Genomic DNA, 57,671 nt, shown 5'->3' with positions numbered 1-57,671 from the left:
GCAGGCATTTACAACAAAGAATTCCTTTCCTTTACAAAGAGGCCGCTTACGCAGCAGTTCCTATGTGGCAATAACAAAAAAACACCCCTCTCCCTAATCAGGAGCAAAGGGTGTTCCTAAGCTGCTTCTAAGCAGTCATCTCTGCAATCCGACGACGCTTCAACACGCGTGCCAGCATTCCATGAGCCGGGGACAACAAAAAGGCAAGTATGAACAATGCGCCCGCTACCGTGACCATCATTCCCGCTATTGACGCATCCAGTAAGGAGGACAAGTAGTAGCCAGCTATTGCACATCCAATTCCAATGGCCACACTGTACACAATCATGAGACTCAAGCGCTCCGTTAGCAAGTAGGCGGTAGAAGCTGGAACGATAAGCATGCCGACGACAAGGATAGCTCCTACACTTTCAAATGAAGCCACTGTCGTCATGGACACGAGCCCCATCAGCAAATAATGAAATAACGCAACAGGTATGCCGCAGGCGATAGCCATCGCCGGATCAAATGCACATATTTTGAACTGTTTATAGAAAAAACCGATAACGAGCAATATCACTAGCAGTGTAAAGCTGAGTATCCATACGGCCTTCGGCACCATGTCGATGCCGAACAAGGTCATTGTATTCCAATGGACATAGGCGATTTCACCAAACAGAACACAATCCAAATCCAGATCCACATTGCGTGCATTCAAGCTTACGAGCACAACGCCAACCGCGAATAACGCGGTAAATACCACTCCAATTGATGCATCCGATTGCACGCCGCTATTTTGAAACAGCTGAATGAGAAATACCGTTACTAAGCCTACCGCGGACGCACCCAGCAGCATGACGAACGAATCACGCGAGCCGCTTAGCATGAAGGCTATAACGATGCCGGGAAGCACGGAATGGCTGATGGCATCCCCGATCATGGACATTTTGCGAAGCACGAGGAAGCAGCCCAATATCCCGCAAGTTGCAGCTACTAGCGCACCGGTCAGTATAATCCATAGGTCTGTCACAACGAAGCCTCCTTTCGCAATCGAGGTTCCGTCTCCTCTAGACGAATCCGCTCCTCCACCCGAATCGATTGATGATTACGGATCCGACGAATCCATTTCGCAAGCACACCGCGACGCGGGGCAAAAACAACCGAGCAGCAGAAGACGAAGGTTGCAGCCAATACACTGAGCGGTCCAGTAGGCAAATTGCTTGTCGTCGTACTGACAAGTGTGCCAATAATGCCGCTTACTGCTCCAAACAGCCCGCTGAGCTGCACCATCAATCCGAGTCGATCGGTCCAATAGCGTGCAGATACGGCAGGAGTAATCAACAGTGCCGCAACAAGCACAACGCCGACTGCCTGAATGCCAACAACGACGGCAATTACAGTAAACAGCATAAGCAGCTGCTCCAGCACACCAACCGGAAACCCAAGTCCGCGCGCAAAGCCAGGATCGAAGCTGAGCAGCTTGAATTCCTTAAACAGCAGGCTGCATGCCACAATAATAAGCAGCGACACGCCAGCCATCGTATAGACATCACTCTGCATCATGGAAGCTGCTTGGCCGAACAGAAACTTGTCGAGTCCGCTTTGGTTACCGTAGCTGGAATGTTGAATTTGCGTCAGCAGCACAATGCCTACACCGAAGAACACCGATAGCATGATCCCCATTGCCGCATCTGCTTTGATGCGCGTATAGCGTGTCACGACTGAAATTCCCGCTGTTGCCAGCATACCTGACAAGAAGGCCCCTAGGAAAAATAAGGGCAGCGATTTAACCCCAGTGAGCATAAAAGCAATGCATATGCCTGGCAGCGCAGCATGCGCGAGCGTATCCCCCACCAGGCTCTGCTTCCGCAAATAAGCGAAGCTGCCTACAATGCCACTCATGAGACCGAGCAGCAAACAACCGACGAGAATCCATTGCGTATTCGGATCACGCAGCACGTCCCAAGATATTCCGAACATTGCACTCACCTCGTTCCTACCATGACGGCGCCCGCATTTTGATCCAACACGGTCAGTCTGCCGCCATAGGTTTGCTGCAACATGCTTGTGTTAAATATTTTTTCGGTTTCTCCACAGGCAACCAATTCTACATTCAGAAGCATTACCCAATCGAAGTATTCCTTCACTGTTGCCAAGTCGTGATGGACGACAAGCACGGTCTTCCCCTGACGCTTCAATTCATTTAATAATGTAATGATCGCCTTCTCCGTCATCGCATCTACACCAACGAACGGCTCATCCATAAAATAGATGTCCGCATTTTGGGCAAGCGCCCTTGCCAGGAATACACGCTGCTGTTGTCCGCCGGACAGCTGACTTATTTGCCGGTCTGCAAAATCCGCCATCCCCACCTTGGCCAAACAATCGAGCGCAACCTCCTTCTCCTTCGCGCCCGGTCGCTTGAACCATCCTAAGTGTCCGTAACGGCCCATCATTACAACATCAAGTGCGTTCGTGGGGAAATCCCAGTCGACAGATTCGCGCTGTGGGACGTAGCCTACCCGTTTGCGGCTTTCCGCGTAAGGCTTGCCGAATATATTCACCTCTCCGCTTACCCGAGGAATTAATCCAAGCACAGACTTAATAAGTGTAGATTTCCCTGCACCATTCGGGCCGATAATGCCGATTAAATTCCCCTCCGGTATCGTAAAGCTAACATTGCGAAGCACGGGCTTCTTCTGGTATGCAACAGTTAAGCCGCTCACACGAAGCGGCGTATTCCCCTTATCCATCATGCTCATTTCGCTCCTCTCCTACCGTGTTATATCACTCGAAGTTATGTACATTACTTCAGTGCATCGACGATCGTATTGACGTTAAAGCGAACCATGCCAATATAAGTCCCCTCTTCTGTCCCCGGCTCGCCCATTGCATCCGAGAATAATTCACCGCCAATGACGACCTCATGGCCTTTTTTCTTCGCTCCTTCGATGACCGCCTCAATTGCCTTCTTCGGTACACTCGATTCAATAAAAACTGCCTTAATCTGATTGTCCACCAGATAATCGCGAAGATCGGATACATCCTTGCTTCCGTATTCAGAAGCTGTGCTGATTCCTTGAAGCCCCATGACCTTCATGCCGTACGCCTTGCCAAAATATCCGAACGCGTCATGCGCCGTAACGAGCACGCGGCTCCCTTCCGGAATTTCTTCTATCCGCTTGTGTACAAACGCATCAAGCTCTTGCAGCTTGCTTACATATGCCTCAGCACGCTGCTTATAGGCTTCTGCATGTGCCGTATCATATTCCACCAGCGTGTCGCGAATGACCTCCGTTGCCTTGATCCAATTCTGCACATTGAACCAAATATGCGGATCATGCGATTGTGCTAATGTCGGATCTGCGAGCAGCTCTGATTCCGAAATTGTTCTGGAGACGGGAACCGTCGTCTTGCTGCCGCTCATTTTCTCCAAAATATCGACCATCTTCCCTTCCAAATGCAAGCCGTTGTAGAATACGATGTCCGCATCATCCAGCTTCTTAATGTCTCCTTGGGACGCCTTGTATAAGTGAGGGTCAACCCCTGGCCCCATCAACCCAATCACATCAACACGTTCTCCTCCTACCTCTTTCACCACGTCAGCAATCATACCAATCGTAGTTGTCACCTTGATTGGATGAGCATCGGCAGACGTTGCAGTTCCCTCTGTCTTGCCCTCGTTTGTGCTGCTTCCACATGCTGCTAATCCTACAGCTACGCTTAAGAACAATATCGTCATAACCAACCGCTTCAACGCCGAATTCATTTTAAACTTCCCATTCGGTCTTTCAGCTGCCTTCGTCATCTTTCGTTCCCTCCCACATGAATGCCCAATGTTTTTTTGTAATGATTACGTTTATCACTGATCATTGTTTAATATACACAAATATGTTTCCCTAATGCAACTATTTTTGTATAAAAAAAATTCTTTCCCTAGACATATACTTTTGCAAAAAGAAAAGACTTTTCCATATCGTATGCGATGTGCTCCCTGATCGGTGACACCATGTACGATATGAAAAAGTCTATATTTTGAGGCTTGCAACGCTCAGAAATTCATCATTGCCACTGAACGCAGCGATTCCTCCTGCTTATTGATTGTTGTTAGCTGCATCCGTAGATTCGCCGCCTGTACCTTGCTTCTTCTTCGGCGTACCCGTTAGTCCGTATACCTCATCGTACGCATCAAACATAGCACGCGCGACCGGAGCTGCCCCGTAAGAACCATATCCGCCTTCCGGAACGACAACCGCAACCGCAAGCTTCGGCTTATCCGCCGGCGCATACGCGATAAACACCGCGTTTTCCAGCGTTTTCCCCGCTATACTTTGCTGCGAAGTACCTGTCTTTCTGTAGAACGAGTAAGGGAAACCATCAAAGCCATGAACGTTAACCTTCGACATCCCTTCTTCAACAACACGCCAGTGCGTGTCGTCGAATTTCGTTTCGTTCAACACTTCTCGTCCGAAGGTTTTTACTACTTTGCCATCTCCGTCCGTAATCTTGCTCACGAACTGAGGCTTAATGCGCTGACCATGGTTCGCTAAGGTAGCTGCGTATTGAGCAAGCTGCAAGGTTGTATATTTCCCTTGCTGACCGAAGGAGGCATATACAAGTGCGGATTGTGCATTGTTACGCTCCGCCTCCACCAGGTAGTCCTTCAATCCAGCGGATTCACCAGGCATACCGCTTTCTGTCTTCACGCCGAGACCAAAGGCATCCATATATTTATCCCATAACTCCAGCCCATTCCGGTCGGAAAGGGAAAATAGCTTTTTCCCGATCATGTCTACCATGAAGGCGTTGGAGGATACTTTAAGGGCTTTCGCAGCATCCATATAACCATAAGAGCTTCGACTCGAGTTCCATACCTTCGTCTCATATCCTTTGCGGCCGAACTCCCCATAGCCCTTATCATAGTATTCTGCCCATGGGCCGAACAGATTTTCTTTCAGACCGATGAGGACGGACAATGGCTTCATTGTAGAACCGAGGTATACAAGTGATGTCGGATGTCGTCCGCGCTCCTTGTCATCATTGTATGGTCCATAAACCTCGCGAATAGCTCCGTTCCCCATGAAATACTGAATCTTTTCATAGTCGTCGCTACTGATTTGACCATTCCGCCATACGTTCGGGTCATAATCTGGCATACTGGCTATCGATACGATATTGCCCGTGTCCACTTCCATCGCAACTGCATAGCCTGTGCGTGCATTTGGTGCATACTCGGTGCGGTTCGAGGAATTACGAATCTTCTCCAGCGTTTTTACGATGGACTCCTCTGTTGCCTTTTGAATATCGCGATGGATCGTCAAATGTATGTTGTTGCCGCGCTCCGGCTTCGTCAGCTGCATCGGCCCGATAATACGACCCGCCACGTTGACCGGGAACTTCTTCACCCCGTTCAAACCGCGCAGCTCGTTCTGATACATCAATTCGATGCCGTCAACGCCAACATCCTCGTATTCCAAGTATTCCTTCTCCGTAGGAAGCTGTTCCTGCTTCTCATACTGTTCCTTGTAGAACGGCATCCGCTCGCGAACACCCTTGAACTTTTTCAAATAACCGACCGTCTGTACTGCGATCGTATCCTTATCATAGTTACGGACACTATCCTCGACGATATCGATGCCTTTGAACTGCGATTTATGCTCCAGGAAGTAAGCAACCTCTTCCTTCGTCAATCCTGATTTAATGAGCCTAGGAACGAAAACAAAGTTCATCTTTCCACCCAAGTCCATTCGCTTCAAAATTTCTTCAGCTGTTAATGGCTTGTCTTGAGGACTGCCTATCTTCTTGAATATTTCCTCGAGCTGCTTCGCAAGCTGCTCTACCTCAGCTCGATTCTTCTTCTGGTCATCCGTCATCTTCTTGCTCGGATCCCCGTAATTCTTCACCACATTGAAGTAAAGAGATTGCGACGCTGTAGAATAGGCTAGCCGCGTATTCGAAGCATCATAAATAGTTCCCCGAAGCGGTGGTACCGCAGTTTCCCGGAATCCAAGCTGGGACTCCTTCTCCTTCAGGGCGGGACCTTCAACGAATTGCAAAATGGCCAGTCTCACGATAAGCACGGTGAAAATCAAAAATGTAATAAAAAAGAATAAGTTCAACCGAAACGAAAACGTACGCCGGTTCTGTACTTCCCGCTTCTGCGGATCATCCGCATTTGGATGACTCAATGCCAATCATCCTTTCTTGCTAACTTTTGCTGTACAATCTTATTTATTTTACCATACTGATTTGCCTATATTCAAAGGTTGTGCAGCTTCTAATCGCCATCGCCGCAAATTATCTTATCGTCAATGGCTTATCTGGAATATGAGTGGTGTCGAACTTAGGAGGATTGAACCAATCTCCCGATGATGCCCATGTGCTATCTAGCGGCACCCATTTCTTCTGTTCGCTTAGCCAGACCTCATTCCAGGCATGCGGACCATAGCCGCCATTGCCATTGTATCCAAGACCAGTCACAACCTTGACTTGAAGTCCTGAGGAACGAGCCATAACTGCATACAGACGAGCATAATCGATACATACCCCCTGCTTCGTAGCGAAGGTATCTTCCGGGGTCTGCTCCTTCCAAATCCGCTTCGTCTCGTATTGCTTGGCCTTATCCCAATCATACTGAACCCGAGAACCAACCCAATCATACAAGCGTCGCGCCTTCTCTTCATCGTTCGATGCTCCTGCCGTCACATCACGCGCAGCTTGCTTCACATCGGAAGAAATCTGATTATCAATGACTTCATATCGTCGCTGCAGAAGTTCTCCGAATTCTTGCCCCATTTGGGAGGTGAAGACAGGCAGACTCTCTGTAATTAATGATCCCGCAAGAGGCTCGATCACTTGGTTAGCCACCGTACGATAAGCAGAAGAGGATTGAATGATATCGCTTGCCTTCGTAGCAGGCTGAAGGGCAACATATACGAATAACACCATAATAATGATGAAGGCGCGCACACCACCAATTAGCGCACCAATTGCACCACCCGTTAGCCAATTGGCCATACGGCCAATCACTTGCATGAACCCTGAGCGAGAAGATGAGCTTCCTTCTTCTTGACTCGCCACAGAAGCCCCGCTCCAGATCAAAGAAACGAGCCAACCCATTATTCCTCGGACGAGCATATAGATGATGCCGAATAAGATTGCAACGCGCAGCAGTGCGAAGTCCCGTACCCCTGTCACGAAGGTATAATAGATCTGCTCCCACCAAACCAGTGCATGGGAGGGTATAACAATATTCCAATCAACGAACTGACGCTGTACCATGGGCGAGAGCCACATCGCAGCAGCGAAGGACAGGATAAGCGATGCAATGGTGCAGGCCGACTGAGCAACAAATAGAAAGAGGTGGCGCATGGACCCCGAAGCGCCTCTCGCCACCCCTTGAACTGCGGAAAGAAGCACGACCGCAAGCAGTACTAGCGTTATCGCGTTCCATTCCCACTGCAATCCGGTACTCATTTGTTCTGCTTCGCTTCCTTCACGAAATCGCGAATCGTATCGTTCATGCTCCATTCACCAAGGGAGACTCCATTGAACGATAATTTCACTTTGTCGCTGTTAGGAGTGCCTGTAAGCTCCAAATTCGGCGACTTGATCGTATAAGTCCCGTCCTCATTGCTCTTGAACGTCGCCTTCTTCGCTTCCTCCATCATGGAATTCATCGCTTGATCCTTAAGCTTCAGCACAGTCTCATCCTTCACTGTCGTCACTACGTTGTTCACGTCGTCCCACGTAATTCCGCTATAGACGGCTACAGCAGCGACAATTACGACGACCAGCGCCCATTTTATCATCGTTTTCACGAAACTAACAATTACGAGCAGTACGATGAGTGCGATTAGGAAGACAAGCCAATTTTGCTTAATAAATTCAAACCACATTTCGAGTTGACTCACTTCTTCAATCACCCTTTCCAAAGCGTATTATACATCATTCCCATATGATGCAACAGTCAGACCATCTAACACCTTCAGCCAAATTCGGGTACTAAGTTCGTCCGCTAATACGTACAAGTATACCATAGCGATCTGGAGGTGACTTGGCTTGCGTTCTGTCTTTTGGCTCTACCTGTTTTTATTCGTTGCGTTTTTCGATTTGCATGCGCAGTACCCCATACTGACCCCATTTGCAATTTCTCTTGGTGCTGCTCCATCCTTCATCGGATTAATGATGGGTATGTACTCGTTCACCCATCTGCCTGGCAACGTCATGGCCGGTTACGGAGTAGACCGCTTCGGCAGCCGCATCTTCATCGTGTTCAGCCTCATTGGAGCCGGCATTATTCTCATGCTTCAGGCCCATGTCGTCAACCCATGGCAGCTGCTTATTCTACGCTCTATAAGCGGATTCGTACTCGCGTTCCTCTCCCCTGCTTGCCTGTCTCTGCTTGCACGAATGGCACGCGATCATGTTCATCAAGGCAAGTTGATGGCGGGCAATGGGCTCGTCCATACATTGGCTTCTGTTGTCTCTCCTGCCGCTGGCGCTTATCTCGTTTCCCAAATCGGATTCGTCATGGCGTTCCAAGCGCTGGGCATTGGCCTTATCCTTGTTGGTATGTTGGCATGGCTGTTTATTCAAGATGTTCAAGAAAGTGAAAGTCCCTCCTCTAAGACGACAGCACCAAGCATCCCTACTTCAACACCAGCTGCATCTTCTGAGCATGCACCTGCTATCCCATGGCGCTTCTACTTTATGCCGCTTGCCATTGCCTGCTCGCAGGGCATCTTATTTTTTGAGTTGCCATTTATGGCTGACGCATTAACCTCAATAATGAAAACAGGCGTATTGTTCTCGGCCATCAGCCTCGGGGCGCTCCTTACCTTAAGCATGTTGTTCTTGAATCAATATTCTGCTTATATGCGCACATGGCTCGGCTCCTTTTCGCTAGCGATTCTGTTCTTTCTATTGGCAATTCACTGGCCTGTTCCTTTACTTCTCTCCTTATTTCTTATCGGCATGACGAAGGGAATCATTTTACCGGCTTTATCAGCACATCTCTTGTTGCTGAGCGGCGGGGCCAGATACGGACGAATCTTCTCTATTTTATCGATTGCTTCTTCTATCGGCTCCTTCATTGGACCGATGATTGCCGGGCAGCTCCGTGGGCAATTATCGCCGTACTTCATCGCATTTCTCGTCCTTATGACAGCCGTTACGCTGCTCCCGCCAGGCAAGCCTACATCGTTAGTGAAGAAGACTGTCCACAGCACGCGTCCACCTACGACGAACCCAACTACATAAGAACAAGAGCTGAATGTCCTATCCCGGCATATTGATGCCTTCGCATGGCTTGCGCCCATATTTCCAAATATGGGTGAACACACAGAACAGGAGAATTCCGCGAACATACTATAATGATGAGAAATGAACTACCGACGAAAGCAGGTGAACCTAGTTGGGGTATTATACTGAGCCTGGCGGTGGGCCAGAGCTGGCGTTCGGCGCACGCTTCTGGACAATAACCACCGTAATTCTCGCCCTGTTCATCCTGCTCGTCATCATTCTGCGTGCTCCTCTGCTGTAACCCCCCCATCTCGCTCTCTCCTTATACGGCTTGCCTCCGGGCAAGCCAATTTTGTCATGTGTTGCATCGCCGCAATGGATTTCATCATTCGTGGTACACTATTGATAATGGGAGAATTACTGGCCGGATCATTTCCATCAGATTCGGAATGCTGCCCGTACCGCATAGAGGAAGAAGGTGAACACGATGGAAATCGCTCTCATCGTAGAAGGCAAAAACGATCGCAGCCGCTTGCGAAAGCTGTTGGCTGACAAAGTTGACATCATGTGCACATATGGGACATTGAATACCGATCGCACAGAAAAACTGCGTAAGCAGGTTGGAGATAAGCCCGTATACTTATTTATGGATAATGACTCTTCTGGGAAACGTATTCGAGCTGTACTGCGAGACACGTTCCCGGATGCAGATCATCTCTATACGCGCCGAGGGTATGCTGGAGTAGAAGGCACGCCAGATGAGTATTTAATCCAACAATTAGAAAAAGCGGGGTTAGACGAATACATCGTGTATCCGGTTCTTCCCCCGCTTAACTAATCTCTTATTTAATTAATTTCATGACATCTTCCGCAATCACTTCGGGCGTTGTTCGCTCCCGATCATTCGCATTATACGCTTTGCGAATATTGCCCTTCTGATCGACCAGGGTAATGACATTGAGATGTGTAAAGTTGCCATCCTGATCCTTCATCACAGCAGAGTCCAGCGCTGGCATCATGTTGGCCACGTCCTCTTCTTTTCCGCGAAGGAAATACCAACCTGAGTAGTCAGCGTTGAATTTCTGTGACCACGTCTTAATTGCATCCATCGTATCCCGCTCCGGATCGAAGGAGATGGATACGATACCTGCCTCTTTACCAAATACGCCTTTCTCCTGCAGTAAAGTCTGTACTTCAGACAGCATAAATGTCGTCGGCGGACAGACGTCCGGACAATTCGTGAAATAGAAATAGAAGAGCCTTACCTTCCCGTTTGTACTATCAAGACTTACTGTGCTTCCATCCACATTTTGCATTGAAAAATCCGGTGCCTTCTTGAAATCTTCACGCGGCCAATATAACCAAGCCGCAACAATTGCAAATACCACAACCAGTGACATTAAGAAGATTTGCAAAGAATACTTCTTCGCCCATAGAGACATCGTCTGTTCCTCCCGTTACACTCCCTTTAGTGGTCAGGCTGAATTCCAATTAATTCGATTTGATGCGATATTACATTTTACCCATCGTATCCAAGACAAGAATGAACAAGTGCAGCAATAACCAGTTAATTGAAAACAAGAAGTTGCGCTTCGCCCAAGCTTCATTGTCCTTCGCCTTGAAGCCCGAGATGCAAATATACAGCCAAAGCACATTAAGAATGGTTCCTAATACCCCGTAAATCCAGCTTACATAGCCATACGAATAGAACAGCCAAGTAACCGGCAGAAGCAGCAGTACATATGGAATCATTTGCTTTTTCGTCCGCTCGATTCCTTTGACTACGGGAAGCAGCGGGTATCCAGCGGCACGATATTCTTCAACACGTCGAATGCCTAGCGCCCAGAAGTGAGGCGGCTGCCACAGGAATAGAATGAGGAACAACAGGATAGCTCCTTCATCCACTTGACCTGTCACAGATGTATACCCCATAACGGGTGGCATTGCTCCCGAAATGGCTCCAACAGAGGTACTCCATGTCGATGTTCGCTTCAACCACAATGTATAAATGACTACATAAACAAACATGCCCAGAACGCCAAACCATCCTGTCAATGGATTGGTCATCAGGAACAAGACCGACAGACCTGCAATACCAAGAATAATGGCATACCAGAGCACAACATTCGGCTGTAACCGTCCCGTAGGAAGCGAACGATTGCGCGTACGTTCCATTTTCATATCGAAATCTCGATCAAAATAGTTGTTGAACACGCATGAGGACGACATCGTAAGTGCTGTACCAATTATCATCCACAGCATGGTCATCCACGGAATATCCCATTTGGCTGCCACCCAAAACCCTGTAAATGCAGCCATTAAGTTGGAGCGAATAATGCCCGGCTTTGTTAACTGAACAAACTCTTTCCATAATTCGACCCGCACCGGTTCCGGCGATAGCGGGATAGAGTCGGAAGGAGCCTGGTACGTATATTGTTTATCCAAAATGACCTGTTCCTCCTTGTGTTGTACAAACAAGAGCAGAAACTTTATGTTTCCGCTGTAATTTTCATCATATCAAAAACGTCCAATTGCTGACAATGTCTCGCAGCATCGTTCATCATTTTGACAATCTATTGGATCTTCCTCACAAAAGCGTGTGCGGCTATACTTATTTGGAAATTGATGCGAACTCCCAGATATGCAATTTGGATCTGCCGCCAGGAATACAATCGGTAATGACGTCCCATTCGCTCGTTTCCTCGAGACGAATCCGTCTTAGCTGCAAATACTCTTCGTGTGTGGTATCCATCCACTGCTCCACGAATACGTTAGGCTGGTCAGTTCCTTCATATAATACGACTTGAGGAAATGGCTGCAGGCGCTCTGTAATCTGTTCCAAATATGCTTCTCGCTTGTCCGGATCAATTCGATACTCGACAAATATAATGTTCATGGTTGATTCCCCCTCTTTCTTATGTTCCCCCACTGAATTCTTCTTGTGATTTGTACTCATGAGTCATATTCTGGTACATAATTGCTCACAATACAAGAGGGTGATTACGAATATGGATACAAGCACACATGCTGTTATCGGATTGGGGCTTGCCGGACTCTCACACATTGATCCTGCCGTCATGACCCATCCTGCGACGGCTTCGGCCGTCTTCTTCGGTGTTCTGCTCGGATCACAGGCTCCGGACGCGGATGTTGCGCTCAAGCTGAAGGACAACACCACCTATATTCGTCAGCATCGAGGCATCTCACATTCCATCCCGATGCTGCCAATATGGGCACTGCTTATCGCAGGTCTAATGACTTTGCTGAACAAGGGTGCCTTGTTCTGGCACGTTCTGCTCTGGACCGCTCTCGCCGTAGTTATACACGTCATTACTGATCTGTGTAATGCCTATGGGACCCAAGCGGCGTGGCCTGTTACAGACAAATGGCTGTCCTTTGACTTCATCTCGCTGTTCGATCCGATTATTTTCTCTTCCCACCTCGTAGCTGTAGCATTGTGGGGATTGGGTGTCTTGTCACCAAGAATAGTATTTCCCGTGCTGTATGCGCTGCTCCTTGTGTACTTCTTATGGAGGGCATCTGTACACAAGAAGCTTAAGGATCAGATGCTGCTCTTCGATGAAGAGTACGTCCATTCGGACACGTATACACTTATTCCGACCGTATCGCTATCCAGATGGAATGTAGTCAAGCCTCTTCCAGAAGGGGCATACCGAATCGGGAACTGGAATCACAATCGTCTCCATTGGACAGAGACGGCCTACTGCGATAAGCATCCAGCAGTAGAAGCTTCCAAGGAGCACCCTGCTGTAGAAGCGCTCCTGTACATTTCACGCTACGCTTGTGCAACGGTAGAGCCAACCGGTTATGGATATGCCGTTCGCTGGGCCGATGTCAGGTATAGGCATCGCAAGCAATTCCCCCTCGTTGCTGTCGTCATGATGAACGCCAAGTATGAGACGCTTGATTATTTCGTAGGCTGGCTGAACAAAACTCACTCCGGCAAGCATTTTGGATTGGAATACGAATAGAAACGGCGTGTAAGGGCACTTAGAAGAAGAAGGTACAGGGAATCTGTGAAGACAGGATCCACTGTACCTTCTTTTTTGGCCAAATGCTGTTGATGCTCACTTTTCATAATAAAAGGCTACCCCACGCGCAGGGTAGCCAAATCATTAGTGCATTTCGATTAGCGGGAACCGCCGGAAAGCGATTGTTGTGCCATTTGCACCAAACGCTTCGTCATGTATCCCCCGATAGAACCGGTATCACGGGAAGTGTAGTTCCCGTAGTAGCCGTCTTGTGGAATTGGAACGCCCAATTCCTGAGCAATTTCGTATTTCATTTGCTGCAATGCAGCAGTAGCTTGAGGAACAACCAAGTTGTTGGAACCAGAACGATTAGACATAGGTGAATCTCCTTTCGCAATTAGGCGCTTCTAGTTGTGCAAGCTTGCAAACTTATTTTATCCGGCCTGCAAAATGTTATACTTATCTGTAACATTATTTTGCGAAAAGGAGTCTTCCCCATGAACAAATGGTTATCACTATGGTTCGCATGCTCTTCCATCGCCCTGCTGATCGCAACAGCGATCTCCATCAGCCAAAGTGTCTGGCTTGCTCTTCTCTTTACCATACTTGCTATCGTGAATATGGGATGCGGCTTCATTGTGAAGGCCAAGCTTCGTCGGCGAAGCTTAGCCCAACAAGATCATACATCAGGCCAGTAGGCAAGCAGGCTTAACAAATCGTCCTAGATTTATTGCGGGAGCACGAAGCCCATCCGGCGTTTCACTTCCGTCAATGTCTGCTCTGCCGCTTCACGTGCTCGCTCAGCACCACGACGCAGCGCCTCGTGATGTTCACCTGTGCGTCTTACTTCATGATAGCGGGCCTGAAGCGGCTCGATGAGCGTAGCGACATGCTCAGCCAAATCTTTCTTGAACGGCCCGTACATTTGGCCCTCGTACTTTGCTTCAATGTCAGCAATGGACATACCAGCAGCGTGAGCATAGATGCTCATCAGGTTGCTGATTTCCGGCTTATTCGCAGGATCGTACTTCACAAGCGCTTCAGAGTCCGTCTTCGCACGGCTGATTTTCTTTCGAATAACAGCAGGATCATCTAGCAAGGCAATAAAGCTTCCAGGGTTAGGGTTACTTTTGCTCATTTTCTTGGAGGCGTCATCCAATGACATAATCCGTGCGCCGACTTCCGGGATATACGGTTCTGGAACAGTCAGGAAGTCGCCGAAACGCCCGTTGAAGCGTGCAGCCAAGTCCCGAGTAAGCTCCAAATGCTGCTTCTGATCATCGCCAACGGGAACAAGATCGGCTTGATATAATAAAATATCCGCAGCCATAAGAGATGGATATACGAACAAGCCCGATCCAACTGACTGCTTCCCTTCCGACTTATCCTTAAATTGCGTCATCCGCTCCAACTCACCCATATAGGTGAGTGTCGTCATCAACCATCCAAGCTCTGCATGCTGATGAACATGAGATTGGAGGAAAATGTTCGACTTGCTTGGGTCGAGGCCTGCCGCAATATACAAGGCAGCTACAGATTCTGTCTGCTCACGCAATTTTTCCGGATCCTGCGGTACAGTAATGGCATGCAGGTCTACCACCATGAAGAAGCACTCATGTTCTTCCTGCAGCTTCACGAAGTTTTGGATTGCTCCGATGTAGTTGCCAAGTGTCAATTGACCGCTTGGCTGAATACCAGATAATACGCGTTTCATCACGCAACACTTCCTTTTCAACAAATATCATTATTCTTGTATCGTCATACTCGAGAACGCAAAAAAGGCCCTTCATCCGCAAGGGACGAAGAACCGTGGTGCCACCCTAATTCGCCTGCATAATCGTATGGCTGTGACTTCTAACAAGCACAGTCCTACGAATGTTAGGAAGCATCAGCAAACGATGCTGACTCCCTCTTTGCAAGCCTTGACCTCTGTAACGCAGAGCTGCGGCTATGTCTACTTCATGCACATCACTGGTTCAACACAGCACTCCGAGGCCCATTCCAACTATGCATTCGCGTCGGTTCACAGCGACCACCGACTCTCTGGAGCTACCGCATAGCGTACTTGTCCTCATCATCATTTTACACGAATTCAATTATATCCTATCACTTATGCGAGCTCTACATAACTAGGAATTAGCCATAAGGATAGCGAAGATCATTGTATTTGTCAATCTATCCTTTGTCCGTTTATCGCCCGCTTGAATTAGACCTTGTGTGCTTCAATGACTTTAATGCATGAATTTGCTATCATGAAAATAACAAACCATTACATAACTTCACGAGCAAAGGGGCAATTCGCATGTATCAGATTACGAGAGGCAAATGGAACGATCATGAGACAGTTATTCTTCACAGTGACACGCTTGAGGCAACATTGCTGCCTTCCCTAGGCGCTAATCTCATTCGTCTGTGGGACAAAGTGCTTGAACGCGATATTTTGCGTACGCCAGCTGAGAGCGATCTGGATTATTATATGACCAAACCTTACCACTTCGGCATCCCTATGCTTATGCCGCCTGGACGGATACGCCGCGGACAATTCCAATATGCAGGAGTGTCCTATCAGTTTGATCAGAACACAGCCAACAACAATCACATTCACGGCTTGCATCGTTTGCAATCGTGGCAAGTTACATGTGCCGAAGCAACCGAAGATCACGCTATCGTCACGGTTCGGTTCCATTCTTCTGAAGATAAGCACTGGATGGAGCAATATCCAACACCTCTCCAGTTCGAGCTTACTTACGAACTGAAGGGAAGCCAACTGACACAACAATTGCAAGTAACCAACGTTGGTGGGCAGACTGCACCATTTGGCTTCGGAACACATACGTGGTTACAACTTGATGGCGAACCGAACCGCTGGACCCTGCAGGTTCCTGTTACAGGTGTGTATGAGCTGGACGAAGAGCTTATTATGACAGGAAATACGTTGCCGCTGGGTGATAACGAGAAGCTGCTCTCCGGAATGAACTTAGAAGGAACCGACTTCGATACGGTATTCAGCATAGGCGAGCATAAGCCTGAAGCTTGGCTGACCCGCGAAGACGGTTATCGTATCCGCTATACAGGCAATGAGCCTTGGTTCAAGCATTGGGTTCTCTACACTCGAGGCACTGCGAATGAAATTATCTGCATAGAGCCTTATACTTGGCTTCCTGATGCGCCAAATCTTCCATTCGGCAATGAGGTTACAGGCTTGATTGAACTTGAGCCGAACAAGCCAGTTAGCCTCAACTTAGAGCTTGAAATCCAACATCCATAACAGGGGAGGCGACAAGCCTCCTTTTTGCGTTCCTCCCACATTGCCAGATCAGGACAACTTGGCATTATTTACATTTCACAACGAGCACTTCCTCTCGCATATTTCATCTCTATCTCTCCATAATAACTATCACAAGGAGGTGAACAACATGCCAAATCAACAACAAGGAAGCGGAAGCCGTTCCAACAATCTCGTTGTTCCTCAAGCAACAGCAGCACTTCAACAAATGAAATTTGAGATTGCTCAAGAATTGGGTATTCCAATTTCTCAAGATGGTTACTACGGTAACTATACTTCTCGCGATATGGGCTCCATCGGAGGCTACATCACGAAGCGTCTTGTACAAATTGCTGAACAGCAATTGGCTGGCCGCGCTCGATAAGCTTAGCTGTTGAACCTTTTTAAGCTAGTTACGCAACACCCCATACTTACGAAAAAAAGCAGGACGTCCTACTACAACCAACTGGTGTTAGAAGGGACTCCTGCTTTCTTATTTACAAATAACATTCGACAATTGCGAATGAACACATTAAGATACATTTCTGTAAGTATGTAGATTCTCTTCCTTCTTATCCAAAATATGAACCATATTATGATTCGATTCAAACCATGTGCTGACATACAGCTCCCCATGCCTAACTGTAAAATCGTACACAATCTCCCCATGCGTCCAATGCTTTTTATGTTTCAGCGCATCAATCGCCGTTTGCAGAAATTGGGCAATTTGCTGCCTCGACAATCCTTGTCGAATCGGCTTTAGTTCACCAGCACAGCTTTCCAACGCATCGTGCTTCACACCGAATTTCCCAATGATATCATTGCGAAGACAAACTACAATTGTTCCACCTGTCAAACCAATCAGCTCTGATTCTAATTTCTCAAAAACTAGGCTTATTTGCCTAGCTAATGGAATCGAGACAGACTTCATCTTATTCATTCCTCCCTATTTTGACAGAAGCTTAGCTTCAATTTTATGGTTCTTTAGTCACAGTATAAGGGATTATTTTCCTTTAATCAACACATTTTTACATCATGAAAAATCGTCTTGACGAATTTCGTCTAATCGTGTTGAATTTACTAACATTTTCATAGACCATCCTCACAGCCGATGCTATAATGATTTCAAATTCTAAATTTTGGCATGACAGGGGAAAGGAGCGGTCCTATGAACTGGTTCTACAAGTTAAACTTCAAACAAAAGCTGCTGTTCGGCTGTTACAGTATCGTCGGCCTATTCGCATTAGCGACAATAGTCCTACTCCTAGCTGATGTATCGCTTACAACCGGGATAATCATTATCGCCATTCTAATCGGTGTTAGCTATCCCATTATTAACTTTCTGGAAAGTTCATTGAGTGCCCCGATCAAAGACATTGCCCAGTCAGCCCTGCAAGTATCGAAGGGTGACTTCTCCCAAACGTTGAACGTGACAACGAATGATTCACTTGGCGAGTTAGGGCATGCTTTTAATTCCATGATCATTAAGCTTCGTGAAATTTTACGCCAAACGACCGATATTACGCGGCACGTATCCGAATCAAGCAGAGAAATGTATCATATGAACCACAATTTAAAGCTCGTTATGGAACAGGTGACAGCTTCATCAAATGAACTTGCGATTGGAGCAGCGGAAATCTCCGAAGATGTCGCATCGATGTCGGATTCCGTCAAGCAAATTGAGCAGAAGGTTGAGTCCTATACATACTCTACGAAGGAAATGAATGAGCGTTCTGCCCTTACAGTCGGTCTCGTTGCTAAGGGAAGAACGGCAGTCGAGACACAAAGCGCAGGCATGCAGCGCAACATCGAGGCAACTGATCAAGTAGCTTCGACAATTGAGGAACTTGCACGACAAGCAGATGGCATCTCCAAAATTACACGCACCATCTCTGACATTGCTGAGCAGACGAATCTATTGTCCCTTAATGCCTCTATCGAGGCGGCACGTGCTGGCGAGCATGGCCGTGGCTTCGCAGTCGTCGCACAGGAGGTTCGCAAGCTTGCTGAAGAATCTTCCGCTTCGACGAAGGAAGTATTTACTCTGGTGAAAAGCATTGAGTCAGGCATCCGCCAGGCAATTACGAATATTCAAGTCAATGAAGAGGTCGTTCACGCCCAAACGGAATTAATTAAAGAAACAGAGCGCATCTTCCTAGAAATTGTAGATAGCATTCAATTTATTACCGAACAAATTGCCGCCTTCGCGAATGAAAGTGATACGATGCTGGAAGGAGCTGTAAACATTTCAAGCTCCATCGAGAACATCTCAGCAATTACACAGCAATCTGCTGCGGGAACAGAGCAAGTATCTGCTTCTATGAATGAACAAATTACATCCGTCCAAGCGATGGCCGATGCTACGGAGCAAATGCAGCAAAAGGTGATCCAGTTGCAGCGTACGATTCAAGTATTCAAATTCTAATATTGTATATAACCAAAACAAACGGGGCAGCCACTAGTAGAATGCTACTAAGGGCTGCCCCGCTGTTATTGGATTACCTATTTACCTACCTTACAGCGATTCAGCACCGTAAAGTATAAGTTTAATTTCCAATTCCATTATGCAAGTTATGCGGTCGCTTCTTGTTCAACTGCAAGCGTGCGCTTGCGATCCTTGCGGTTCCACAACATGAAGCCAAATGTTCCAAGAAGGGCAAGGACAAAACCAAGGCCATACATGACATTACCGCCATACGATTCCTGCAGTGCTCCGCCAATAACTCCTCCTGCCAATCCGGACAAGCCAAAGAACACCATACCGAGCAGCGATTGTCCTGTAGCTGCTAATTTATGCGGGAGAAGCTGCACTACGAATTCGATTGCTAAGGCCCAGAAGCAAGCATACGTAATCGAATGCAGTCCTTGCAGTACGATTAACATCACCGGCTCCGTCGTTATGGAATACAGCAGCCATCGAAGCGCATATAGCATGCCTACGGCGGAAAGCAATGTCAACATTCGATACCGCTTCATGATTCGTCCCATAATGATGAAGCCAAAAACTTCACTGAATCCTGCAACAGCCCATGCAATCGATACCTGCCCGGAGGTTGCGCCCAAATCGCTCATATGCAGCGATAGCAGCGCATCATTCATCCGGTGGGGCATCCCGATGACGAAAATAAGAGCAAGCAATACAAGCAAGGAAGGAATGGTGAGCGCCTTTTTCAAAATGGTCATGTTCACCGCTTCATCCGGCTCACCATCATCATATCTCGGTTCCTTCAAAAAGAACATACCGATAAAAAAGCTGGACCAGACCGGCAAATACATCCAGAACAGTGAATCCACTCCGCCCACCAAATCAAATACCTGTGCTAGCGTTACAGCCGTTACGGTGAAGCCAACTGAACCCCAAAGGCGAACAGCTCCATATGATTGCTGCATAGAATTAGCTATTTTAACTGTTAACGTATCAAGCAATGAAATCGATGGAAGATAGCAAATATACAAAATCAGAATACTTACCGCGACAAGGATACGATCCGTTGTCAAAAAAGCTAATGACGCTGATATTCCCAATACAATCCACAAGCCGATTAGTAGCGGGCGAACCTTTCGGATGCGGTCGCTAATCAGACCTGCGGCAGGCTGTGCAAACATCGCCAGAAAAGGCCCCAACATTAATATAGTGCCTACTTCAAACGGTTCGAAACCCCGCTCCCGCAATAGAAGCGGCAAATAAGAAAGCAGAACGGCATTCGTTGAGTAAAACAAAGCATGGAACAGCTTAAGAAGCCTAGTTGATGTCGCCAAGTTGTTTTTCCTTTCTATGTAAGCCTCATTTAACTTGCACGGTCTATCCGTTGTCACTCTAATTTATTCAGTCATTTGCAGGAACAATTCCACGTCTTGCAATGTCACATCTATCGCCGATTGCCAGAAATCTGGCTTCGTCAAATCTACGCCAAGGTGCTTCTGTGCAAGATCCTCTACCGTCATTACCGCTGTATCTCTCAGCAATGCATCATATTTCGCTGCGAAGGATTCACCTTCTTCCAAAGCCCGCGCATACAATCCCGTACTGAACAAATAGCCGAATGTGTATGGGAAGTTGTAGAACGGTACACCCGTCATGTAGAAGTGAAGCTTGGACGCCCAGAAGTGCGGGTGGTACGAATCCAGTGCACCACAGAACGCTTCCTTCTGTGCCTCTTCCATAAGTGAGCACAATTCCTCCGAAGACAATACACCCTGCTTACGCTCCTCATAGAAGCGAGTCTCGAACAGGAAGCGCGCATGAATATTCATGTAGAACGCAATTGAGCGCTGAAGCTTATCCTCCAGCAGTGTTAGCTTCTCTTTCTCATCCTTCGCCTGTTTCACCGCAGAATCTGCTACGATCATCTCTGCAAATGTGGAAGCCGTCTCTGCCACATTCATCGCATACCCCCGTGCAAATGGAGGCAAGTCTTCCATCACATGCGTATGATAACCATGTCCAAGTTCATGCGCAAGCGTAGACACGTTCGATGGTGTACCAGCATATGTCATGAATATACGCGTTTCTTTGCTTACAGGCAACGAAGTACAGAACCCGCCTGGGCGCTTGCCAGAGCGATCCTCTGCTTCGATCCAGCGCTTCTCGAAAGCATTCACTGCAAATTTAGCCATACGAGGACTGAATTTCTCGAATTGCTCTACTATTGTACGGGCGCCATCATCATAAGAAATCTTCGATTGCGTGCTGCCGATTGGCGCTTCTACATCACACCATGTGAGTTTTTCCACACCAAGCAGCTTCGCCTTGCGCTCCAAATACTTCACGAACGCCGATTTATTGCGTGTAATAGTATCCCACATTGCATCCAGTGTCGCCTGTGACATCCGGTTATAAGCAAGGGGCTCCTTCAATACTTCCTTCCATCCACGGTTCTCATACAGCTTCAAACGGAAGCCTGCAATGCGGTTCAATGCGTCTGCACAGTAGTCAGCACGCTCCTCCCATGCTTCTTCCCACTTCACGAACATGTCCTCGCGCACTGAGCGATCAGCATCGGACAGCTTGTTGTCAGCTTGTCCTGCAGAAAGATGCACCGTCTCCCCATTCTCTTCATGCGTGATGCGGAAATGGGATACGATTGTGTTGTAGTTGGCACTCCATCCGTGATATCCGTCCGTTGCCAAATCGCCTACAAGCGCTTCCTTCTCCGGTGACATTTTCTCCCGAGCCCATTCACGGCGTTCAGTCAAATTGAAACGAATGCCTGCAATTTCAGGCAGTGCAACAAATTCAGACCATACTTGCTCGTCCATGCCGCGCAAAAGCTCATCATAAAGCGTATCCAAGGTTACCATTCGGGCACCGATGGAACGTACACGATCCGATAACTGAATCGCTTTCTTATCCTTCACATTTTGTGCCGTCAAGCAGCCTATGTAAGCACCGGCCTCACGCAACTCTATAATCAACTGCTGCAGCTGCTCAGTCAATTTAGCAAGCTGTTGCGCCTCTTTACCAGATTGAGGAATCGCCATTGCCTTAAGCTCATTCGTGATCGAAGCAATCTTCTGCTCACCGGTTGACAATGAAGCCTTCAGTGCTTCGGATTCTGATCCACCTTCAAAAATGACATCCAAATCCCATGTTTGACTTAACGGTTGTTTCATCGTGCACACACCTTTCATTTGGCTTAATTTGTCCACACCTATTCAACCTTGCAAAGTTTGAGTTTTGCACCTTGACCGTGTATAACTAAACTATATCAAAATTTATAGGAACTCGCATAGGGAGGATCGTGAGATGAGACCATTACCAATCTCCGCAGACACCGCTGTCAAACTGTCTAAGGCGCTTAATGTCCCCTTAGAGCAGCTCATGCATATGCCGCAGCACATTCTAATACAGAAGCTCGCGGAGCTTAATAAGGCCGATCAGAGCCCTTCTGGCGCAGAACAATCATCGGAGAACACCAAGGAATGATACCATTTGAAAATACACTGCCGTATGATCAGCTAATGGGCGACCTGTATATATCAACCTGCCCGTTTTGTAAGAAAGACAATGTCCTTCTTCCCATTAAGCCAAATGAGCTTCCTGATATCCATGACGGCAAAAAACGGCTCCTTGTATTCCCTTGTTGTCGCAACCGCCTCGTCATCATCGATGCGGATAACGATTATTTGCTCGCAAACCGCGCGATTCGATAGAGAATGCATCGGATCAGTGAGGATTAATTTTCACTGGTCAAGACAAAGACGTGTACCCGCCACTTCTGCCGGATACACGTCTTCTTGTCTCCTCATTCAATCGGCCATACTTGATGTAGCGTTTTCAGTTGCTTCTCTCATTTCCTCACGAATCAGGGTCCACTGCTCTCTAGCAGCTCGGATCATTGCCGCATCCATGATCCTTTTATCATGAACAATTTTACTGAAGCATTTCACAGCCTCATTGAATTCGCCTAATCTGCGATACAGCTCCCCGATAATAAAAATGAGCCGCGCATCGTTCTGATCGCGCCACTCCTGCTCCAGCACGGCAACATAGGCGTCAAGTGCATATTGCATATATCGACGCTCTTCTACCACATCATTGCGGTATCGATACAACCATGCGATATGGTGAAGAAGACCAGCAACCACACGATGGCTCTCGCCAATAGTCTGAGCTGTTAACAGAGCCAGCTGGTACGTTGCAAGCGCATCCTCCCAAGTCCGCTCGCCACCGTAATCACGGTTCTTCCACTGGTTCGCGATGCGTGCTTCGAACTTCCTACGCTGCGGCTCGTACCAATGTTTTAAGGAATTTTCTGTGGATGCACATCCACATGAAGGACATACCCGAACTACGTAATAGTCCGGATTCACCTTGCCCTCGTCATAATGCGTACAAAAATCACTGTCAATGCGTGAGGGCTTCTTGAAGCGAGGCCGTACACGCGAAGTAACAAATACCTGTTCACAGTACGGACAGCCTACCTTCACCGTAAAAAGCGGTTCAACCTCCATAAATCGTTCCTCTTTTCTGCTGATCGATTATGTGAGTCGCACGAAGTCCATGAAAACGAATCTATTATGGAATACATGAGCCGTTCTATTTGAACAAGGAATTAAGCCTCATCATTCGTATTAATAAAGTGATACGCTGGGCCCGATAAGCGATCGATAACCATCGCTGCCAGCCCTGGCTCCATTCCAATCTCATGAAGCGCTTCCCGCATGCAGCCTAACCATGCATCTGCACGATCACGCGTTATCGGAAATGGTAGATGACGTGCACGCATCATTGGATGTCCGAACTGATCAGAGTAGAGAGATGGTCCTCCGAAAAACTGCGTCAAGAACATGAATTGTCGTTCCATTACCGGCATAATATCCTCTGGGAATAGTGGCGCAAGCAAAGGATGAGCCTGGACTCGTGGATAGAAAGCCTCCACCATCTTCCGAACCGTCGCCTCTCCGCCGATCGCCTCATATATTGTTTGACTGTACCGTTCCATAATCGCTCCTATCTATTCTCCATCATGCGACTGCAATCAACAGCCAGCATTTCGTCAATAAAGTAGTCCTTGTTCAACACTTTATTACAAACGAGCAGAAGTTTCAATCAAATGAGTCATGAACACAAAAATAAGCACAAAAAAAACGCTGAGCATCTGTTCAGCGTCTGGCCGTAGTTTGTAATCTCTTCTTACCTTGTCTTTACCAATCTTCTTCTGGTGATCCCATTAACGATTCTCGAATGACATAAACAAAAGCGCAAACAAGGATGCCTGCAATAATGCTCACACCAATCACCCCTAACGATCGGATACGCATTTCATCTTTCTTGTATTTTTAGTGTACCATAATGCTTCCCGAAATGACACGGATAAATGCAAGCGTTTCCTTTACGTTTTGATTACAGAATAAAGACAGAATTGTATCATCACAGCGCTGTTCTGCAGGTGAACAGCATGATTGTTGTCCCTTTATCATATGTTGTATTGCAGTGGTCGTCCCATTGACTGAAGAAGTAGAGGGAGTGAATATACAATGAGCCGCTCTCGGACAAGCTCCTCCATCCAGATTGTACTCATCGCAGCAACGATTGGTCTCTTCATTTTATTAATGATCATATATCCTGACACCGTATTATCCGCTTCGACACGGGGGTTGGCCATCTGGTGGGACGTCCTGTTCCCATCCTTGCTCCCGTTCTTTATTATATCCGAAGCTCTGCTTGGTTTCGGCATTGTACACTTCATTGGCACCTTGCTTGATCCAATCATGCGCCCGATGTTCCGCATCCCTGGAATCGGCGGGTTTGTGGTCGCTATGGGTTATGCTTCCGGTTACCCTGTTGGAGCCAAGCTCACCACTCAGCTGCGAATGCAGAGGCTCATTTCCCGTGAAGAAGGGGAGCGCCTCGTCGCCTTCACCACGTCATCCGATCCCATATTTCTAATAGGTGCTGTATCCATCGGATTTTTCGGAGACGCCAGCCTAGCTCTTACGATCGCACTTGCTCATTACGGAGCGGCATTTGTCGTCGGGCTATTAATGCGATTCCATGCTCCGCATGTTCCTATGACACCCATAGCAGCAGCTGTCGAGCCGATCTCCTCCCATGGACAGACGAAGCGTGTCAGGCAGACTCCCCTCGTTGTCCGCGCCTTCTGGGCCATGCATGAGGCAAGGCAGAAGGATGGCCGCTCCCTCGGCACCTTATTGCAGGAGGCTGTTGCCTCCTCTTTAAAGCTTATGATCGTTGTAGGAGGGCTGGTTGTCTTTTTCTCCGTTGCGATGGACTTGCTGTCCGCAATTGGGGTTATGCGTGTATGGGAGGCTGTGCTGCAAGGGCTGCTTCAGACTGTTCAATTCCCCGCCTCCCTCTCATCCGCCTTTTCCGGTGGAATATTTGAGGTCACACTTGGAGCTAAGGGCGCTGGAGCCGCGGACTCAGCTGGCACTCATGCACAAGTGGTAGCCGCAGCTTGGATTTTGTCATGGGGCGGATTGTCCGTCCATGCCCAAATCGTTAGTATTATGAATCAGTGCGATTTACGATATATTCCTTTCTTTGTTTCCAGACTCATTCACAGCTTCCTTGCCGCATTCGCCGCTTTTATCCTGTATCCGCTGCTCCATACAAGAATGGTACAATCCTTGCTCCCTACGTGGCTGTCTGACTTAGACCACAACATAATTCCAACGAAAGTATGGAATACAGCATGGTCAGCCACACATACTGGTCTTCTAGCAGCCTTCGCCATTCTCATTATATTGAGTATCGGATCAGCGGCTGTTGGATTGCTCCGATACTTCCATCGAATGGGCAGATAAGGGAACGGCTAATCTGCTTCAGATGAAATGGCGATTGTATTCCAGATGTGGAACGTATAATATGGAATTGGATATACTTCGTTATAAATCTTAATGAAAAGCAGTGCAAAGGAGCCAACGCCTTGAAGTACGCAGTAATGAACCGGGGAGACGACGTATCTGCCGCATTAGCTGACACGTTCCACCAACTGGCCAACGATCGGGGCCTAGTACGTGATGATGACGAACCGAATATTGTATTATCCATAGGCGGAGACGGCACGATGCTTCAAGCGTTCCATCGATACATCGATCAGCTTGATCAACTTGCATTTGTTGGCATCCATACCGGCCACCTCGGGTTTTACGCGGATTGGAAGCCAGATGAAATTGAGATGCTCGTTCAGTTGATTGCAGATAATCGAACTCAAGATCAAATATCACCACGCATCGTCAAGTATCCGCTAATTGAGCTGCAAGTCGCTACTCATGACAACGGCTCCAACAAGACATACATCGCATTGAATGAGTTTACGCTTAAAGGGGTAGAAAATACGCTCGTCGCTCAAATTGATATTAATGACGAACTGTTCGAAATGTTCCGTGGAGATGGGGTGTGCGTATCCACTCCGTCTGGAAGTACAGCTTACAATAAGAGTCTCGGCGGGGCAATGGTTCATCCCTCGATCCCATCGATTCAACTTGCTGAGATTTCATCCATCAACAACCGTGTGTATCGTACGCTTGGATCGTCGCTTATTTTGCCGAAGCATCATCATTGCGACATCCATTCTCAGAAGAAGCAGAAATTGCTCCTAACGGTTGATCATATCAACATTCCGTTGGAGCAGCTATGCTCCATACGCTGTAGAGTCGCCGATCAGAAGGTAACATTTATTCGCTATCGTCCATTCCCGTTCTGGAATCGGGTGCGTGAAGCCTTCCTCGGATATGACGAGCACGGCTGTTATAACGTATAAGTTCAACTTCACAATGCCCGCTGTTCACTGGACGGCGGGCATTGCTGTGTCCTATTCATGCAAACGGCACCGCTCCTCGTCTTGAACAGATGAGAAGCGGTGCCGGTAAGTCCACTGTGTCTGCTTAGGAACGCACTTCTTTAGGTGCGCGTTCTACCCGCTCTGCCCGTTCCTTCGATTCCGCAGCAGGTCGTGGCTGCGCACCTGACTGATTCGGTGTACCGCCTTTGCCATGATTCTGCTTATTGCGATTGCGCGAATGACGAGGCTTACGCTCAGACGAGGATGGCTTCGCAGCTGGTTCCGCTGCTGCATCCTGATTATTTTGCTTCGGCTGGAGTACGATCCCCTGCTTCGGTTGCTGCGGCGGCAAATCCGCAGTAGGCGCTTCCAATGCTGCTGCACCTTCTTGTTCTGCTTCATCTCCCTGATCTCCAGCAGTCCTTACACGGACATCCTTGTTGCCTACCCTCTCCAATATGAAATAGGCGCATCCGAAATTGCAATATTCATTAATGTAATCCATCATTCCGGACAAGGCGCTATCCTTAGTGGATTTCGCATGAGTGTCACGGAAGAAGCCTTTGAGGCGAAGCTGATTGTATCCCCAATCCCCTAGAATGTAATCATACCGTTCTAATACTTCGCTATAGCGACCCTTGAATGCTTCCGGATTCCATGCGTTCTTGTACTCATGAATGACTTCGTACGATCTGCCTCCAATTTGAATCACGTCCGTGATTCCCCCTTCCCCTGCCGCAGCAGGCTCAAGCACGAACGGAGGAGCGCGCTTTATCGAGGTTGTTCCCATAACATAGAGGCCTGCATGCTCCCTCTCCTCCCGATTGCCGCCGCTGCTCCTTACAAGTCGCTAGCAACTTGTAAGGAGACTGGGACATCGAGTAGATGATGCATTCTTCCCGCTGCTGAACATCGGCTTCTCGAACGGTCACTCTTTAGGCGAACTCCGTCTCATCGCCAGCGGCTAACAACACGATTACGCTTGTGTAGCCATGGACTTATGAGCGGACTGGACTTGTTCATGCGCATGGTAGGAACTGCGGACAAGCGGTCCCGATTCCACATGGCTGAACCCACGCTTCAATCCTTCGTTCTTCAGCTCTGCAAATTGTTCTGGAGTGTAATATTTCTCAACGAACAAGTGTTTCTTCGTCGGCTGTAAATACTGTCCAATTGTCATAATGTTGCAATCAACGGCGCGAAGATCGTCCATTGTCTGCAAGATTTCATCCCATTCTTCCCCTACGCCAAGCATAATGCTGGATTTCGTAGGAATGTTCGGCTGCATTTCCTTCGCACGCTTCAACAATTCAAGTGTGCGTTCATACTTCGCCTTCGCACGTACACGGTCGGATAACCGTTCTACCGTCTCGACGTTATGATTGAGAATGTCTGGCTTTGCGTCCATAACCAACTTAAGTGCATCCCAATTACCCATGAAGTCCGGGATAAGCACTTCCACACTACAGAGTGGCAACCGGCGACGTAGCGCCCGGATCGTCTCTGCAAAGATCGATGCTCCTCCATCATTCAAATCGTCTCTGGCTACGGATGTAACGACACAATGGCGCAAGCCCATGCGCTCTGCAGCTTCTGCTACGCGTTCTGGCTCCTGCAAGTCCAATTCCGTCGGCATGCCGGTATTGACCGCACAGAAGCGGCAAGCACGAGTGCAGATATCTCCCAAAATCATAAACGTCGCCGTACGATTTGCCCAACATTCATAAATGTTCGGACAACGTGCTTCCTCGCATACGGTGTGCAACGTTTTGGAGCGCATCATATCTTTAATCTCGGAATAGTTCTCTCCGGTAGTCAGCTTGATGCGTATCCAATCTGGTTTCTGCTTCTGCTCTCTCGTTTTCATGGAGTCTACCTTCCTTCTTGTTCGCTTAACCTTGACCTAATTCTGTATTATACCATGAACCCTTCAAAATCTATACCTACGTGTCCATTGCTTGGATAAAAAGGCCATTTACGCACATTCTAACATTAAATCAACCTTTTCAGGTATGGAATAAGGAGGAAATGAAGACATGAGACAAGCTCCATCTTATCTATGTGCAGGACTTGCCTTATGGCTGGGGCTGATGACACCACATTCGGCGGTGTCGGTTCATGCCGCTCCGTCTGGTTCACAGCAGCAAAAGATTCAGTCTAGCCAGCAGTCTGGAGCTGCCAAAGATTCTGGTCAGGCACCATCCCCGGCAGGGGATGTATGGAAAGAGCGTCGAAATTTATATGAGCAAATGTCAATTCTGACCGGTATCCCTTGGTACCGATTAGCTGCCATCGACCAGTACGAGCGGGCTTTGACCAAAGCCAACCCAAAACAGCGTAAACATCCAGATCGACTAACAGGCGTATATGTGGATCCCCGTAAATGGGCTGGCATGCTGAACCCGGATATCAATGATGACAACCCGAAGTCGATATCTATCTTTAGAGGTATTGGACGCGACGGTTCCGGGGACAAGCGTGCGGACGCCTCGAATGATGTGGACTTGCTCTACAGCGTCGCTTCGATCATTGGAGCCTATGGGCCTAATGTCGAAGATTTTGGCAATGGACTGTGGCATTATTATTCCAATCCGCGTGCTGTTCAGCGTGTCCAGCAGTATGCGCGGATTTTCGAGCATTTCGATAAAGTAGATTTGTTCGAGTACACTTTTCCATTGCCTCTTGGAAGCTCCTATTCATATCGAAGTACTTTTGGAATGGGACGGCATTACGGGGGGTATCGTATTCATGAAGGCACCGATATTTTTGCCGGATATGGGGTTCCTGTGCGCAGCACCTGCTATGGCATCGTTGAGGTGAAAGGCTGGAACCGTTACGGCGGCTGGCGGATCGGCATACGTGATCTGAATAACATATATCATTATTACGCCCACCTGTCTGGTTATGAGAAACATATTAAGGTTGGCGATATCGTCACCCCAGGTCAGACAGTCGGATGGATTGGCAGCTCTGGATATGGCAAGCCTGGCACATCAGGCAAGTTCCCTCCGCATCTCCACTATGGCGTATATCGCGATCGCGGCTTAGTCGAGTACGCGTTCGATCCGTATCCGCTTCTGTACCAGTGGGAACAATCCGATAAACGCAAGCGGCTGAATTCCAAGCGGCGCTAACGATTGGGTTCTAAATAAGGCAAAAAGGGCACATCTTTCGGCCGTACCGATGAATGTGCCCCTTCTTCATATACGAATCCCATACACATTCCATTGCGCATCTGATACAGTGCGCCATACTCCGATCACGATCCAGTATTGCCGTTACCGCCATGCTGCTGCACATCACCAGTCTCGGCCGGAGCTGTCGGATCAGCATGCGTTTCAGTCTGTGTTGGAACTGTTATCCCTTCCTGCTTGCTGCCGGAAGAAATACTCCCGCTTCCTCCGCTGCTTGGAACCGACTGCATAGGCAGCGACAAGGCAGGGGCTTTTTCCCGATTCGCTCCCACTGGCTGGCCCTTGCCATCATAATAGTACATTGGAACATCCCCTACGACGAGCAAATAGGAGATTGGAATTTGAGTTTCAACCACTTCAGGCTCCAGATCGAATGGAATGACAATCGCGACCTCTTCCGTCACCTTGATATACACCTCAACCAGTACCATATTGATGCCAACGTCCATAGGGCGGGTATTCAACTCCACCTTAACCGCACCCTGCGGCTCCATCTTAACCGGTATCCGTGGGCCGAAGGAAGCAATCAGTGGACTGCCCAGCGCTTGACCAAGCGGAATCTTGTCACTGATTTCATGAATATTTTTGAGCGAGGACTCTACAATATCTACCGTTTCGGAGGTAATCCGCATATGCTCGTTGTAATTCAAGACGAAGCTTGTCACTTTACCACGTGAATCGGTTTTCCATTCAATCAGCTTATCGAGTTCTCGCCCACGCATCACCTGATCGGTAATCGCTCGGTTAATGGCCTGCGTCGCAATTTGCTTTACACGAATTTTAGCCAAATGCATGAGCGGCCCCTTCACATTTCTATCCACGTAGACGAACAATTGCACTGTCAATAGCGTGAAAATAACGAGCGCAATGAAGAAGGCTCTGCGTTTTCGCTTCGGCTTCGCTTGTCTGCTGCTCCAGCCTGATGATACATTTTTGGCTTCTGATTGACTTGCAACTGGCAGCCTCGGCCGTGGACGCCACCCTGACGCTCTCCAGCCTGGACGGCGCTTGCTCCAAGATATTTTCGGCCATCTCCATCGCCGCGCACGGAACCCGCTCGAACGCCACCTGTTCACATCCGATTCCCCCTTCCGGTCGGTGCAACGAGCAGCCTGTACGTTCTCAGTGTATGCTTGCCCGAGGGAAAAAAGAAGAATTCAACCGTGTAATGTATTGCAGGACAAAAAAAACGAGCAACCAGATTAACACGGATTGCTCGTTCGATATGAATGATAAAAATAGTCCGATTTGCTCCATTACTTTTTCATTCACCATTCAATTTATTACGTACATGTAACCTGTTTCAAAATGTTAACGAAGAATATCTCCACTGATTATCTAGTGCCTTCCATACATCGTTCGTCTCAGCACCTACATACCAATAGGCAAATCCCGCCACATTGCGTTTGCTCGCCATTGCATACTTCGAACTCAGGGAGCGGCTTTCTTCTGCCCACACTTGATGTCTTATTCCTCGATCCATGAAGTCAGCGATATACTGTGAAGTTCGGTCATCCCATTTAACCTTGCGGGAACGCAGCAGTTCCCCTTGCTCGTTCAATGTCATTTCACGAGAAGTAACACCTGTTTCTTTTATCGTCCAATCTCTCGTATAGAAGGGAAGTGCTACGATGACTTTGTTAGACGGCACCGACTCCAGCAGTTTATCCAGCGCGCGCTGCACCCATGGCTGTGAAGACACAGATCCCGCATTTGGCGCACCATCCCAGTGCTCATCATAACTCATCAGGACCAAATAATCCGCAGACTTGCCGAGTGCTGCATAGTCAAACGCCTCCGTCCAATCTGTCCCCAAGTCTGGAGACACATCAATAGATAGGACTGCCTTCTGTTGATGCAGCTTAGCCGCCAGTTCCGATACGAATGCTGTTAAGGCCTGTTTATCCTCTGGTCGCACATTTTCAAAATCAAGATTTAAACCATCTAACCCATATGTCTTCACAAAGCCTGACAGCTTTGCAATGACTGCATTTTTCTTCGTCGGATCCGTAAGCACCTGATGCGTCAAATCCGCATTGAAGCGATTGCCTACAAGTGCCCACACCTGCTTGCCATGCTGCTTCGCCCACGATAGGAGCGTCTTGTCGGTTTGATCCGAAACCGTCTGCTTCGCATCAAGGAAAAACCACCTTGGCGATAATGTATTAACGGTTGATCCCGAAACCTTCTCTATATACTGCTGCGTCGAAAGCTCATGCATCCATCCCATCTCGATGCGCTTCGGCGGAGTCTTCGTCAGAGCCTTCGACCAATCAGGACGTTGAAGCGCCCGATTCAGTACGACGGCCGTCTCCTGCCGGGTCAGCGGATCATTTGGCCGGAACCCTTTATCGTCACCAGTCATAAGGTCCAGCTTTTGCATAATGCTTACATACGGTACTGCCCATTTCGCGATATCGAATGAATCTGGATAAGATAATACGCCAGAGCCGGATTTCGTAGATTGCTTGAACGCCCGCACAATCATTGCAGCTGCTTCCTGGCGGGTTACAGGCTGTTGCGGCTGAAAGCTTCTCTCCCCTGTTCCCTGTACCAAATGCAGCAATGACCCTGCTTGAACCGCACCATAATACCAAGCGCTGCGCGGCACGTCATCATAAGCAGGAATGTCGCTTGTCACAGGGTGCAAATTAAACATCCGATTGATCATGCTGATTAATTCTGCCCGGGTCACCGACTTCTCTGGTTCATAGCGTCGATTACCAGAGCCGGTCACAATGCCTTTCTTATATAAGGTGACAATATCCTGCTGCCCGTATAGACCAGCAATATCATCGAATGGCAAACCTGAGCCCGCACTCTTCGATTCTCCCCATGCCAAACTTCCGGTTATAAACATCGCGGCTACAGCCGTTAACAATACAATTTTGCGTCGAAAGGTCACTTCGATATCCTCACTTTACTAGAGATGATAGATTGCGCTATCCTATCTTCCATCCTAGCAAAAAAGAGAACATTGATAGATAATTAAATAATGGAAATTATCATACATTTTTGTATGATAATAGGAACATATGAGGGGTTACCTTTATTACATTCGGTTAACATTGCGTGTCTCCATTTTTTTCAGAGCTGTCTTATAGACGATATAGATCATTTCACTCACATTGACTAAACCTAATCCCCGCTCCTCTTTAATCGAGTACGTATTCGAACCCATGTCGCAATTCAGACGAACTCCGTCAAAATAGATTCGCTCTACTGGCGTATGGCCATGAACGATAGGCTTATTGTCGGTCAACCTCTGAAGAATAGACTTCGGAATGCTGTAAAAATCCGACTCTGACATCCAAAGTATACCTCTATTCTGTTGATATAACGGTTCATGAGGATTTAATCCGGCGTGCGTATAAACAAATTCATCATCTTCGTAGAGTAATGGCAGACCGCAGGCCCATTCTATGTATTTATGCATCTCCGACTCATCAGCAAATGCCCTCGAAAAATCCTTAAGAGTATCGATCCCTCCATGTTTCAGCCATAGCTTATCACCGTGTTGATAGTAATCCCTCATCATTTCCTCATGATTGCCAATCAACGCAATCACATTGTTAGGATATGTATCTACCAATTGCTTGATCTTCATGAGGACTTTGCCGCTTTCTTTTCCACGATTGATATAGTCCCCGCCGAACACAAGCTGATCCTTAGTTAAATCGATCTCCGCGTACTTTAGCAATTGTTCGAGCCCCTTATACTCACCATGTATATCACTCATGAAATACTTCAATAGACTGAACCTCCTCTGATTAAGTCCCGCATATGCAAAAAGACCGGACAAAGGAACGCGCAGTAAATCAATCCTTTTCCAGTCTCTTGTCTATTCAAATACTATTTTATAGGGATATTCATTTATACCACAGGATCTATTGCGAGTAATGACGCTGTCTCATTGCCTCATAGAGCAGCACTGTAGTAGCCATGGCTACATTCAGCGATTCCGCCTGCCCACGCATCGGAATAATAATCGTATCATCTACGAACGATTGCACATTCTGAGAGACGCCTTGCCCCTCATTGCCAACGACAAGCCATGTCGCCGGTCGATAGTCATAGCTATAGCAGGAATGCGTTGCCTGCAAGCTCGTGCTGGCTAGGCGAACCCCGCTTGCTTGCGCAGCAGGAAGCAGCTCAGCTAAATCCCCCTCTACAACCGGCAAGTGAAATAGCGACCCCATAGTTGAACGAATCGTCTTCGAATTATAGAGATCAACGGTCCCTCTGCCAATGACGACACCATGTGCGCCAACTGCATCTGCGGTACGGATAATCGTCCCTAGGTTGCCAGGATCCTGTACGCCATCCACAACAACAACGAGCGAGTTCGGTGATGCCAGCAAGCTGTCTACCGATGCAGCAGGCTTATGGACAATAGCGAAGACAGGCTGCGGGGTCTCGGTATCACTGCATTTGCGTATGATCGCATCCGTCACTGCAATCCACTCCGTGCCCGGAGCACGACCAGAGGATGATAGTCCCCCCTCTTCTCGCAAGTGGAATGGCTCCAACTCCTGCGGTATTCCGCTGTTCATGTCATACGCCACGACATCCACCTGCATATCAGAGCGCAGAGCCTCCAGTACGAGATGGATGCCTTCCACGATGAACAAGCCTTCACGGTTGCGGTGCTTTCGTTCTTTTAGCTGTACCCAGCTCTTTACTTTATTATTCTGTATCGATGTAATGCTCAATGGTTCTCTCATGATTCCGAAAATGCCAGCTCCATCGTATTCAAATGTTCGTTCTGCCCAATAATGACAAGCACGTCTCCTTCTTTAATGCGATCTTCTGCATATGGAGAAATGTTAGTCTTGCCGTTGTTCTTAATTGCCATAACGTTGCATCCATACCTCGCGCGGATATCAAGTTCCTTCAAGTTCTTGCCGATCATAAGCGGCGTCGCACGAATCTCTACAATACTGTGGTCATCAGACAACTCGATGTAATCCAAAATATTCGGCGAAATCAGGTTGTGCGCAACGCGCATCCCCATATCACGTTCAGGGAATACGACCTTGTCAGCACCGATTTTGCTTAATACCTTGCCGTGCAGTTCATTCTGCGCCTTGGCAACGATCGTCGGCACACCTAGATCCTTCAGGATGAGCGTAGTCAGGATGCTTGCCTGTATATCTTGCCCGATGGCAACAACGACTACGTCAAAGTTGCGGACACCAAGCGCTTTCAGCGCTTCTTCATCCGTACATTCTGCGGATACCGCATGCGTAACCATATTCGCTACATCCTGAATTTTCTGCTCGCTCGAATCAATCGCAAGCACTTCAAATCCCATTTTGCTTAAGCTGTTCGCTATACTTGTGCCAAATCGGCCCATACCGATAATGGCAAATTGTTTTTTGGCAGCCATAGGTTCACCTTCCCCATTTTCCGACAACATTCTATACCCTTCATTATAGCATGCCCATCTCTGTAGGTGAAACGCGAATCCCTTCCTTGAATGACTGTCCTCATCTCAGGGAATGTTATAGCATGAAGCAAGCACACGCGAAGGAAGGAGGACTGCCTGTGGCCGTCACATTGAATTTGCGTCAAGCCATTGTGCAAAAGGTAAAAAACAAGCCCGATGAAGATATCGTAGATATGATTGAGGGCTCCATCGATTACGATGAACGCGCATTGCCTGGATTGGGTGTGCTGTTCGAAATGATCTGGAAGGCGAGCAGCAGCGAGGCTCGTCAGCAGCTTATCGATACGCTTCAGAGCAAACTGCAAGACGAACAAGCTGGCAAATAATCATCAGATCTACATTGCCCGCATCCACGAAATGCAATTATGTATATCCACATTACAATGACGCAGAACCCATTACCCTTGAATAGAGGGATAACGGTTCTGCGTCTTTTTTTACATATCGCTTTACATTGACGCTGCGTCAAACTATACAATGAAAGCATAACCAAGCAAGGAGCCGATGCCCAATGAAAATTCAAGAAGCTGCAGAGCAGCTTGGGATGACAACGAGAGCAATACGCTTCTATGAGCAGAAAGGTCTACTGCCTCCGCTCGCCAAAGAACAGAATGGCTATCGCGTATTCAATGAAACGGATATAAGCCGGCTGCGGACAATAGGCGCACTGCGGGAGATGAATTTGTCAGTCGAGCAAATTCGCTGCTGTATTGATGATGCAGTTCAAGGGAATATGGCGTCTGTCCATCCTTTTTTATTAGAAAAGCGGCAAGAGCTGGCCCTGCAATATACCGAGCTGAAGCGGCTCCTCGGCCAAATTGACAAGCTGCTTAACGGCTATGATTCCGATCAAGTGAATCAAGGAGAGATGATGATGAACGATTTACATGCCATTGGCGAACAATCACGACGCTACCAGAAGCTGCGCAGTGATTGGAGCGACCGCTGGAATTTTGACAAGCAGGCAGGACAATATGATCACGCTGTAGCGAACGGTACGGGGCCATTGGATGTCCACGCCGATTATGAGGCCATTCTTGACAGGGTATGTCTTGAGGCGATTCAAGAGTCAAAGACCGGAGAAAGAGGACTTGAAATTGGGATTGGTACGGGCAATCTGGCTGGCCGCTGCTTGCGCCTGGGGGCAGATATGACCGGCATTGATCAGTCAAACGCAATGCTCGAGCGATGTCGGGAGAAATGGCCGAATATTCGGCTGCTGCAAGGCAACATGCTGGCTTTGCCAATAGCGGATGAACAATTTGACTTCATAATATCAACCTATGCGCTTCACCATGTAACCGATGATCAGAAAGAGATCGCCCTTGCCGAGATGATCCGGTTACTTCATCCTGATGGACGCATTGTAATCGCAGACCTAATGTTCCGGGATGAGGCGCATCGCGCTACCTTTATTGACCAGCTGACAGCTGCAGGGGACGTGCAGGGGATTGAAGCACTCCACGACGAATATTTCGCCGATCGTTCCAGATTGATTCCATGGTTAGAGCAGCAAGGTTTCAAGGTAAAGCCGGAACAGTTGAATCATTTAATGCACATGCTGACGATTTCCAAAGAGAGGGTGTAAGAGCCGTGACAATCGAATCAGCGCAGGATGGTACCGCCCAACCCCGAGATCGCAAAATGACACTTGTACCTCAATCGGATGAAACCAAGCAAGCGAACACGAAAATGAAACCGGATCATGACACCGTCTATGCCCAGCAGGCTGCCGATTATGACCGTATGATCCAGTACGAAGATATCGAGCAGGAATGGCGGCACTCTGTACAGCAGGTGCTCAATAAGCGGCATTATGAGCGGATTATCGAAATTGGTGCAGGAACCGGAAGATTTACTCGAGTTGTATTAGCTGACATGCCCAACAGAGATTGGCAATCTGGTTCCTATGTAGCCTGTGACGCATCTGAAGCGATGCTAGAGCAGCTAAAGCACAATATATGGCTTGATGTATCCTTGGGACGAATAAGCGCCCCTACAGCCGCTAAGCTGTCCACACATGAAGCACTGCACCACAAGCTTCCGCTTGCTGATCATTCTGCTGATCTCATTCTAGCAGGCTGGACAATCTGTTATGGTGCCTGTGAAGGGAATACAAGTGAAGAACAGGGCAGTTTACTAGATCGCATCATGAGTGAACTAAGACGCATATTGCGTCCCGGTGGATGTATCGCGATTTGGGAGACACTTGGAACGGGGGTAGCCGCTCCCGAAGTCCCCCCTGGATTGCGGACGTACATTCGAGACTTAGAAGAACGTTACGGGTTCGAGCGCACGGAATTAAGCACGCATTTCCGCTTCCCTTCGATGGAGGAGGCCAAGCAGATCACAAGCTGGTTTTTCGGTTCCACCGCCTGCAGGTTCCTCACGCCAGAAAGTGATGGCAGTGTCGTACTGCCCTCCTATACAGGCCTGTGGGTCTGGGATAATGACAAAGCCCGCCAATAATCTGGCGGGCTTCTTGTCGTCTATTTTCCTTAAGGAGCTGTCTCCATAAACTTCAAATCTGGCATTTTGTCCATAGCTGTACGCATCGCATACTCGTTCTCAAACAATGCGACAAAATTGCCGTTCTTGTCCTTCACGAGCTGTGAATTGATACGGAACTTCGTTGGATCAATATCCTTCGGATTGCCTGTTACCCATCTTGCGAACTGGTACGTTAGACGCTGCATCATCACATCAACGCCGTACTCCGCCTTCATCCGATATTCGAATACCTCGAATTGGAGCTGACCTACTACGCCCAATATCGTCTCATCAAATACGCCTGCGGAATGGAATATTTGAATTGTACCTTCCTCAGTCAACTGATCGACGCCTTTTTGATACTGCTTATGCTTCAATGCATTCTTAACCGTCACCCGGGCGAAAATCTCAGGAGAGAAGGTTGGCAGTTCATCGAACACCACTTCTCCACCTTGACTCAAGCTGTCTCCAATCCGGAAAATGCCTGGGTCGAACAGACCGATAATATCGCCTGGGAATGCCTCCTGTACGATATCCCGATCCTGGGCAAGGAATTGCTGTGGCTGCGCAAGCTTAATCTCCTTGCCTGCCCGTACATGTTTAACGGACATCCCGCGCTCGAATTTGCCGGAGCAAATGCGCAAGAAGGCAATGCGATCCCGATGGGCAGGGTTCATATTTGCTTGAATTTTGAAAATATAGCCCGTAAACTTCTCGTTCGTTGGCTCAATCGGCCCTTCCGTCGATTGGCGCTGAGCTGGCTTCGGAGCAAGCTGAAGAAAGTTATCCAAGAATGTCTGCACGCCGAAATTGTTGACCGCACTTCCGAAGAAGACGGGTGTCAATTCGCCGCGCTTTACCTTCTCATAATCGAACTCGTCTCCCGCTACGTCTAACAATTCCAACTCTTCACACAATTGATCATGCAAATAGTCCCCTGCAATTTGGCGAATGGCCGGATCGTTGTAATCCTCAACCTTCTTCACACTAATCTTCGTGTTATCATCCTGGAACAGCTCGACTTGATTCTTCATGCGATCATATACACCGCATAGACCGCGCCCCATACCAATCGGCCAGTTCATTGGCACAGATCGAATTCCAAGCACCTGCTCAATCTCTTCCATCAGCTCAAACGGACTGCGACCTTCACGGTCGAGCTTGTTGATGAACGTAAAGATCGGAATACCACGCTTCGCACATACTTGGAACAGCTTAATGGTCTGTGCCTCGACACCCTTCGCAACGTCGATCAACATGACAGCAGCATCCGCAGCTGTCAATGTGCGATACGTATCTTCACTGAAGTCTTGGTGACCTGGTGTATCCAAGATATTAACCCGATGCCCATTATAATCAAATTGCATTACCGATGACGTAACCGAGATACCACGCTGCTTCTCGATTTCCATCCAGTCACTCGTTGCATGCTTGCTCGCTTTACGAGCCTTGACCGTACCTGCGAGACGGATGGCGCCACCGAACAGGAGCAGCTTTTCTGTCAATGTCGTCTTACCGGCGTCTGGGTGAGAAATAATCGCAAAGGTACGACGCTTCTCTACCTCTTGCGCTAATTGTTCGGATAATTTACTCATATCGTTAGCCCTCTCATCACAAAATCACGTAAGTCCTATTGTAACACAAAATAAGTAAACCTATAAATGGGTAACGAGAACAACCTTCGAAGAATATGAAATATCTCTAATCCCTCGTTACTGCATCCTGCTATCTCCTAACAGCTATCCCCTATATTAGGAACTCATTCACTTTACAACTAAAAAACCGCCCATCCTCTCATCGAGAGAATGGACGATTCGATTATAACACAATACGTATTTTTAACTACTTATGATTGCTCAAGCAGAGCACGGACAACCAGTGTTACCGTACCCGCTCCATCCGCAGCGGACCCTTCAACTAATGTCCAGTTCAAGGCCAATGAGGAGCGAATTACTTCGACATCAGCTGAACTCAGCTTCAATCCTGAAATACGACCCATTTCCTTGGTATAATGCTCTCCCTCTTGCACATCGAAGCGCTCTTGCAGCCATATCGACAGACCATTATTCGTGTTAAATGTCATCCGATATCCCTCTGCAATTGCTTGAGCGAGCGGCTCATCATGTTCGTTCGCATAGGATACGAAGTCATCATACGTATACCACTCTTCATTAATCGTAATGAGTTCGCTAACATCTCCTGTGCGTGCTGCATGCAACAGCTGCTCTTCGGTAATGCCCTTACGACGAGCGCGTTCTATCATAATCGCGGTACTTTGCGATACCCGAGTCTCTGTAGACATCTATTCCACTCTCCTCACAATTGTGCATTGGCATAGATTAACAAATATCTAGCATTATATCATACTAGCTATAGGAAACCCATCACCTCTCGTAATTGCTATACGAGCTTAATATAATTGCACCACTTACACTTGACCATCATTCAAATGGCAAGCCGCATAATGCCCAGGCGAGATTTCCCGCCACTTCGGCTCCTCCTGACGGCAGCGTTCCGTGGCAAAGGGACAACGCGATGCGAACTTGCACCCTTGCATGTCTGCGAGCGGACTTGGTAAATCTCCCTGAAGCATCGAGATCGCTGAACCAGCCTGCTTCGGATCCGGTACAGGGATTGCGGAGAGAAGCGCCTGCGTATAGGGGTGTGCAGGATGGTTGTACAACTCATCGCTAGGAGCGACCTCGACCAGCTTGCCCAAGTACATCACGCCGATCCGATCGGATATATGTCTTACCATGGATAGGTCATGCGCGATGAACAGATAAGTCAACCCATACTCTTCCTGCAAGTCCTCCAGCATATTCACCACTTGGGCTTGTACGGATACGTCAAGCGCCGAGATTGGCTCATCGCACAAGATGAACTCAGGCCGTACCGACAGTGCGCGCGCAATACTGATCCGTTGACGCTGACCGCCGCTGAACTCATGCGGATAACGCTCCGCATGCTCTGGCTTCAGTCCTACCTTCTCCAGCAGAGACAATACCATATTACGCTGATCCTTCCGGTTCACGACGCCATGGATCGCCATCGGTTCACTAATGAGTTGAGTCACATTCATGCCAGGATTCAACGAAGAATAGGGATCCTGGAATATCGTCTGCATTCGCTTGCGGAAAGGCTTCAGCTGCTTCTCGTTCATTGTCGCGATGTTTTGACCGTCGAACAGCACTTCTCCATCCGTTACATCATATAGTCTTACAATCGAACGTCCTGTCGTTGACTTCCCACAGCCTGATTCTCCGACAAGTCCGAACGTCTCCCCTTTATGAATATGGAAACTGACATCATCTACTGCTTTCAATACTTTCTGTGGACGGCCGAGCAGTGATTTGGAGGCTGGGAAGTACTTTTTTAGTCCACGCACGTCCAGCAAAATTTCTTTTTGGTTACTCATTTGACAGCCCCCTCTCCAATCGTTCCAGACGCTGCTCTTCTTCTTCATGCACAAGCCAGCATAGCGAACGATGACCTGGATCGGTCGTAACGACCGGAGGCATTTGTCTGCACTTGTCCATCGCAGAAGGGCAGCGCTCCATAAATGGGCAGCCTTCCGGCGGGTGTAGCAGGTTCGGCGGCGTTCCCTCAATCGTAGCGAGACGCTCGCGTGTTCCTGTCGATACTTTCGGAATCGAGCGAAGCAATCCCTTCGTGTATGGGTGACGAGGACGCTCGAAGATATCCTCAACCGTGCCCTCTTCCATAATCAACCCGCCATACATGACGATAACCCTCGTACACACTTGCGCTACAACGCCCAAGTCATGCGTAATGAGTAGAATGGCGGTGCGCGTCGTATCCCGGAGCTCCTTCATCAATCCCAGAATCTGTGCCTGAATCGTGACGTCGAGCGCAGTGGTCGGCTCATCTGCAATAAGCAGCTCGGGCTGGCAGGAGAGCGCCATTGCGATCATGGCCCGCTGACGCATCCCACCGCTGAATTCATGCGGGTACTGATCGATGCGTTGCTCCGGCGAAGGAATACCAACCTGACGCAGCAGTTCGATTGCCCGCTTTCGTGCTTCCGTCTTCGACAGCTTCTGATGACGCTGCAATACCTCTACGATCTGTGCGCCTACCTTAACTACCGGATTTAGCGACGTCATCGGATCTTGGAAAATCATTGCAATCCGATTACCCCGAATGCGCCGCAATTCCTTTTCTGACATATCTAATAGGTTATCTCCGTGGAACAGCACTTGACCGCTCTTAATCTGTCCCGGATGTTGTATTAATCCAATGAGAGACTTCGCTGTCACGCTCTTGCCGCTGCCCGATTCACCGACGATGCCGATGACTTCGCCTTCATGAACATCGAAGCTGACGCCCCGGACAGACTGCACTTCTCCGTCGCGTGTGTGGAACGAAGTTCTCAGTTGTTGAACGGATAGCAGTTCATTCATAAGTCTCACTCCGTTGTATAGTATCGTTAGCCCTGCATCTGTATCGTTAGACGATCCAACTATCTGCTCTCTACAGTGCACACACTGCATCCTAGAACCTAACCCAGCTTATAATGGACTAACGTTGATTCGCTTTTGGTTCAAAGGCAACACGCAGCACATCGCCTAGGAAGTTGAACGACAGCACTGTAACCAAGATAAGCAATCCAGGGAACAAAGCCATATAAGGCGCCTCCCCGATATATCCTTGTGCGCTGTTCAACATACTTCCCCATGACGCATTCGGCGGCTGTACCCCGAGTCCAAGGAAGCTTAGTGACGACTCCATCATAATTGCCCCTGCAATATTGATCGTCGCCGTAACAATAATCGTAGGCATAATATTCGGAATGATATGCTTCCAAATGATGCCGAACGTGCTCTGGCCTGATACTCGCGCATACAGGACATATTCCCGCTCCTTGACGGACAATGTCTCCGCACGCACAATTCGGGATATGTTCATCCAGCTAAGCAGGCCGATGATCAGCACGATCGTAGTAATCCCTGGCTTCAAGTAAGCATTCAGAATAAGCATTAAGAAGAAGGATGGTATCGACATTAAAATATCAACGATACGCATCAACGTATTATCAATCCAGCCGCCAAAATAACCACTAATTGTACCTACAGCTGTACCTACCAGCACCGCAATAAACATCGATAAAAATCCGACACTAAGTGAAATGCGCCCGCCATACAATGCCCGTGCGAACACATCGCGCCCTTGATCATCTGTTCCGAACCAATGAGATGCGCTTGGAGACTGAAGTGTCTCCGTCACGACCATCTTGTCGGGATCATGCGGGCTCAAAAATGCCAAGGTGGAAGCAATAATGAGAACCGCGAGTAGAATCAATGCTACCAGAGCCAGCTTCTGTTCTTTCAATTGTGTAGCGATATTTCGCCATATCATTCGGTTCATCTGACTCACCCCGTTGTCTTAATTCGTGGATCTACTACGCCGTACAGCAGGTCAGCAACCAAGTTCCCGACAACCAGCATAACGGAAGAGATCATCGTAATGCCCATGATGACAGGGTAATCCAGCTGAAATACCGAACTAATCCCGAGTGCCCCCATCCCTGGCCATGAGAATACCGATTCCGTAATGAATGCTCCGGCAATCAGTTCAGGGAAGGACATACCGAGGATTGTAATGACAGGCAGTAGAACATTTTTCAGCACATGACGGCGCAATACCGTGCCGCGAGTGGCTCCATAAGCGTACTGAATTTGAACGTAGTCCTCTTCCAGCTGGCTTATCGTATGCGAACGAATGTAACGCATATAGACCGATACATTCATGAAAGTCAGTACCGTACAAGGCAGAATTCCGTGCTTCAAAATATCAAGTGTGGAATCTACCCCGATTGTCCGCATCCCCATACTTGGGAGCAGGTTTAATTTCAACGCAAAAATATAAATCAGCATAATGCCAAACCAGAAGCTCGGGATCGAGATTCCGATATAAGACAGCAGGCTAAGGCCGCGGTCACTAAGACGATTTTTACGTGACGCAGCGTACATGCTAAGTGGTACCGAAATGAGAAGTGAGATCAACATAGCGGATCCCATAAGGCCAATCGTCGCAGGCAGCCGTTCTAAAATGAGCTCCGTCACCGGCCGATGGCTCATCAGTGAATAACCTAAATCTCCTGAAAATACATTTTTAAGCCAGTTCCAATACTGCACAATAATCGGTTCCGTCAATCCAAGGTCATGACGGATTCGCTCTACATCCTCCGCGTTCATGTTCGGTGTGACGAACGAAAGCACCGGGTCTCCCGGTGCTAGTTTAATGAGCGCGAATGATACGATTGAAATAAACCAGAGCAGTGGAATGGCTTGCAGAACGCGTCGCGAGATGTATTTCTGCAATTCAATTCCCTCCGTGCAGGCGCCAGCCCTTGCTGGCGCCTGTATTCTGGATGTTTATGTTCGATATCAAATTATCGTGCTTAGTTCAGATAAAGTTTGGACAAATCTTCGAACATGAAGACCGGCTTCGCAACCGCTTCATCAAGGCCGCCATAACGTTTGTCTACCGCGATGATCGCTTTGTCGTTTGCAATCGGATATACAACCGCCTCGCTGGCAATCGTTTGTTGAATTTGCTTGTACAGTTCGCCACGCTTCGTGCTGTCCATCTCTACTGCAGCTTGTTCCCACAGTTTATCGAGTTCAGGATTGTTGTAATGGCCGTAGTTGTACAGTTGATTGCTCAAGTAGAGCGATTTGTACGAATCCGGTTCAGTTCCCATTACATAGCCATTGAAGGACAAATCGAATTTCGTGTTGTTCGGATCAAGCGACATATTGGAGAATGTGCCGGATTCAAGCGGCAGCAATTCCACTTCAATACCTACTTCTTTCAGCTTTTGTTGAATGTAGAGTGCTTGGCTTGTTTGAATCTTGCTTGCATTCGAGTATGCAAGCTTCAGCTTCAAGTTGCTTACGCCAGCTTGCTTAAGCAATTCTTTGGCTTTCTCCGCATTGTAGTCATACTTCTCAACATCTGCTGTGTAATACGTTGTATCCGGTGTAAAGATGGACGCTGCTGGGTCTGCAAACTCTGCAGAGCCATAAGCGAGCGGTATCAGTTCTTGCTTGTTAATTGCATAGGAAATCGCTTGGCGAACTTCCTTCTTCTTCATCGTATCGATGTTCATATTGAACACCAGATAGTTCAAGCGGCCTTCAGGGTATACAACCATGTTCAGCTTGCCACTTGTATTCAACTTGTTGTAATCCGCTGGTTCAACCTTGCGCATATTCAATTCACCGTTCTGCAATGCCAAGTTCGCTGCATTCGGATCTTTCGCAATGCGGTAGATGACTTGATCCAGATGACCCTTGCCTGCGAAATAATTATCGAAGCGCTCCAATGTTACATATTCGCCCGGGCGATATTCTTTGAACTTATAAGCGCCAGAACCAATTGGAGCTGCATTCTTCGTGCTCTTCTCAATATCAGTTTCGCCTTCGAAGATATGCTTCGGAATCGGCTTGAACGAAGCAAAGATTCCTTCAAAGGAAGCAGATGGCTGTGGAAGAACCAAATCGACAGTTACGTCATCCACTTTCTTCGCTTGCAGCGGCTTGCCATTGAAGATGTAGGATTCACGATCCGTGCTGTGCTGCTTCTCATCCAAGATACTGTTGATTGTGAAGACAACATCATCTGCTGTAAGCGGCTTGCCGTCATGCCATGTCAATCCTTTGCGAAGCTTCAGCGTGTAAGTCAAGAAATCCTTCGATGGAGTAATGCTCTCCGCAAGTACGAATTTCTTCTTGCCTCCGTCTTCCACCGTATACAACGGTGCATACAAGGTTTGATTTATCGTCAACGTAACACGGTCATTCGAATACAATGGGTTCAATACACGAGGATCCTCTTGTACTGCAATAATAATATTGCCTCCATCCTTCGGTTGGCCTGTCCCTTCCGCCGTAGAAGACGTTGAATCCTTCGCAGGAGTAGAATTGTTACCGCACGCACTCACCACAAGGACGATAAGTGTGAGCAGCCCGATAATCCATAATTTGTTGCGTTTCATGTTGATTCCTCCCGATAGATGGTTAACAAGACTATGGAATCTAGTATAACTATATTTTTTTCAGAAGACAATAGTTTTTCCGAGCTTTTTGATAGGGATTAAAATCATCCTGTTTTCACAGTCACGAGATCGACACATGAAAAGGCGAAGCAGCCATTCGCTATAAACTGCCTTCAACCTTCAACCAAAAAAGCTGTGCCCCTGTAGAGGGCACAGCTGATTATCAATCTATGGGAAACGAATTACTTCGTCCAGACAACTTCACTTTCTTCCTGTCCATTAACAGGCCACCAGTGGAATCCATCCTCTTGCAGAAGCTTGTCTGCTTGCTCAGGGCCCCAAGAGCCTGCTGGATAAGCAAACAGATCTTCGTTAGATTTCTTCCATGCCTTCGCGATATTATCAACGAATGACCATGCAGTAGCCACCTCGTCCCAACGCGTGAAGTACGTGGAATCGCCGCGAGCAGCATCGAAGATCAGACGCTCATACGCTTCTGGAGTATTGATGCCGACCATGCAGCTTTGGCAGAAGTCCATCGCAAGCGGTTGAATGCCGCCTTCCGCCCCAGGCTTCTTACCATTAAGCTTCACGTAGATGCCTTCCATCGGATTTACGCGGATAACGAGCAAGTTCGGCTCCAGCTTATGCTTCTGTCCGAGGTATACATTCGTAGGCATGTTCTTGAATTCAACCACAACTTCTGTCGTCTTCACTGGCAGACGCTTGCCTGTCCGAATGTAGAACGGTACTCCCGCCCAGCGGAAGTTGTCAACGAATACACGTGCTGCAAAATATGTCTCCGTAACAGATGCAGGATTCACCTTATCTTCCTCACGATAGCCAGGAAGCTCCTTGCCATTCATCGAGCCTGCGGAATATTGTCCACGCACGACATTGCGGTGAACATCCTCTTGCTCTGGGTATTGGCGCAAGGAACGAAGCACCTTCACCTTCTCATCGCGGATATCTTCCGGATGCAGGCGGCTTGGCGGCTCCATTGCAATCATCGTGAGCATTTGCAGCATATGGTTCTGCGCCATATCGCGCAATGCACCTGCATGATCGTAATAGCCTCCACGCTCTTCAACCCCAACTGTCTCAGACAGGGAAATTTGAATATTCGCAATATGCTTGTTGTTCCAGAGCGGCTCGAAGAATGCATTCGCAAATCGAAGAACTTCAATGTTCTGTACCATTTCTTTACCCAAGTAATGGTCGATACGGTACACTTCTTCTTCTTTGAATACTTGACGGATTTCTTCGTTCAGCTTCTCTGCTGACGGTAGATCGTAACCGAACGGCTTCTCGATTACGAGGCGGTGCCAGCCCTTACTCTCCAGCATTCCGCCATCACGAAGATTGTGCGATACACTGCCGAACAATTCCGGAGCCAGTGCCAAATAGAACAGACGATTTCCTGGAATATCGTACTCGCGTTCGATATGCTCGGACTGCTCACGCAGTTCGCGGAAGCCATCTACATTGTTAATATCTAACGGTTTGTACTCAAAATGCTTAGCAAACCGGTTCCATTCCTCATCATTCTGAACCGGGTAACGGCAAAATTCGTCGATAGACGCACGCACATCCTGACGGAATTCTTCATGCGTACGAGCACGGCGGGCTAGTCCGATAACTGCGAAGCGTTCTCCTAGCTTGCCTTCGCGATACAGACTATATATAGCCGGGAACAATTTGCGGCGAGCTAAGTCGCCAGTAGCACCGAATATATAGAATACGGCGCCTTCTGCCAATTGGGATTCATGATTTTGCATCACAGTCATCTCTCTCCATCATCCTTACACTCGTTTATAGATCTGATATAGTTCCTATTTCGGATGTGATGCCATTTTAGCATACTTACCGTATAGATTCCATTCTTTCCTTGACGTCAAGTATAATTCTCATTGCCTTGTCTAGCTGCAATTCTCAATCCATTCTCATTAATATTCACCGGCAATCAGCGGTGTACCGAAAGATATTCGGGTTTCTCCCTTGTCCCTGTTTTCATGAACAGCAAGCTGCAAATTTGCATTTCCATGCTTCATTTGCACCCCTGAGCCCATATAGTCCGTCTGATAAGATACACTGATCGTGCGCTCATCCTCATAGCGGTCAAGCGGTTCTGCTTGTCCCCATTCCCGCAACGATCGCTCAGCCCTCTCGAAGCTGTCCTTCAGCGATTGGCTCGCTACTGTCTGAACGGTCGCCGTCCATTCTGCCCCGTAATGAGATGACAGCTTCTTCATCAGTTGTTCCCCTTCTGCAGCTGACTGAGTCATACCGGTTCTGGCTGAACCCTGTATGGATATCGTATAGTATACGCGCCCATTCTCTTCTTGAAACCACAGAATCGCTGCCTCTATCGAATCCGATATATAAATTCCGCGATACGCCTCCTTGCCTTGTTCCTCCTTGCGTATCAGGTGCGCAGTGATTCCTGCATCCTTCTGCCACTGTTCGAGGTTCTTCTCCTTGCTGCCATTAGCTGCATAATTCCCTTGAATGAGCACCGTAGTCTGGAATTTCCCGGATCCGACCAATTCAGCAAGCACCCACAGCATGTTCACCCGCTTCACAAGATCAAGCTTCTCGACCGATTCCCGACTCCCAGCCAACTGCCATCGATCATTGCTTCCGATGAGTGCAATGGCACCGCATAATGCTAACAACACCAATCCTACTGCCGCAACGGCAGAACGGCGTACTGCATGCATCCTTCCATCACCTTACCTTATCGAAGTGTAGCACCTCTTAGAATTAGGCGGGCTGATTCTAGGTGTATGACCATACCTAGCATTCGTTCATGGAATAGACTACTGACATATACATTCAATCAAGAATGGAGGCTAACCAACCGTGGTTCCCGTTCCGATAGACGAGACATTCATTCGATTGCTGTGTGGCCGCCCGGTCTGTGTTGTGATGCAGAATGGAGATCAATATATAGGACGGCTTACCTCTTGTGAGGGGGGGAAAGTGATATTGAACGGCGATATTGTTACTACCTCGCACGCTTCTGCTGCATCCGTTGAACCTTCCCCAGTTAAGAAGCGCAGAGGGAAAAAGAAAAACAGATCGCTTCAAGTTGCTGACACTTCACATCAAGTATATACAAGCGCATTCGATCCATATAGAGCCAGTCCCTTCTTCCCTGGTGGACGCCTCGCTCTTGATTTGGGTCTGGTTTCCTTATTTTTTCTGCTTTTTATCTAGAATTCCTGCATCCTCTTCTCAGTTCATTCGAAAAAAACCCGAACACTCTCCTAGGAAAGCGCTCGGGTTCTCGGCTATTCAGCCAATCCGTTCTTATAAGCGTAAATCGCTGCCTGCGTGCGATCCTCCACACCAAGCTTCGCCAATATATTCGTAACATGGAATTTAACCGTCTTAATCCCAATAAACAGATCATCCGCGATATCCTGATTGGATTTCCCCTGCGCTAATAAACGAAGTACGTCCATCTCACGCTCTGTCAATTGTTCATGCGCCGCAATTGGCTGTGCTGGCTGGCGGAATCGATTCATCATCTTGGAGGCTACCTGGGACTCCAGCACAGATTGGCCTCTTGCAGCCGCCCGGATGGCTTCAGCAATCTCTGTAGCTCGGGACGTCTTCAGCAAATAACTGAATGCTCCAGCTTCAATGACAGGATACATCTTTTCATCATCCAAATAACTTGTAAGTACGATCACTTTGCAGTCAGGATACAACTGCAGCAGCTTGCGGGTTGTCTCTATACCATCCATACCATCCATCACAAGATCCATAAGCACAACATCAGGCTTATACTCTTGGGCAAGACGTATTCCGTCCATCCCGTTGCTCGCTTCCCCTACGACCTCAATGCCTTCTTCTGTATTCAGTACTGCAGCAAGGCCGATGCGAACCATTTCATGGTCATCTACCAACAATACTTTAATAGGATTGTCCATCATCGATGTTTCCATCTCCATCGTTCAACTCTTCCTCCTTCAGACTAGGCTCTTCTCTCATGACAGGCACTCGAATTTCGATCCGGGTTCCTTTGTCAGGTGCGGTAATGAACTGAATGGAGCCACCCACTTCATTTACCCGCTCTTGCATCGTACGAAGGCCATAGCTTGCTTGCTTCTTATCGTCCCAATCAAATCCTATCCCATTATCACGAAGGAGTAAACGAACGAAATCCCCTCGATTTTGCAGTTTGATCTCCATCCGTGATGCCTTCGAGTGCCGCAGTGTATTCGACAACGCCTCCTGAACAATCCGGAACAAATGATTCTCTACGCCCTTCACTAATCCAATATGATCATCCATCTCGCAATGGATTTCAATTGGAATTTTGGACTGAAGCTCGCGGATCAGCTCCGCCAAGCCTTGAGTCAAGCCTTTTCCCTCCAAATGTACAGGCCGCAAATGAAGCAGCAGCGCTCGCATTTCAGACTGGGCAACGGAAGCCATTTCTTCAATCAGCTCCACCTGCCGCACCGCTCGATCAAAATCAACATCCAGTGTTCTCCGTACAGCGGTAGCTGTCATTGATATTGCAAATAACTGCTGGCTTACCGCATCATGCAACTCCCGCGCCAAGCGTTGCCGCTCTTCTATAATCGCAGATATCCGAGCCTGCTCTGCCAATTGCGCATTATTCGTGGACAAGCGCTGCATCGAAGTCACTTGTTCTTCCCAACGCTTGCTTACTCGCTCCAATTGTTCAGCTAGCTGACCGATCTCGTCATCGCCGAGATCCGGCATCGGTCGCGATAGATTCCCCTTCTCCAAGAGCAGCATCGATTCGCGCAGCAATTCCACCCGACGCTTCATTCGATAACCTTGGTAGAACGCAAATATCGACGTAATGATTGCAACGACAAACAACACCGATAATGTCGCCTTCACTCCGTCGATCCAAGTCTCAAATGGCTGCACATAACCATATGATTGCATCAAATAAATGATGACAAAGAATAGTATAATAGAAAGGAGAAGCGTCTCGCCCATTAATCGTACTACCATATTCACATGCTTTTTCGGTTCCATACCGGCCTCTGCATCTCCTTTCTCCGCTAACTGTCCTACATGTGCAACCTGACATCAATATCTCCTACAAGGTAAGAAATATGGAGTTTCACCTTTTGCTCCGTAAACTCGTAATTCGCCGATCGCCACGTCCACTTGTTCAAAAATCCGGTTTCTTTGTCGCGTCCCACATCAATTTGTCCAAATATGACCGTAGCTTCGATATATACACCAATGTCATCTGGAATCATAATGTCCATGTCACCTAATACACCTTGAAAGATGAGGGTGGTTTCCGGTTCTTCCAATATCGCTAAGGACAAATCAATATCACTTTCCCCAATGAAATGCCACATGCTCTGGCTATGCAAAATATACGGAACTCGATCCCACTTCAGGCTGGACGTAATATTCTGGCGCTTTTCGACATGATCATGTTTCTGGTCTTTGCGAGCACGCGAATAGAATATCCCTAACGATATCAAGATGATTCCGACGAATAGCATTAAATGTTCCAAAAGTAACAGTGTTCCGCCGATACCTAGCAAGGTGTACCCTACACGCAATTCTGCAGCACGAACTTTGCGTATGCCCAAATACAGCATTACAAGTGCGACAAACGTTACGAAACTAAGCCACTTGCCAATTAAAATGAGCAACCCGAAGACGATAAGAATATATGCAAGCAAACGGTTGTTTTTATTCATGTCGCACCTCCTGTCACAAATATTCGCGGATAGCACTTACGGCGATGCTAGCGCATCGCCGTAAGCTACCTATGTTAGCATATCACAACCTTGGACATCCCCCAAGGATTTATTGCTCTGTTTGACCCAATTTTTGCTTCAATGCTGCTAATTGCTCGTTAACCTTCATTTCCTTCTCTACATCTACAGGCGGTTGGTAATTGGATGAAGTTCCTGCATATCCGCCATAAGGTACACGCATGACTTCAGCTTCTGCTTCCAATTGCATGATCTTCTCTTCCATGCGGTGGAAGCCGCGTGTTGCAGAACCTGACTCGATGGCATGGTTGCTTGTAATGGAAGACATTTGCTTGCGTGCCTTCGCCATTTGCGCACGTGCAGCCAATTCATTGCGCTTGTTGCGCAGCTTGTAGAATTCATCCTTCATCGAGCGCAGCTGATGCATCAACTCTTCTGCATGGCCTTGTGCTTGGGCATGCAGGTCGCTGTATTCAGCAACTTTTTGATCATAGTACAGTTTTTCTTCCAGGAACTTGCGTGCCATTTCTTCTTGGCCTGACTTTAATGCGCGTTCTGCCTGCGCTTCACGGTCAGCTGTAAAGCGAATAGCTTCATCATAACGATGCTTGATTTGGCGCTCACTTGCCATTTGCTTGGCAACTGTTACTTCTGCATCATGGATTTCTTCCTCCATGTCGCGCAGATATTGATTCAACATTACCACTGGATCTTCTACTTTATCCAACAACTCATGTACAGAAGCCTTAGTCATATCTTTAATACGTTTGAATACACCCATCTTATTTGTCCCCTCTCTCGTACTTCGCTACTTTTTGGCGAAGTTCTTCGATTTCTTTTTTTAATGCCTTTTTCTCAATATCCATCATCATCGAATCGATGGAAGAATCATTAGAAGATGCATAATTCGCATCATAACTGTTGGTTTGCTTCACTCCTCCATATGTGGAGGATCCGTATGGATTCGTCGGGCCTGCTGCTCGTGGTCCGTTGTAATAGTTCGGATCATTGGAGTAGCCGCCTTGGTAACCTTGTTGGCCTTGATAGCCGCCTCCGTATGGGCCTGCACCATAACCGGTAGGTCCAAATGGCTGGTACGGCTCCTTAGGTACTACTAGTGATACTACAAAGTATACGGCGATAAGTGTGAACGCAGAGAAGAATACTCCGATTACAAACAGGACACGCAGCAGAGTGACATCGAATCCAAGCCATTCACCTAAGCCGCCGAGGAGACCGCATACTTTACGATCCCGTGTCGAACGGTACAACTTTCTGTTCATGGCTTACTTCACTCCTTTGCTGAATCTAATTTTTGTTTCAGGCGCTCCATTTCGCGCTTCAAAGCCATATCCCGTTCCGGGTTGATGTTGCCCATCGTTTGGCCGCTCATGCGGCGTACATCTTGAATGCCTTGCGTTTCCCATTCCATCCCGGACACTCGATCCTCGAGTCTGCGGAACATGCTGTCCACTTGCCCCACACCGTATTGTCCGAAGCGCTCGTTCATTTGCTGCTGCAAGCGAACGGTCTGCATTCTAGCGATGTAATATTGGCGCTTGTCATATACAGCTTGATATTCGCTCTTGAGCATATTCAATTGCTCTTCCAGCTCAAGAATCGCATCCTTGCTCTTTTCGTACAATTCTGAATACTGCTGCACCTTATCCTCATGCATCAGCTTCTCTTGCAATGCAATCTTGGCTGCGAATTCCTCACCCGCCTTTAAGGCCAGCATCGCTTGCTGCTCTCTGCGAGAACATAATTCTTGTGCTTGATTCATTTGATTTCTCATTTGATTCGCATGCATGACATATTGTTGATAGAGGCGGTCTGCCTCATTAATATCATGGCGTGTACGCATCAGGAACTGGTCAATCAAGCGGACAGGATCTTCAACCTTATCCAAACGTTCATTCAATGTTGCCATCGTAATGTCGCGAACCCTTTTCAAAATACCACTCATTCAGCCTTACCCTCCTTGAACCGACTATTTGCAATTATTAATAATCACCTTTGTTAAAACGGATGGCTCTTGTTGCGCTTGCCTCCCAACATCGATATCCCGAAACCAATCAATCCTACGGCAACGATGATACCGATGATCCAGGACAACTTGCCTATCAACGATATCGCTCCGATAATGATGAAAATCCATCCGAAGAATGAATTCCCTGCCTTCACTCCATAGTAGCCAAGCGCAATCAGAATGAGAGGGAACAAGTAGCCAAACCAGCTGCCCAGATGAATCCCGAACTTGCTAAGTAATATGATTCCTCCCAGAGCGATCAGTACAAAAGCGAATGTGTTACCTTTGTTCGTTTGCATTCGGTTCGTCACCACCTTTCGTCGTGTCTTGCTTATGTCTTTATTTTAGGTGGAAATGCATTTGCCCAAAACAGGCCGGGGACGGTTTTTGATCCTAGACTCAAGTCGGGGGACCTGACCGACCTTTGATCGAGCCTATACTAGACTGGTCTGAAGTCGAAGTTGAAACAAAGTTTCGCCAATTACGTATATATTTCCATAACTGCCCATTCGCTGCAGGCGTCACTTCCTTCAAGCGATGAGAAAGGAGCGCATCGTCATGCACACGTTATATTGGGGATTGCTGATATTCGGCGTTTTGTACGCCATCGTCTCACTTCTGATTGGAGAGGTGCTCAGCCATGTATTCGATGGTTTAGTTGGCGACAGTCACCTTGCGGTACTTCAGCCAACCATACTCGTAAGCGGCTTAACCGCATTTGGCGCAGTCGGAGTCCTGCTTAGCCGTTATACAGTTTGGGCTTCTTCAACCATTCTCCTCACCGCTCTTGCTGGTGCACTTGTAGTATCCATTGGTGTCTATTTTCTATATGTAAGGCCTATGGAGAATAGTGAGAACTCCATTGGATTCTCCATTACAGAACTTGCAGGTAAGGTTGGGGAGGTCAATGTTCCGATTCCGTCTGCTGGCTATGGAGAGGTCATTGTTCGAATCGGAGCTGGAGTAACGAATCAAATTGCAGCCTCCTTCGACAAAGAAGCCATTCCTTCCGGAACGACCATCGTCGTTGTTGAAGTAAAGGGAGATACGCTGTATGTATCCCCGCTCAACGAGGAAACACTCCGTCCAACCTATTAACATCATTGCTCTTCTGTTACTGGACTTATATCCTACATTCTCACTTCGATTCGATTTATGGATTCATGTGTATTCAGGCATTGCCTATACAAATAAATATAGAGGGAGCTGTATCTCATGGAGTTTAGTGAAGCATTGATCATCCCATTAATCGTTATTGGCGTCATACTCGTACTTGGCCTTGCATTCTGGGCACGCTACAAGACCGTCAGCCCTGACGAAACAATGATCGTTACCGGTTCTTATCTGGGACGCAAGAACGTATCCACCGACGAATCCGGACGCAAAATGAAAATTGTCCGGGGCGGTGGTGCATTTATCCTGCCAATCTTCCAGCAATCACAATTTCTATCCCTACTCTCACACAAGCTTGATGTAACCACACCAGAAGTGTATACCGAACAAGGTGTACCCGTCATGACTGACGCTGTAGCGATCATTAAGGTAGGCGGTACTGTAGAAGATATTGCAACCGCTGCAGAGCAATTCCTTGGCAAGCCCACCGAAGCGCTGAAGAGTGAGGCTCAAGAAGTTCTCGAAGGTCATCTGCGCGCGATCCTTGGTTCCATGACCGTCGAGGAAGTATATCGCAACCGTGATCGATTTGCTCAGGAAGTACAGGGAGTTGCCGCTAAAGATTTAAAAAAGATGGGTCTGCAAATTGTATCCTTTACGATTAAAGACGTGCGAGATAAGCATGGATACTTAGATGCACTCGGCAAACCACGTATCGCAGCCGTTAAACGTGATGCAGACATTGCTGAGGCAGAAGCTGTTCGTGATGCCCGTATCCAAAAGGCCAAAGCGGAAGAAGCAGGAATGAAAGCCGAGTTGCTCAGAGATACGAACATTGCTGAAGCTTCCAAAGAAAAAGAATTAAAGGTTGCTGCTTTCAAAAAAGACCAAGATCTTGCTCGTGCGGAAGCAGACCAAGCATACTTCATTCAAGAAGCACGTTCCAAGCAAAGCGTTGTTGAGGAACAAATGCGTGTCGAAATTGTTCGCAAAGAACGTGAGATTGATCTGGAAGCCAAAGAAATTCTCCGTCGTGAGAAACAATATGATGCAGAAGTGAAAAAGAAGGCCGATGCGGATCGCTATGCCGTTGTTCAATCTGCCGAAGCTGAGAAGTCACGCAAAGTACTGGAAGCGGATGCCCTGCAGTATCGTATCGAAGCCGAGGCCAAGGCCCTCGCTGAACAGAAACGCTTAGAAGGTCTGGCGATTGCCGATGCTGAACGTGCGCGTGGTACGGCTGAAGCTGAAGTCATCCGCCTGCGTGGTCTAGCCGAAGCAGAAGCGAAGGAGAAGCTTGCTGAAGCGTTCGAGAAGTTCGGCGAAGCTGCTGTACTCGATATCGTCGTTAAGATGATGCCAGAACTCGCTGGCAAAGTCGCAGAGCCACTCAAGTCCATCGACAAGCTCACTGTCGTTGACACAGGCAATGGTGAAGGAGCAGCACGGGTAAGCAACTATGTCACACAACTCATGGCGACTGCTCCACAAATGTTAAAAGACGTATCCGGTCTGGATATTGAGAAAATGATTAAGCGATTTACCAACGGTCCGGAACATAGCAAGCAGATCAAGCCAGCACTCGATCTACCTACGAACGAACCAACTAAACAGCCCGAGTAAACCTTGAAACACTTAGGTCTTATTCATAGAAATAGCCTTGCAGAGCAAACTCTACTCGTTCGCTTTGCAAGGCTACTCTATTTGTCCACCATCCCAGCCACATCTAACCGTGAAGCATGATCTACATCCATTTGATGCTCGTTCCTCTATTATGGACATCCTATGTTCGACTTAATAGGTTCGACTACTTCGCGTTTTATTTTTCCTGTCCTCATGATTCAATTTGCTGTTAAACTGGCTCAAGCAACTATGTAATCGTCTTATCGTATTCTTTCATCTCCGAGAATAACAAAAAACCTTCAATCGCTTGAAAGTCTTGTTTATAAATATGGTGCCGGTGAGAGGACTCGAACCTCCACGGTTTCCCTCACGATTTTGAGTCGCGCGCGTCTGCCAATTCCGCCACACCGGCTTATGAAATTAATGGCGTGCCCTGAGAGATTCGAACTCCCGACCTTTTGATTCGTAGTCAAATACTCTATCCAGCTGAGCTAAGGGCACAAAAGATGTTTGGAGGCGCCACCCAGATTTGAACTGGGGAATAAAGCTTTTGCAGAGCTTTGCCTTACCACTTGGCTATGGCGCCACATCTGGAGCGGACAACGAGATTCGAACTCGCGACCCTCGCCTTGGCAAGGCGATACTCTACCACTGAGCTATGTCCGCAAATGGCTGGGGATATAGGATTCGAACCTATGCGTGACGGAGTCAAAGTCCGTTGCCTTACCGCTTGGCTAATCCCCAATGTGGTAATGGGGCGATCGAAGGGAATCGAACCCTCGAGTGTCGGAGCCACAATCCGATGCGTTAACCACTTCGCCACGACCGCCATATTACATTAGAAATTGTTGGCAGGGGCAGCAGGAATTGAACCCACACCAAAGGTTTTGGAGACCTTTGTTCTACCTTTAAACTATGCCCCTACATGGTGGAGGATGATGGATTCGAACCACCGAACCCGGACGGGAACAGATTTACAGTCTGCTGCGTTTGGCCACTTCGCTAATCCTCCAAGATGGTGCCGGCGAAAGGAGTCGAACCCTCGACCTACTGATTACAAGTCAGCCGCTCTACCAACTGAGCTACACCGGCGAAATTTCTATGGTGGCTTGGGACGGAATCGAACCGCCGACACAAGGATTTTCAGTCCTTTGCTCTACCGACTGAGCTACCAAGCCTCATTGAAATCTTATTAAATTTAAGCCACTTGAAAATAAATGGCGGAGCTGACGGGATTCGAACCCGCGGTCTCCTGCGTGACAGGCAGGCATGTTAGGCCTCTACACCACAGC

At 47.9% G+C, this 57,671-nt stretch carries 58 protein-coding genes, 10 tRNA genes, 1 pseudogene and 1 other annotated feature; of the genes and pseudogenes, 19 read left to right on the top strand and 50 right to left on the bottom strand.

Annotated features, from left to right (window positions below):
- Window positions 1–127 precede the first annotated feature (127 nt).
- The 7 genes from ABN764_RS22595 to ABN764_RS22565 all read right to left on the bottom strand — a co-directional run bounded on the left by ABN764_RS22595 (window position 128) and on the right by ABN764_RS22565 (window position 7,892).
- Entirely contained in the window at window positions 128–1,009 is an 882-nt protein-coding gene (locus ABN764_RS22595; RefSeq protein ID WP_446673180.1) for a metal ABC transporter permease, read from the bottom strand.
- Window positions 1,006–1,959, bottom strand: a complete 954-nt coding sequence (locus tag ABN764_RS22590; protein ID WP_446673179.1) for a metal ABC transporter permease — start codon at window positions 1,957–1,959, stop codon at window positions 1,006–1,008. Before ABN764_RS22590 ends, ABN764_RS22595 begins: the two co-directional genes overlap by 4 nt.
- Window positions 1,960–1,964: 5 nt before the next feature.
- Window positions 1,965–2,735, bottom strand: a complete 771-nt coding sequence (locus tag ABN764_RS22585; protein ID WP_446673273.1) for a metal ABC transporter ATP-binding protein — start codon at window positions 2,733–2,735, stop codon at window positions 1,965–1,967.
- A 50-nt stretch (window positions 2,736–2,785) separates the two neighbouring features.
- A complete protein-coding gene (locus tag ABN764_RS22580) occupies window positions 2,786–3,787 on the bottom strand; it encodes a metal ABC transporter solute-binding protein, Zn/Mn family (protein ID WP_446673178.1) in 1,002 nt (333 codons plus the stop codon).
- Between the two features lie 286 nt (window positions 3,788–4,073).
- Window positions 4,074–6,167 (bottom strand): peptidoglycan D,D-transpeptidase FtsI family protein, encoded by a 2,094-nt coding sequence (locus tag ABN764_RS22575; RefSeq protein ID WP_268633088.1) that lies wholly within the window; start codon window positions 6,165–6,167, stop codon window positions 4,074–4,076.
- A 109-nt stretch (window positions 6,168–6,276) separates the two neighbouring features.
- On the bottom strand, window positions 6,277–7,455 hold the full coding sequence (locus ABN764_RS22570) for a transglutaminase domain-containing protein (protein WP_446673272.1): 1,179 nt from the start codon (window positions 7,453–7,455) through the stop codon (window positions 6,277–6,279).
- A complete protein-coding gene (locus tag ABN764_RS22565; RefSeq protein WP_021254252.1) occupies window positions 7,452–7,892 on the bottom strand; it encodes a hypothetical protein in 441 nt (146 codons plus the stop codon). Before ABN764_RS22565 ends, ABN764_RS22570 begins: the two co-directional genes overlap by 4 nt.
- Window positions 7,893–8,040: 148 nt before the next feature.
- On the opposite strand from ABN764_RS22565, the gene ABN764_RS22560 reads away from it, so the two are divergent.
- The 3 genes from ABN764_RS22560 (at window position 8,041) to ABN764_RS22550 (ending at window position 10,060) form a co-directional block, all read left to right on the top strand.
- Entirely contained in the window at window positions 8,041–9,240 is a 1,200-nt protein-coding gene (locus tag ABN764_RS22560; protein ID WP_174811118.1) for an MFS transporter, read from the top strand.
- A 154-nt stretch (window positions 9,241–9,394) separates the two neighbouring features.
- Window positions 9,395–9,523, top strand: coding sequence for a hypothetical protein (locus tag ABN764_RS22555; RefSeq protein WP_260612440.1), 129 nt, complete (start codon window positions 9,395–9,397; stop codon window positions 9,521–9,523).
- Window positions 9,524–9,709: 186 nt separating this feature from the next.
- Complete coding sequence (locus ABN764_RS22550) at window positions 9,710–10,060, top strand: toprim domain-containing protein (RefSeq protein WP_446673271.1); 351 nt, start codon at window positions 9,710–9,712, stop codon at window positions 10,058–10,060.
- 4 nt (window positions 10,061–10,064) lie between these two features.
- On the opposite strand, the gene ABN764_RS22545 is transcribed toward ABN764_RS22550, so the two are convergent.
- The 3 genes from ABN764_RS22545 to ABN764_RS22535 form a co-directional block, all read right to left on the bottom strand.
- A complete protein-coding gene (locus tag ABN764_RS22545; RefSeq protein ID WP_446673177.1) occupies window positions 10,065–10,664 on the bottom strand; it encodes an SCO family protein in 600 nt (199 codons plus the stop codon).
- A 70-nt stretch (window positions 10,665–10,734) separates the two neighbouring features.
- The gene (gene cyoE / locus ABN764_RS22540; RefSeq protein WP_044354829.1) at window positions 10,735–11,667 is read right to left on the bottom strand and encodes a heme o synthase; all 933 of its coding nucleotides are present in this window, start codon (window positions 11,665–11,667) and stop codon (window positions 10,735–10,737) included.
- Between the two features lie 166 nt (window positions 11,668–11,833).
- Window positions 11,834–12,118, bottom strand: coding sequence for a hypothetical protein (locus tag ABN764_RS22535; protein WP_446673176.1), 285 nt, complete (start codon window positions 12,116–12,118; stop codon window positions 11,834–11,836).
- Between the two features lie 112 nt (window positions 12,119–12,230).
- Between ABN764_RS22535 and ABN764_RS22530 the strand changes: the two genes are divergently transcribed.
- Window positions 12,231–13,214, top strand: coding sequence for a metal-dependent hydrolase (locus tag ABN764_RS22530; RefSeq protein WP_446673175.1), 984 nt, complete (start codon window positions 12,231–12,233; stop codon window positions 13,212–13,214).
- Between the two features lie 158 nt (window positions 13,215–13,372).
- Here the strand turns inward: ABN764_RS22530 and ABN764_RS22525 are convergent, their stop codons facing one another.
- Window positions 13,373–13,591: an alpha/beta-type small acid-soluble spore protein gene (locus ABN764_RS22525; RefSeq protein WP_072730701.1), complete on the bottom strand. Its 219-nt coding sequence runs from the start codon at window positions 13,589–13,591 to the stop codon at window positions 13,373–13,375.
- A 120-nt stretch (window positions 13,592–13,711) separates the two neighbouring features.
- Here ABN764_RS22525 and ABN764_RS22520 point away from each other — a divergent pair, with 120 nt between their 5' ends.
- Window positions 13,712–13,912, top strand: coding sequence for a DUF5325 family protein (locus tag ABN764_RS22520; protein WP_021254259.1), 201 nt, complete (start codon window positions 13,712–13,714; stop codon window positions 13,910–13,912).
- A gap of 29 nt (window positions 13,913–13,941) precedes the next feature.
- On the opposite strand, the gene trpS is transcribed toward ABN764_RS22520, so the two are convergent.
- Entirely contained in the window at window positions 13,942–14,928 is a 987-nt protein-coding gene (gene trpS / locus ABN764_RS22515; protein ID WP_446673174.1) for a tryptophan--tRNA ligase, read from the bottom strand.
- 78 nt (window positions 14,929–15,006) lie between these two features.
- Window positions 15,007–15,301 (bottom strand) — a binding site (T-box leader).
- Between the two features lie 215 nt (window positions 15,302–15,516).
- Here trpS and ABN764_RS22510 point away from each other — a divergent pair.
- Both ABN764_RS22510 and ABN764_RS22505 read left to right on the top strand, forming a co-directional pair.
- Window positions 15,517–16,482: an aldose 1-epimerase gene (locus tag ABN764_RS22510; RefSeq protein WP_446673173.1), complete on the top strand. Its 966-nt coding sequence runs from the start codon at window positions 15,517–15,519 to the stop codon at window positions 16,480–16,482.
- A gap of 148 nt (window positions 16,483–16,630) precedes the next feature.
- Window positions 16,631–16,864, top strand: a complete 234-nt coding sequence (locus ABN764_RS22505; RefSeq protein ID WP_005551150.1) for an alpha/beta-type small acid-soluble spore protein — start codon at window positions 16,631–16,633, stop codon at window positions 16,862–16,864.
- 147 nt (window positions 16,865–17,011) lie between these two features.
- Here ABN764_RS22505 and ABN764_RS22500 read toward each other — a convergent pair whose 3' ends face one another.
- On the bottom strand, window positions 17,012–17,410 hold the full coding sequence (locus ABN764_RS22500; RefSeq protein ID WP_174807478.1) for an O-methyltransferase: 399 nt from the start codon (window positions 17,408–17,410) through the stop codon (window positions 17,012–17,014).
- Window positions 17,411–17,647: 237 nt separating this feature from the next.
- Here ABN764_RS22500 and ABN764_RS22495 point away from each other — a divergent pair, with 237 nt between their 5' ends.
- A complete protein-coding gene (locus tag ABN764_RS22495; RefSeq protein WP_021254263.1) occupies window positions 17,648–18,904 on the top strand; it encodes a methyl-accepting chemotaxis protein in 1,257 nt (418 codons plus the stop codon).
- 146 nt (window positions 18,905–19,050) lie between these two features.
- Here ABN764_RS22495 and ABN764_RS22490 read toward each other — a convergent pair whose 3' ends face one another.
- Window positions 19,051–20,238 carry an MFS transporter gene (locus tag ABN764_RS22490; RefSeq protein ID WP_446673172.1) on the bottom strand — a complete coding sequence of 396 codons (1,188 nt, stop codon included), beginning with the start codon at window positions 20,236–20,238 and terminating at the stop codon, window positions 19,051–19,053.
- A 63-nt stretch (window positions 20,239–20,301) separates the two neighbouring features.
- Entirely contained in the window at window positions 20,302–22,092 is a 1,791-nt protein-coding gene (locus ABN764_RS22485; RefSeq protein ID WP_268626030.1) for a M3 family oligoendopeptidase, read from the bottom strand.
- Window positions 22,093–22,225: 133 nt separating this feature from the next.
- Here ABN764_RS22485 and ABN764_RS22480 point away from each other — a divergent pair, with 133 nt between their 5' ends.
- Window positions 22,226–22,405 (top strand): YycC family protein, encoded by a 180-nt coding sequence (locus ABN764_RS22480; RefSeq protein WP_138184507.1) that lies wholly within the window; start codon window positions 22,226–22,228, stop codon window positions 22,403–22,405.
- Window positions 22,402–22,632, top strand: a complete 231-nt coding sequence (locus ABN764_RS22475; RefSeq protein ID WP_174807468.1) for a hypothetical protein — start codon at window positions 22,402–22,404, stop codon at window positions 22,630–22,632. The genes ABN764_RS22480 and ABN764_RS22475 overlap by 4 nt, the downstream gene beginning before the upstream one ends.
- Before the next feature lie 96 nt (window positions 22,633–22,728).
- Here ABN764_RS22475 and ABN764_RS22470 read toward each other — a convergent pair whose 3' ends face one another.
- On the bottom strand, window positions 22,729–23,433 hold the full coding sequence (locus ABN764_RS22470) for a DUF2225 domain-containing protein (RefSeq protein WP_065290678.1): 705 nt from the start codon (window positions 23,431–23,433) through the stop codon (window positions 22,729–22,731).
- A gap of 101 nt (window positions 23,434–23,534) precedes the next feature.
- Window positions 23,535–23,924, bottom strand: coding sequence for a globin domain-containing protein (locus ABN764_RS22465; protein WP_142545924.1), 390 nt, complete (start codon window positions 23,922–23,924; stop codon window positions 23,535–23,537).
- A 535-nt stretch (window positions 23,925–24,459) separates the two neighbouring features.
- Between ABN764_RS22465 and spoVV the strand changes: the two genes are divergently transcribed.
- Together spoVV and ABN764_RS22455 are read left to right on the top strand one after the other, a co-directional pair.
- Complete coding sequence (gene spoVV, locus ABN764_RS22460) at window positions 24,460–25,749, top strand: dipicolinic acid transporter SpoVV (RefSeq protein WP_268626032.1); 1,290 nt, start codon at window positions 24,460–24,462, stop codon at window positions 25,747–25,749.
- Between the two features lie 122 nt (window positions 25,750–25,871).
- A complete protein-coding gene (locus ABN764_RS22455; protein WP_021254271.1) occupies window positions 25,872–26,708 on the top strand; it encodes an NAD kinase in 837 nt (278 codons plus the stop codon).
- A 124-nt stretch (window positions 26,709–26,832) separates the two neighbouring features.
- Here ABN764_RS22455 and ABN764_RS22450 read toward each other — a convergent pair whose 3' ends face one another.
- A complete protein-coding gene (locus ABN764_RS22450; RefSeq protein ID WP_419149803.1) occupies window positions 26,833–27,519 on the bottom strand; it encodes a YutD family protein in 687 nt (228 codons plus the stop codon).
- A gap of 186 nt (window positions 27,520–27,705) precedes the next feature.
- Window positions 27,706–28,608, bottom strand: a pseudogene (gene lipA, locus ABN764_RS22445) (lipoyl synthase); the annotation flags it as partial.
- 157 nt (window positions 28,609–28,765) lie between these two features.
- Between lipA and ABN764_RS22440 the strand changes: the two are divergent.
- Complete coding sequence (locus ABN764_RS22440) at window positions 28,766–29,863, top strand: M23 family metallopeptidase (protein WP_446673171.1); 1,098 nt, start codon at window positions 28,766–28,768, stop codon at window positions 29,861–29,863.
- A gap of 125 nt (window positions 29,864–29,988) precedes the next feature.
- Here ABN764_RS22440 and yunB read toward each other — a convergent pair whose 3' ends face one another.
- The 5 genes from yunB to ABN764_RS22415 all read right to left on the bottom strand — a co-directional run bounded on the left by yunB (window position 29,989) and on the right by ABN764_RS22415 (window position 35,312).
- Window positions 29,989–30,999, bottom strand: coding sequence for a sporulation protein YunB (gene yunB, locus ABN764_RS22435; RefSeq protein WP_446673170.1), 1,011 nt, complete (start codon window positions 30,997–30,999; stop codon window positions 29,989–29,991).
- 227 nt (window positions 31,000–31,226) lie between these two features.
- Window positions 31,227–32,828, bottom strand: a complete 1,602-nt coding sequence (locus ABN764_RS22430; RefSeq protein ID WP_446673169.1) for an S-layer homology domain-containing protein — start codon at window positions 32,826–32,828, stop codon at window positions 31,227–31,229.
- Between the two features lie 147 nt (window positions 32,829–32,975).
- The gene (locus ABN764_RS22425; RefSeq protein ID WP_446673168.1) at window positions 32,976–33,674 is read right to left on the bottom strand and encodes a metallophosphoesterase family protein; all 699 of its coding nucleotides are present in this window, start codon (window positions 33,672–33,674) and stop codon (window positions 32,976–32,978) included.
- 136 nt (window positions 33,675–33,810) lie between these two features.
- Window positions 33,811–34,635, bottom strand: coding sequence for a TrmH family RNA methyltransferase (locus ABN764_RS22420; protein ID WP_446673167.1), 825 nt, complete (start codon window positions 34,633–34,635; stop codon window positions 33,811–33,813).
- An 8-nt stretch (window positions 34,636–34,643) separates the two neighbouring features.
- Window positions 34,644–35,312, bottom strand: coding sequence for a potassium channel family protein (locus tag ABN764_RS22415; protein WP_021254279.1), 669 nt, complete (start codon window positions 35,310–35,312; stop codon window positions 34,644–34,646).
- Between the two features lie 158 nt (window positions 35,313–35,470).
- Between ABN764_RS22415 and sspI the strand changes: the two genes are divergently transcribed.
- From sspI to ABN764_RS22400, 3 genes are all read left to right on the top strand, one after another.
- A complete protein-coding gene (sspI, locus tag ABN764_RS22410) occupies window positions 35,471–35,698 on the top strand; it encodes a small acid-soluble spore protein SspI (protein ID WP_028533687.1) in 228 nt (75 codons plus the stop codon).
- A 185-nt stretch (window positions 35,699–35,883) separates the two neighbouring features.
- Window positions 35,884–36,960, top strand: coding sequence for a MerR family transcriptional regulator (locus ABN764_RS22405; RefSeq protein ID WP_446673166.1), 1,077 nt, complete (start codon window positions 35,884–35,886; stop codon window positions 36,958–36,960).
- Window positions 36,961–36,965: 5 nt separating this feature from the next.
- Window positions 36,966–37,841: a class I SAM-dependent methyltransferase gene (locus ABN764_RS22400; protein ID WP_446673165.1), complete on the top strand. Its 876-nt coding sequence runs from the start codon at window positions 36,966–36,968 to the stop codon at window positions 37,839–37,841.
- A gap of 29 nt (window positions 37,842–37,870) precedes the next feature.
- Here ABN764_RS22400 and ABN764_RS22395 read toward each other — a convergent pair whose 3' ends face one another.
- From ABN764_RS22395 to ABN764_RS22355, 9 genes are all read right to left on the bottom strand, one after another.
- Window positions 37,871–39,457 (bottom strand): peptide chain release factor 3, encoded by a 1,587-nt coding sequence (locus ABN764_RS22395; protein ID WP_446673164.1) that lies wholly within the window; start codon window positions 39,455–39,457, stop codon window positions 37,871–37,873.
- Window positions 39,458–39,708: 251 nt separating this feature from the next.
- A complete protein-coding gene (locus tag ABN764_RS22390) occupies window positions 39,709–40,164 on the bottom strand; it encodes a hypothetical protein (protein ID WP_174807457.1) in 456 nt (151 codons plus the stop codon).
- Window positions 40,165–40,290: 126 nt separating this feature from the next.
- Window positions 40,291–41,280, bottom strand: coding sequence for an ABC transporter ATP-binding protein (locus tag ABN764_RS22385; RefSeq protein WP_021254285.1), 990 nt, complete (start codon window positions 41,278–41,280; stop codon window positions 40,291–40,293).
- Window positions 41,273–42,286 (bottom strand): ABC transporter ATP-binding protein, encoded by a 1,014-nt coding sequence (locus tag ABN764_RS22380; RefSeq protein WP_036667646.1) that lies wholly within the window; start codon window positions 42,284–42,286, stop codon window positions 41,273–41,275. The genes ABN764_RS22385 and ABN764_RS22380 overlap by 8 nt, the downstream gene beginning before the upstream one ends.
- Before the next feature lie 118 nt (window positions 42,287–42,404).
- Window positions 42,405–43,250, bottom strand: a complete 846-nt coding sequence (locus tag ABN764_RS22375) for an ABC transporter permease (protein WP_021254287.1) — start codon at window positions 43,248–43,250, stop codon at window positions 42,405–42,407.
- 5 nt (window positions 43,251–43,255) lie between these two features.
- Window positions 43,256–44,206 carry an ABC transporter permease gene (locus ABN764_RS22370; RefSeq protein ID WP_446673163.1) on the bottom strand — a complete coding sequence of 317 codons (951 nt, stop codon included), beginning with the start codon at window positions 44,204–44,206 and terminating at the stop codon, window positions 43,256–43,258.
- 80 nt (window positions 44,207–44,286) lie between these two features.
- On the bottom strand, window positions 44,287–45,885 hold the full coding sequence (locus ABN764_RS22365; protein ID WP_174807455.1) for an ABC transporter substrate-binding protein: 1,599 nt from the start codon (window positions 45,883–45,885) through the stop codon (window positions 44,287–44,289).
- Between the two features lie 242 nt (window positions 45,886–46,127).
- Complete coding sequence (gene zwf / locus ABN764_RS22360) at window positions 46,128–47,672, bottom strand: glucose-6-phosphate dehydrogenase (protein WP_021254290.1); 1,545 nt, start codon at window positions 47,670–47,672, stop codon at window positions 46,128–46,130.
- A 159-nt stretch (window positions 47,673–47,831) separates the two neighbouring features.
- Entirely contained in the window at window positions 47,832–48,605 is a 774-nt protein-coding gene (locus ABN764_RS22355) for a YwmB family TATA-box binding protein (RefSeq protein ID WP_021254291.1), read from the bottom strand.
- Between the two features lie 142 nt (window positions 48,606–48,747).
- On the opposite strand from ABN764_RS22355, the gene ABN764_RS22350 reads away from it, so the two are divergent.
- Complete coding sequence (locus ABN764_RS22350) at window positions 48,748–49,104, top strand: hypothetical protein (RefSeq protein WP_446673162.1); 357 nt, start codon at window positions 48,748–48,750, stop codon at window positions 49,102–49,104.
- 74 nt (window positions 49,105–49,178) lie between these two features.
- On the opposite strand, the gene ABN764_RS22345 is transcribed toward ABN764_RS22350, so the two are convergent.
- From ABN764_RS22345 to ABN764_RS22315, 7 genes are all read right to left on the bottom strand, one after another.
- Window positions 49,179–49,823: a response regulator transcription factor gene (locus ABN764_RS22345; protein WP_172619657.1), complete on the bottom strand. Its 645-nt coding sequence runs from the start codon at window positions 49,821–49,823 to the stop codon at window positions 49,179–49,181.
- Window positions 49,807–50,910 carry a sensor histidine kinase gene (locus ABN764_RS22340; RefSeq protein WP_446673161.1) on the bottom strand — a complete coding sequence of 368 codons (1,104 nt, stop codon included), beginning with the start codon at window positions 50,908–50,910 and terminating at the stop codon, window positions 49,807–49,809. The genes ABN764_RS22345 and ABN764_RS22340 overlap by 17 nt, the downstream gene beginning before the upstream one ends.
- 35 nt (window positions 50,911–50,945) lie before the next feature.
- Window positions 50,946–51,596, bottom strand: a complete 651-nt coding sequence (liaF, locus tag ABN764_RS22335) for a cell wall-active antibiotics response protein LiaF (protein ID WP_065293735.1) — start codon at window positions 51,594–51,596, stop codon at window positions 50,946–50,948.
- Window positions 51,597–51,705: 109 nt separating this feature from the next.
- On the bottom strand, window positions 51,706–52,395 hold the full coding sequence (locus ABN764_RS22330; protein WP_446673160.1) for a PspA/IM30 family protein: 690 nt from the start codon (window positions 52,393–52,395) through the stop codon (window positions 51,706–51,708).
- A 1-nt stretch (window position 52,396) separates the two neighbouring features.
- Window positions 52,397–52,897, bottom strand: a complete 501-nt coding sequence (locus ABN764_RS22325) for a PspC domain-containing protein (protein ID WP_021258624.1) — start codon at window positions 52,895–52,897, stop codon at window positions 52,397–52,399.
- 8 nt (window positions 52,898–52,905) lie between these two features.
- Window positions 52,906–53,580 (bottom strand): PspA/IM30 family protein, encoded by a 675-nt coding sequence (locus ABN764_RS22320; protein ID WP_021254298.1) that lies wholly within the window; start codon window positions 53,578–53,580, stop codon window positions 52,906–52,908.
- Between the two features lie 53 nt (window positions 53,581–53,633).
- On the bottom strand, window positions 53,634–53,942 hold the full coding sequence (locus tag ABN764_RS22315) for a LiaF transmembrane domain-containing protein (RefSeq protein ID WP_021254299.1): 309 nt from the start codon (window positions 53,940–53,942) through the stop codon (window positions 53,634–53,636).
- 259 nt (window positions 53,943–54,201) lie between these two features.
- Between ABN764_RS22315 and ABN764_RS22310 the strand changes: the two genes are divergently transcribed.
- On the top strand, window positions 54,202–54,741 hold the full coding sequence (locus ABN764_RS22310; protein WP_446673159.1) for an NfeD family membrane protein: 540 nt from the start codon (window positions 54,202–54,204) through the stop codon (window positions 54,739–54,741).
- Between the two features lie 117 nt (window positions 54,742–54,858).
- A complete protein-coding gene (gene floT, locus ABN764_RS22305) occupies window positions 54,859–56,379 on the top strand; it encodes a flotillin lipid rafts scaffold protein FloT (RefSeq protein ID WP_021254301.1) in 1,521 nt (506 codons plus the stop codon).
- A gap of 329 nt (window positions 56,380–56,708) precedes the next feature.
- On the opposite strand, the gene ABN764_RS22300 is transcribed toward floT, so the two are convergent.
- The 10 genes from ABN764_RS22300 to ABN764_RS22255 all read right to left on the bottom strand — a co-directional run bounded on the left by ABN764_RS22300 (window position 56,709) and on the right by ABN764_RS22255 (window position 57,557).
- Window positions 56,709–56,791, bottom strand: a tRNA-Leu gene (locus ABN764_RS22300).
- A 12-nt stretch (window positions 56,792–56,803) separates the two neighbouring features.
- Window positions 56,804–56,880: transfer RNA gene (locus tag ABN764_RS22295), tRNA-Arg, on the bottom strand.
- Window positions 56,881–56,890: 10 nt separating this feature from the next.
- Window positions 56,891–56,965, bottom strand: a tRNA-Cys gene (locus tag ABN764_RS22290).
- 5 nt (window positions 56,966–56,970) lie between these two features.
- Window positions 56,971–57,045, bottom strand: a tRNA-Gly gene (locus tag ABN764_RS22285).
- A gap of 3 nt (window positions 57,046–57,048) precedes the next feature.
- Window positions 57,049–57,123 (bottom strand) — tRNA-Gln (locus ABN764_RS22280).
- A gap of 9 nt (window positions 57,124–57,132) precedes the next feature.
- Window positions 57,133–57,208 (bottom strand) — tRNA-His (locus ABN764_RS22275).
- 20 nt (window positions 57,209–57,228) lie between these two features.
- Window positions 57,229–57,302, bottom strand: a tRNA-Trp gene (locus ABN764_RS22270).
- A 3-nt stretch (window positions 57,303–57,305) separates the two neighbouring features.
- Window positions 57,306–57,391 (bottom strand) — tRNA-Tyr (locus tag ABN764_RS22265).
- 4 nt (window positions 57,392–57,395) lie between these two features.
- Window positions 57,396–57,471: transfer RNA gene (locus tag ABN764_RS22260), tRNA-Thr, on the bottom strand.
- 10 nt (window positions 57,472–57,481) lie between these two features.
- A tRNA-Phe gene (locus ABN764_RS22255) sits at window positions 57,482–57,557 on the bottom strand.
- Window positions 57,558–57,671 lie beyond the last annotated feature (114 nt).

The sequence above is a fragment of the Paenibacillus wuxiensis genome, assembly GCF_040195695.1.
Taxonomy (GTDB): Bacteria; Bacillota; Bacilli; order Paenibacillales; family Paenibacillaceae; genus Paenibacillus_B; species Paenibacillus_B suaedae.
This window is presented reverse-complemented; position numbering and strand designations above follow the sequence as displayed.

Coding starts and splice junctions, on each gene's coding strand:
- trpS (WP_446673174.1), bottom strand. CDS start 14,928: ATGAAACGCGTATTATCTGGTATTCAGCCAAGCGGTCAATTGACACTT.
- ABN764_RS22345 (WP_172619657.1), bottom strand. CDS start 49,823: ATGGACAATCCTATTAAAGTATTGTTGGTAGATGACCATGAAATGGTT.
- ABN764_RS22415 (WP_021254279.1), bottom strand. CDS start 35,312: ATGGCTGCCAAAAAACAATTTGCCATTATCGGTATGGGCCGATTTGGC.
- spoVV (WP_268626032.1), top strand. CDS start 24,460: ATGAGCCGCTCTCGGACAAGCTCCTCCATCCAGATTGTACTCATCGCA.
- zwf (WP_021254290.1), bottom strand. CDS start 47,672: ATGACTGTGATGCAAAATCATGAATCCCAATTGGCAGAAGGCGCCGTA.
- ABN764_RS22585 (WP_446673273.1), bottom strand. CDS start 2,735: ATGATGGATAAGGGGAATACGCCGCTTCGTGTGAGCGGCTTAACTGTT.
- ABN764_RS22520 (WP_021254259.1), top strand. CDS start 13,712: ATGAACAAATGGTTATCACTATGGTTCGCATGCTCTTCCATCGCCCTG.
- ABN764_RS22480 (WP_138184507.1), top strand. CDS start 22,226: ATGAGACCATTACCAATCTCCGCAGACACCGCTGTCAAACTGTCTAAG.
- ABN764_RS22545 (WP_446673177.1), bottom strand. CDS start 10,664: ATGTCTCTATGGGCGAAGAAGTATTCTTTGCAAATCTTCTTAATGTCA.
- ABN764_RS22310 (WP_446673159.1), top strand. CDS start 54,202: ATGCACACGTTATATTGGGGATTGCTGATATTCGGCGTTTTGTACGCC.
- ABN764_RS22500 (WP_174807478.1), bottom strand. CDS start 17,410: ATGAAGTCTGTCTCGATTCCATTAGCTAGGCAAATAAGCCTAGTTTTT.
- ABN764_RS22590 (WP_446673179.1), bottom strand. CDS start 1,959: ATGTTCGGAATATCTTGGGACGTGCTGCGTGATCCGAATACGCAATGG.
- ABN764_RS22395 (WP_446673164.1), bottom strand. CDS start 39,457: ATGAGTAAATTATCCGAACAATTAGCGCAAGAGGTAGAGAAGCGTCGT.
- ABN764_RS22390 (WP_174807457.1), bottom strand. CDS start 40,164: ATGTCTACAGAGACTCGGGTATCGCAAAGTACCGCGATTATGATAGAA.
- ABN764_RS22380 (WP_036667646.1), bottom strand. CDS start 42,286: ATGAATGAACTGCTATCCGTTCAACAACTGAGAACTTCGTTCCACACA.
- ABN764_RS22365 (WP_174807455.1), bottom strand. CDS start 45,885: ATGAAACGCAACAAATTATGGATTATCGGGCTGCTCACACTTATCGTC.
- ABN764_RS22450 (WP_419149803.1), bottom strand. CDS start 27,519: ATGGGAACAACCTCGATAAAGCGCGCTCCTCCGTTCGTGCTTGAGCCT.
- ABN764_RS22330 (WP_446673160.1), bottom strand. CDS start 52,395: ATGGGTGTATTCAAACGTATTAAAGATATGACTAAGGCTTCTGTACAT.
- ABN764_RS22465 (WP_142545924.1), bottom strand. CDS start 23,924: ATGGAACGGTACAGTCAAACAATATATGAGGCGATCGGCGGAGAGGCG.
- ABN764_RS22525 (WP_072730701.1), bottom strand. CDS start 13,591: ATGTCTAATCGTTCTGGTTCCAACAACTTGGTTGTTCCTCAAGCTACT.
- liaF (WP_065293735.1), bottom strand. CDS start 51,596: ATGAATAAAAACAACCGTTTGCTTGCATATATTCTTATCGTCTTCGGG.
- ABN764_RS22320 (WP_021254298.1), bottom strand. CDS start 53,580: ATGAGTGGTATTTTGAAAAGGGTTCGCGACATTACGATGGCAACATTG.
- ABN764_RS22495 (WP_021254263.1), top strand. CDS start 17,648: ATGAACTGGTTCTACAAGTTAAACTTCAAACAAAAGCTGCTGTTCGGC.
- ABN764_RS22385 (WP_021254285.1), bottom strand. CDS start 41,280: ATGAGTAACCAAAAAGAAATTTTGCTGGACGTGCGTGGACTAAAAAAG.
- ABN764_RS22440 (WP_446673171.1), top strand. CDS start 28,766: ATGAGACAAGCTCCATCTTATCTATGTGCAGGACTTGCCTTATGGCTG.
- ABN764_RS22570 (WP_446673272.1), bottom strand. CDS start 7,455: ATGAGTACCGGATTGCAGTGGGAATGGAACGCGATAACGCTAGTACTG.
- ABN764_RS22315 (WP_021254299.1), bottom strand. CDS start 53,942: ATGCAAACGAACAAAGGTAACACATTCGCTTTTGTACTGATCGCTCTG.
- ABN764_RS22340 (WP_446673161.1), bottom strand. CDS start 50,910: ATGGAACCGAAAAAGCATGTGAATATGGTAGTACGATTAATGGGCGAG.
- ABN764_RS22550 (WP_446673271.1), top strand. CDS start 9,710: ATGGAAATCGCTCTCATCGTAGAAGGCAAAAACGATCGCAGCCGCTTG.
- ABN764_RS22535 (WP_446673176.1), bottom strand. CDS start 12,118: ATGAACATTATATTTGTCGAGTATCGAATTGATCCGGACAAGCGAGAA.
- ABN764_RS22375 (WP_021254287.1), bottom strand. CDS start 43,250: ATGAACCGAATGATATGGCGAAATATCGCTACACAATTGAAAGAACAG.
- ABN764_RS22405 (WP_446673166.1), top strand. CDS start 35,884: ATGAAAATTCAAGAAGCTGCAGAGCAGCTTGGGATGACAACGAGAGCA.
- ABN764_RS22355 (WP_021254291.1), bottom strand. CDS start 48,605: ATGCATGCAGTACGCCGTTCTGCCGTTGCGGCAGTAGGATTGGTGTTG.
- floT (WP_021254301.1), top strand. CDS start 54,859: ATGGAGTTTAGTGAAGCATTGATCATCCCATTAATCGTTATTGGCGTC.
- ABN764_RS22475 (WP_174807468.1), top strand. CDS start 22,402: ATGATACCATTTGAAAATACACTGCCGTATGATCAGCTAATGGGCGAC.
- ABN764_RS22530 (WP_446673175.1), top strand. CDS start 12,231: ATGGATACAAGCACACATGCTGTTATCGGATTGGGGCTTGCCGGACTC.
- ABN764_RS22505 (WP_005551150.1), top strand. CDS start 16,631: ATGCCAAATCAACAACAAGGAAGCGGAAGCCGTTCCAACAATCTCGTT.
- ABN764_RS22485 (WP_268626030.1), bottom strand. CDS start 22,092: ATGAAACAACCGTTAAGTCAAACATGGGATTTGGATGTCATTTTTGAA.
- ABN764_RS22470 (WP_065290678.1), bottom strand. CDS start 23,433: ATGGAGGTTGAACCGCTTTTTACGGTGAAGGTAGGCTGTCCGTACTGT.
- ABN764_RS22510 (WP_446673173.1), top strand. CDS start 15,517: ATGTATCAGATTACGAGAGGCAAATGGAACGATCATGAGACAGTTATT.
- ABN764_RS22325 (WP_021258624.1), bottom strand. CDS start 52,897: ATGAACAGAAAGTTGTACCGTTCGACACGGGATCGTAAAGTATGCGGT.
- ABN764_RS22580 (WP_446673178.1), bottom strand. CDS start 3,787: ATGACGAAGGCAGCTGAAAGACCGAATGGGAAGTTTAAAATGAATTCG.